Below are 57,671 nucleotides of genomic sequence, written 5' to 3' on the forward strand. Positions count from 1 at the left end.
GCATCACGCCTGCGCGATCATTCGGGCAACTTCAATCCATTCAACGGTGCCGCGGGTGATCCGGAAGCAACCGCCTTCAATGTCACTGTGCTGCAGTTCCCGGACCAGCAACGAGCACAGGCCGCCACCGATCAAATGGAGGCCGCCGACTTCGCGGTCGCGGCAGATCAGAACGTTCGCGTCACGCTCGCCAAACAGCCCAACGCGAAAGCCCATTGGCGACCCGGTGTCCCTTCGATGGCTGCCACGATGGCGTACGGGCAGTACGTCGTGAATGTCTATGTGGCACAGCCCAAGCCTGATCTCGATGCGCTTCGTGGACTCGCCGAGCAGGTCTTCGCGGCGCAGCTGTCACTGCTCGAACGGGCACCCGCATTGTCGCCACATGAGATATTCCGACTCGACTACGACCCTGACGCCATGCAGCGTCGGACGCTGCATCCCAAGGGATGGCTCAACCCCCACCCTATCGACGAAGCGACCCACACCCCGCGAGGCTATCTCCACTACGCCGACGATCAGGTGGCCTGGAAACAACTGCTCGACGACAACGGCGTCGACCGGATATCGACCGCCAGTAGCGGTGGCTTGCTATTCCGCGCTCGTGATGCCGAGTCCGCTGCCAAGCTGTGGTCCGGAATCAACAGCGCGGCAGGTGCAAACGCCGAAGCGCCCGCCAATGTGCCCGACGTCTCCTGCACCGCGAAACCCGGAGACGAATCCGGCGCTTCATGGTGGGCCTCCAACGTCGCGGGAACCAGCACCGCCTACGTCTGCACCCTGCACTACGACCGCTACGTCGCCCGCGTGGCCGGACTCCAATTGGTCGACGTGCAGCAACGGGCCGCAGCACAGTACGCCCTGCTGGCAAATGCTCAGTACATGTGAGGAATTGGGATGAACATCGGACCGGGCACCATCATCCGCGGCTACAGCATCGAACGCGTCCTCGGCGCGGGAGGCATGGGCACGGTGTATCTGGCCAAGCATCCTGAACTGCCGCGCTGGGACGCGCTGAAGGTCCTCAGTCCGCAGTTCAGCGCGGATCCGGAGTACCGGGCACGATTCGAACGCGAAGCGAATCTCGCCGCGGCCCTGGATCACCCCAATATCGTCTCGATCTACAACCGCGGCGAGGACAACGGTCAGCTTTGGATCGCGATGCAGTATGTCGACGGCATCGACGCGGCGGCTGCTGCCGAAAGGAATCCGCAGTCGATCACGCCTTGGCGCGCGTTGCATATTGCTACCGAGGTGGGGCGCGGCCTCGATCATGCACATCGCCGAGGCCTGCTGCACCGGGACGTGAAGCCCGCCAATTTCCTGTTATCGATGGGCGACAACGGTGAAGAAAGAGTGCTGCTCACCGACTTCGGCGTCGCCAAGTCCACCGAGGACACCAACGAACTCACCCAGGCCGGTGCCTTCGTGGCCACGATCGCCTATGCCTCACCCGAGCAGCTCAGCGGGCACCGGCTCGATCATCGTGCCGACATCTACAGCCTGGCCTGTTCGTTCTTCCGACTGTTGACAGGCCAGAATCCCTACCCGGGTACGCAACCGGCCGTGGTCATGATGGGTCACCTCAACGAGCCGCCGCCGCGGATCAGCGCGGTCGATCCCACTCTTCCCGCAGCTGTGGACGAAGTGATCGCGGTCGCGATGGCAAAGGATCCCACCGAACGATTCGATACCTGCCATGAATTCACGACTGCTCTGAAATCCGCTCTCGAGTACGGAGTTTCCGGCCTGTCCATGACGACAGTGCCTCACAGTCGGTCCACCGTGCACAGTGAGCCTCCGTCGTCGGTATCCGGGATCGCCCCGAGATCCGTGGCCCGTAAACGGCCCTGGCTCATAGGCGGAGTCGCCGCTACCGTCATCGCAGTGGCCGCAGGGGTGGGCGTCTGGGCGACGCAGTATGATTTCACCGCATCAGCGCCCGGGAGCCCGATAGCCGATGCCCGCGCACAGAATCCAGCCTTCAACGGGAAAACCATTGTTGTGCTGGATATTTCAGGTGTGAGCGGCCACTCTGCGACCATGGATGTCCAGTTGAAACCCGGACCTCAATCGAAGTTCCTCGAGGATTTGGGCTTCAATTACAACCCCAATTTTCTTCGCAGCGGCGATGAGCCGAACCCCCGGCCGATCACATCGGGGTCGAGTACGCAGTTCGACGCGATGCAGCCCATCAATTCCGGCTATCTCGTCGCCGTTCGCAGCGATACCGATGCCGGCGGCGGAGGGTTGGTGAACCTGCCGTCTGCCGTCACGGGTAGCAAGGCTTCCGTCATCGTCCTCGACGACCCGTCCGCAGTTGCCGCGATCCGTCAATGGTCGGACAACTCCGAACAGGTCCTCCTCGACAAACTGTTACCGATTCTGCGTAAAAGCGTGAAGTAGACGCGGTCTGGCTACTTTGGGCATGGCTTGTCGCAAAGCGGCGGCAACGTATCCCAGCTCTTCTGTGCGTCCTCCACGGACAACGTGGGACCGGAAATCAGCGTGCCCACGATCGAGTATGGCGCCAGGCGGGCTCTCGTTTCGAGCCCGAGAATCTGTGCTGTCTTGATATCCGGGATGCTGTACCGAATTCCATTGTCGGCGACGTAGTACAGGCCGTCTCGCTCCTGGCTGCCTGGCTTGGCGCCGGTCGCCTCCACGAATTCTCCAGTTGACGGTGGAACGTAGACCCCATTGAGTCGGACACCAGCGGTGCCTTCAGCCGTCGCGAGCGCAACCGGTGCCTGCGAGTCGCTCAGCGGCCAGCGCGTGCCGAGCAGCAGTCGCACCGAAGCCCAATCGGAGGGGCTTTCCGTAACATCCGACTGATCCTTGCCGAAACCATCTTTCTTCGCCCAGGTGATGCAGGCAACCGGGTTCTCGGCCGCGGAAATGATCTTCGGTGGGACGCTGGGGAAATCATCGACGGGCAGCCCCGGATCATTCTTGTCGTTCGCGTGTTTCACCGGGATTCCCGCGATCATGTCCGGAGTCACAGCAGTGAAGCCGTCAGGATTTTGGTTCTTCGTGTTAGCGATGGTAATGAATTGAGCGGTGAACAGAGATACCCGCTGAATCGCGTTTTCCAGCACGACATATAGATCCGACCGGCCCGAACCATCGAGTGCCGCAACCTTGATGATGCTGCCGACCTTAACGGTGCTCAAGCGACCCGGTCCGTCATTTTCACCGGAGTGCGGGATCGTCGGAGCAACCAGTGGTGGCGCGGTGACTCCCGCGCCCACCAGATTCGCCGAAACCGGTCGCGCGGTGGACAGATCGAGTACCTGCGCGAGGGCTTTCTGCGTCACGGGATCGTTGTCGGGGTTGACCTCGGCGATCTTGCCGTCGTAGATCAGATACGTGTGGACCAGGTCTTTGTTCTTGTCGTCGGCCCTCTTTACCAGGACCGCGGACCCAGGATCAACTGCTTTGATGTGGTCATTGAGGTGCAGGCTCCCGGCGATGACCGTGGTCTCCGCTCCCGTCGACGACGCCGCTCCACCGGATGCCGACAGCGGAATTTTGTCGCACAGCGTCCACTGAGATCGGTCACCTTGTCCACTGCCAGGCAAAGCGGCTGGAACACCGGGGATTCCGCGAATAGGACCACGTGGGACCGAGCTGAGCTTGCTGTCTTTAACCGAGGTTGGAGACTCGCTGGTGCCCGAGAGCAATCGTGCCGACGCGAGATTCAGCGCCGGATACAAGGTCATCTTGTTCTTGTCGTCCTTGTCCCGCACGACGACATAGAGGGCACCACTGTCTTTGCCCATGACGATATTCGCGTTGCCGATGGAACCCTGTGGACGAATGAAGGCCATGATGGCCGCGCCCGCAACCACGAGCAGCGCGAGAACCGCTCCGACCATCAGCGATCGGAACTGGGACCGCATCGGATCGTGCAACATCCGCACGTCGCGGCGTACCAACGCGTGATCAAGTCGGCGCAGCAGGAAGCGGTACCCATTGACCTGGGCACGGGTGCTCAATTGAGCTGGCACTGACCAAATCCTCCGTCGAACCGGGAACTGCGGACACGTAGATTACTGGGCGCAAGCCGACGACAGCGCACCCCGTCCATGCAGGCGGGAGTGCGCTGTCGTGAGCCGCCTCGATGTTTTCTCGCTAGGCGAAGGACTGGCCGACCTTGCTGTCCGCAGCAAGGGCGTTGTTCAGTGCGCTCTCGACGGCCGAGGCAACAGCGTCCAGCGTCGAGAGGCACTTGTCGGCGTATGCATTGTCCCAGTGGGACTTCGCGGCGACGACGGCCTCCAGCGCACCGTTCTCCGCGCCGCTGGCCGGGTTCGACCACGCCTGCTTCAGTCGCTCGCAGGCCTGGCCGAGGTCACTGGAGGTATCGATCGCCGACGTGCCGTCACCCGCAACAGCGACCAGGTCCTTGTGAAACTGCCGAAGATCCGCCACGAGGGTGGTCATTCCGGCCTTGTCGTAAAGCATGTGGGTTCCTTTCCAAGCATCCGAAAGTTGAGGTGGGGCTATCTGCTAGCCGAGGTTCGTGAGGGCCTTCGAGAACTCGTCCTTGTTGGCGATGTCCGTGTGCGAGAACACGTCCGTACCCTGGCCGACCTTGTCCTGGAATTCATCCATGGCCGCATTCAGCTTCTGGGACTCGTCATCCCAAGCCACCGCGGCGGCGTTGAACGCGTCGGCCGCCTCACCCGCGAAGCTGCCCTTGGACGAGTCCACCCGGTCGGTGATCTTGCGCAGGATGTCCTTGATCGAGGCGACTACGTCCGCCATGTGGCTCTGGGCCGCCTTGGCCATTTCCGCATCATTTGCAACCATCGTCTGTACCTTGCCTTTTCTTGGGAATGGATAGGCGATGCGTTGCGCATCACCGGTTTCGGGTAGGTCTGCCGCGTGGGGTCACAGATGACTCACGACAGCCACCTCCCCCCGGGCAGCGAGTCGATCAGAGCCGAGATCGACTGCGCGATACGGTGATCACTGCCCGGTGTCAGCGTGGACCAGAGTTGCTGGTCCGGGGCGACCCCCGGTGCGGCCACGATGCGGCCCCGTGCGGTGTCGTAGACCGCTACGGCTCCGGGCGATCGGTCTGTGAGGCCATCGGCGTAGGCGTAGGCCACGATTTCGGCGTAGGCGTGGGTGGCGGAGAGGGCGAGGCCGTAGGCGGTGGCGTCGGTGTCGGGGACGCCCAGGTTGTAGACGGTGCTCGCGTAGTCTTCGGAAGTTGTTGCGGTGTCGAGGCGTTCGGCCAGATCGGCGGACTCGGCGCTGAAGGCGGCCAGGTCGGCGGGTGGGCAGGGGCCGAGGGCGTCGAGGAGGGGGCGGGCCAGGGACGGGCCGGAGCCGTCGGACCACAGGGGGTGGATGTCGAGGGTGTCGCCGCGGCGGATGGCTACGGCGTGGTCGTCGGCGCGGCGGGTGACGCACACGCGGATGGGGCCGTCGGCGGTGTGAACTCGCATGGCTAGCTCATGGTCCGGCTGGGCCAGGGTGAAAAGCGCTGTGGCGGTGTCGGTGTCGACGTCACCGTGCGCGTCGACGATGCGGCGGCTGCGTAGGTCGGCGCGGGCCAATTCTTGCGCCTGCTCCCACTCCGAGTACGACTCCTGTTGCGGGCCAATGGATAGCACCAGGGGCAGGGTCTGCACACCTAGGTGTCCGGCGAGTGCGATCACGCCATCGTTGGTGAGGGTCGTCACGACGCCGCCTCCCCGCGATTGCCGGAATCCGCGGCACCCGAGGCGCTTTCGGATCCGGTACTGCCCGCGTTGAAGGCGATGTCGACCGGGGCGCGCTGTGCGGCCGGGTCGACGCCGCCGAGCACGGCGGGTGCGACCTGCATGCCGGAGGTGAGGCCCAGCTCGGCATCGCCGGTGGGCGCGCCCACGAGTCCGGCGCGTGGGATGTGTTCCTCGTCGTCGGACTGGACCGCACCGCCCATGCCAGTGGGAGCCATGGCCGTGCCGGACTGTTGGACCGTAACCGGCTCTGTCACAACGCGCTGCGTGGTGGACTCCTCGGCCTGAACGGTCGTCGCGCGGAGCTGGGTCAGCGGCATCGGCGTCAGGTTGAACGAGTCGAGGGACAGCGTCGGGAGCGAGGGCGTCACGGGCGTCGGCGTTTCCGGGGTGTCCACGGGCGCGGCCGGTTGCTCGGTCGGCGTCAGCCCGGCGGTCACCTGCGGCGGCGCTTGATGGTCCCAGGGCTTGGCCAGTGATTCGGTAGCGGCCTCGTAGGTCCGCATCACCCGCGCCGCTTCGGCTTTGGCCTTCTCGGCGTCGGTCTCGACTCCCGCCAGTCCGCCCAGCAGCGGCAGACCGGCGGCGAGGCCGAGATTCTGCATCAGCTGCTGAAGGTCCTTGAGCTTCTCGACCTCATCGACATCGGGCATGGTCAGCTTCGCGAGTTCATATGCGGCAGCGTGCGATTCGGCCTGTGTCGCATTACCGGCGGCGGCAGCCGCGGACGCACCGAGCCAATCCCGCAACGCCTTGATACGTTCGATGAACGGACCGCTGTTCTTGGATTCCCAAGCGCTGTCCAGGATTACGAGAATCCGCTCGTACTCGACAGCGGCAGCAGCGAAACCCGCGCTCAATCGCGTCCACGCGAGACCGGCCTCGGCGGCGGGTACCGCACCGGCACCCGTCACCAGGTCACGCGCCAGCTGCTCGGGCGGCCGGGATTCCCAAACCGTCTCGGTGAAGCCAGGTTTCGTCGGTTCCAACATCGGGGAAGGTCTCTCGACTCAGCCGACGAAGCCTAGGACAGACTGCTCCTCGACCTGCCCGAAGGCGTCGAACTGGCTACGCAGCGTCGAAGCGAGATTGCGCAGTTCGGTGACGCCATCGCCGCCGGAGGCCACGAAGGACGCGGCCACCGCGTTGAGCGTCTGCGCGGCGCGCTGTGACACCTCGTCCGCTCCGGCGGGTGCGAAGTCGAGCTTGACCTGCTCGACGCCCAGTCCGTTGGCGATACGGTCGGCGAGCGCGTCCAGCTGGGTCGCGGCGTCGCGTGCGGTCGAGGCGTCGAAGCGCAGACCGTCGAATGCGTTGGTGCTCATGCCAATCCTCCTGTTACCCCTGGCAATTCAAGTTCAGAGTGTGAGCGCCTTGTCCGGCGGCTCTTCAATGGCTTCGATGGCGCCGACAACCGGCAGGACCACACCCTCGATGACACCGACCACCTCGTCGCCGTGCGCGCCGGTGACCAGGCCCGAGCGGTCCGAGGTGGACTCTTCGTCGGCGGCGCCGGCCCGACCCGCGGCACCAGCGCCCGAAGCCATCCCCGGCGAGGTCGTGGCGGTGGTGCGGCCGGTCGCCTCGGTGGTGGTCTTGGGAACTCCGGAGCCGGAGGTGACCTCACCGGTCGGGATCCGGCTGGTGCCCGGTGTGTTCGTCGGTGTCGTGGTGGTGGGCGTACCGCCGAACAAGGCGCTGATCGGGCTGCCGCCGCCACCGTCGGTCTTGGTGGTGTCCGGGCTGTCGGTCTTCGCAGGCTCGTCGGTCTTGGTGGTGGTGTCCGTGGGGGTGTTGGTCTTGGTATTCGTATTGGTATTGGTGTTTGTGTTCGTATTGGTGTTGCTGTTGGTGTTGCTCAGAGCCGAACTGATGTCGCTGACGCCGGTGGAGACGACCGACGCGCCCTTCTCGACCAGCTTTTCCGCGACCGTCGGCGCGACGCTGGCCATGGGCTGCAGCGCGGTGCCCACCATGTTCACCAGATCCGCGATATTGGACGCGATCGGCGCACCCGCGATCATGATCTTCGTTCCGGCCGCGGTGATCTCGGCGGTGCTGCCCGCCAGCTCGGCGCTGGTCTTGGCCGCGATGGCCGTGCCTTCCGTGATCGCGTCGGTCGCGGTCGCGATCAACCACGGGATGCCGGCGGGAGTCGCCAGCATCGCGATGCCCGCGGTCACGTCCGCGACGAATTTCGCGATGACAGCGCTGATTTCGGCATAGCCCTCGGCGACGATGGCCTCGGCGCTCAGCAGGATTCCGTGTTGCTGAGCCCCCTGCGCGGCCACCTCGACGCTGTTGGCCTCGACCGTCTTGCTCTTGTCCTCCGCAGCATTGGCGGCATCGCCGGTCCACGTGTTCATGACCGTGCTCGTCGCCGACTTACTTTGCGACACAGCGGAAGTCAGCGCACTGATCAATGAGGTAATAATGGTCGCCGGGTTGAAACTGCTGTTGCTCAGGCTCCCCGTCCCGAACGACTGCAGCAAACTGACGACCGGCTGGATCAGGCTCGTCACGTCGATCGTCGGCAGCGTGGGCATCTGTATTCCCGACAGATCCGGCAGGCTGATCGACGAAAGTTGGGGCAGCTGCGGCAATCCCAGATTGCTCAATACATCCGTGACCGGCGTATCGAGGTACTGACCGATCGGACTGCTGCGGAGCTCGTCCAGAACGGTCGGATTCGACGGGTTGGTCACAGCACCGTCGATAGGAAGCTCGCCGCCGAGGTTACTTCGTTGGAGCCGTAGGCCCCGACAGCCGCGTACGCCGTGGTCGCGGTGTCCGCGTGGACCGCCGCGATTTCCGCTGAGGACAGCAGGTAGTTACCTTGCGCGACAGCGAATGCCGCCAGGAACTCCTGCCCGATCAGTCCGAACACCGGCACCGCCTGCGCGAGCGCGGTCGCCACATCGGCTCCGGCTGCCCCCGCGACCTGCGCGGCGATGCCCGCCTTCTGGGTTCCGTACGCCAAGATGGGCGCGAATTCCGCCGCCACATGATCGGCCATGAGTGTCCCTCCCACTACCTATGATCTTGCTCAGACTACAAGTGCGAAAATTCTTGTGCCAGACCGCAAGATGCAAACTCTGGCTCAAAGTTCCGTTAACAGACCGGCCTAGCCGGCCATCTCCTCGTTGAACCGGTCGACGACCTCGGCCCGCCGCTCGAACGCCCGCCGCGCCGCCTGCGCCGCCGTCGTCACCACGGCCTGCTCGAACTCGGCCGGCGTCATCCGCGAAACAGCGCTCGTGAACTGCAGATCCTTGAGCGCGCCGTTGCCGTCGACTTCGGCAGTCACGGCCCCGTCCTCGGAAGTCTCCCTCCCTCGAACCGCCGCCATCTGATCCGCCAAGTCCTGAAACCGATACAGCTGCCGTCGAACCTGCTCCTGCAGCTCATCCATCGACGAGACCACGAGCGCCCCCTCTCACACCGTCCTGAGCCAACTCTGCGGCTCAGTATCGTAGTCCTGCTCTTCGACGATTTCTTGTCGAGCTACGTCGGCCTCGGTGGGGAGGTTGGCTCGGTTGATGCTTTCGGCATCAAGACCTGCCTCTTCGAGTTGCTTACGGAGTGCGAGACCAGCGCGGTTGGCAGCTTTTTGACAGACCCGGAGGATCTCGGCGGCAAGCTGCTGCGGATCCCGATGCAGCTCAGCCGATTCAACCTTCACTGCCAACGGAAGGCCCTGGGTGGTCGCACGCACCCGAATCGACCCAGACGTATTGGCAACTACCAGCGAGGCCCAATCCCCCTCGCCAGATTGAGAACTGACTGCCCCCGCCTCAGTCACGGCGAACTCCCTCCCAGTTTGCTTTGCGTATCAGTACCATACGGCACCGACCTCTGCCACCGAGATTCCCGAGGTTTAGCCATCCGAGCAGCGCATTCGGCATTCACCTGACTACTGTCCGCGTTCTTCCCGTATAGCCTGCACGACGGCGGCAACGCGACTGTTGATCGCCGTCACCATCCGCTTGGGATCCGCCGACACCGCGACGTACGGCAGCTCGTCACCGCCGATGATGTATCGACCGTCTCCCTCGACATCCCGCCAGTCGAGATGGCGAGCGGTTATGCCGCGTGGACCGAACTTCGAGATGCCTTGGATCACTTCGATAGTCCCCATGCATTCCATCGGCGCGGCGAGAAAACGCTTCGCCCGCTGACCGATCGAATCCTCGAAGACGTTGTCGATCAGAGTTGAGCGGTATTCGTCGTAACCGCTGTCCGCCGCACCGGGCGTCTGGAGTGTGATGTCGGGCTGACTCCCCGCTCCCACTTGCGGTAGGGCGGCGACGACCATTTCAGCCAAGGCCACCGGGTCACACTCTGCGACCGTGAATCCCCCACTGTGCAGGTAGGTTTCACCCGGCAATTGCTCGATCAGAAATCCGTAGGACCCACGCCGCAGTGCGATCATCCGCACCCGACCATCGGCCCGGCCAGGATCACGGCCGTCGAATCCATTGACGGTGATCTTGATATCCGGTTCGGCGATTGCGTCGGACAGCAGATCCATCCGCCCGGTCCACCTACCCCGCAGACGCTCGTAAACCTCTCGTTTCTCTCGAAGATAGTCGTAGTACATGGGGGTACGGCTGGTGTAGAGGAACGGAGCGGGCATTGCTTCGTCCCTGGCCTGCTCCCACAGCACCACGAACTCGAGATCCTCGAAACGCAGATTGGTCACTGTTCCGCCACCGGTCGGACCGCTTCCGGAATGCCCTCGAACACGTCATCGAGGTTCTGTCCGGACCTGAGGAACTCAGGCCGCTTGTGCTCTTTGCCGCCAGCCTGTCCCGCGCCGCCCGCCGCCCCCATCGGACTACCGGACATGCCGGTTCCGGAGGAAGTGCCTGTGCCCGTTGCAGTTCCGGTAGCCAAGCCCGCACGCGACGCGGTGACCGTCTCGGATTTTTCCTCTTCCGTGGCCACATTGGCGCGGGGAAACAGCTGAGTCTTCGGAGTATCTACCTTCGGGGTCGTCGGAGTGCCACCGGTCGGCGTACCGCCAGGGCTTGTCGGAGTCCCGCCAGGCGAGCTCGGATCGGCCGGAGTCGTAGGCGTCAGCAGCGAGGCGAGTTGCTGTTCCAGCTGCTGCGCAGAGGTATCCGTGGTCTTCTGGGTCGTCTGCGAGGACACCAGGGACTGGATCAAGCTAGAACCTTGCGACGCAAGCGATTCCACCATTTGGACACCGTCCTGCGCCAGGGTCGTCAACGCCGAGGTGAGCGTGGTGAGCGTCGTATCCGTGTTGGTGTTGGTGTTGGTGTTGGTGGGAGTCTGTGTGGTCGGTGTTTGCGGAGTCGTGGGCGTGTCGGTGGGAGTGGTCGGAGTATTCGGGGTCGAAGGGTTTCCGCCTGTCGGCGTACCGGATGGGCTGACTTGAGGCGTATCTTTGGGCTGATCATCGTTTTTCGGCTGGTCACCTGGCTGCGGAATCGACGGGGGCGCAGGAGCTTTCGGGGCCTCGGGCTGAGGAATAGCGACGAGCGAAGTATTGTATTCCATGATTCCAGCCACGTAATAGGCTTCGCAATCCTGCCGATACTTGGCGAGTACCATTTCCATACAATCCTGCGCGGTAGCCGCCGCGTATGTGGTATTTCGATCGGTGACCATGTAGCGAGACGTCGTACTCTTGCCGCCATTGTTATTACCGCCCTTAGGGGCAAGCACCTCGGGCGCCTTGCCAGTTGGCATCCGCTCCTTGGTCGCCTTCAACCACCCTTCGGCTTTGTAAAGCCTGTCCTCGACATCACCCATCTTGGATGTCAAGTCTGATATAGCCGATTTAGCTTTGTCGAGTGCTGCCAATGCGGCTTGCCCTGACCCATTCGACCACGAGTTCCGGAAGTGTCCATCGATGGTATCCGTGTTGAAGTTGGTGACAGCCTTGTTGAGCTCATCCTTCATCCAGCCCCAATCGGCGGCGAGTCGCCCTGGGACACCCTTGATGTTGGCCCCGAGCCCAGCCAGAGCATCCCACCCCTTGGTATAGGGATTTTCGGGCCAGGCAACTCGGTCGAGGTTGTCCTTCAGGTCGATGTGCGAGTAGTCGTACGCCTGCGTCCGCTGCCTGCCGGAGTGGTTCGTGTTGTACTTCTCAACAGGTTTCGGCGTGGGCACCTTACTGTTGACCTTGGAGTAGTCCGGCCCCAGGCCAGCAGGGTTGGTCAGTTTGTCAGGCATCTTCTGATTCAGGAACCCGGCGATCGACTCGTCTTCGGCGTTCTTGAATTCCTTGATTGCCGCCTTGAATTTTTCCGACAGGTCCGTGACAACGGTGATATGTCCGTTGAGCGCACCGCCCAGGTCGGTGTCAAGCTTCCGGAATCCCTCCGCCCACGCCTCTCCCGAGTTGAATTCATCAGGCGGACCCGCGAAACTATCGACATTTCGCGATCCCAAGAAGGACTGGACCGTCAGCAGGTGCTCGATCAGTGTGCTGCAGGCACTGATCGCCGTCGACGCCACCTTGGCGTTGAAGTCCACTTTGCTAGTGTCGACCATCCGGGATCCTCCCCCACCTATGACCTACATCGGAACTGCCGCAGGCACTCCAGCCCTAGGCGACCTTATCTTGCCGAGTGTCTTCAGGTTTCGCCACCGTCGGCCCGCCGCCGACTCACGACAGGTGCCCGGCGATTACGTTCGCCAACTCCTCGGCATCCCTGCAGAGTTGATCGGAATCCACGCCATTGACGCTGTAGCCGTGCAGCTCCGATCGAGCGAAGCCATACGATGTGGGCCACACCACATAACACATCACATAGTGCTTGGCAGCAGGATCGTCGACCACAACGAATTCTTGGCCATCGATCACTCCCCCCACATGCACGGACCGCGGTGACGAATGATCGGCCATACGTTCCGTCCTGAGGAACAGGCGGGCGGAGTCGTACTGTCTACCACCCGAATTACGGTCCGTATTCCAGTCGCAGCGGTGCTGTGTCAAGGCATCGTTGTTGAGAACCTGAAGCGTGAATCCAAACCGCTGCATCTCGTCTGGCGTCAGTGCGCACGGATTGGGTAACGCCACCGGGGACGTCGGCACAGAATTCCGAGAAACATCCGTGGCCTGAACGTCCACGCTGGTGCCGGAATTCCGTTGGCTCACTGCCACGATAGCCAGAACACAGACGAGAACGATTCCCCCAGCGACAGCCGCAATCTTCAGCTTGCGATCGTTCCGAGCAACCGGAGTCTCACTCGACGTAGCAGGCGGTCGAACCTGCTCTCCATCTGGACCAAGAGCCTGACGCCCCATCACCGCCAGCTGGAGTTTGTCCCCATCCTCCATGGACAGATCCGATTTCTCGACCGCGGATGGCTTGTCCCTACCCAGCAACTCGAAGGCGGCAGGTGGGAACAAGTCGCGTGGGAGCGCCCGGCCGCGGCCGCCCTGCTCACGCAGGAAGACGCCATCCCCGGTCGTGATCAGGTCCTTGATCTTGTCGTAAGGGATGGTCGTAGTGCCGGTGGTCAGGAACAGATCCAGTGAATCCTGTTGGAAGCGGGCCGATATCGGGGTGCCGGGGGACGTGTAGGCCGCGATGCTCGCATTGCGCTTGAGCATTTGGATGCCGGTGGCCAGGAGGCCCATGACGGCTGCGATCGTGAGCAGGACGAGGTAGGAAACGATGAGGCTGGAGACACTCCAGTCCGGCGAGTTGGCCGCGATGAAGATCTCGATGAAGCGGCGGGACATCAGGATCAGGGGAAGGAGGAGGATGAAGCCCCAGGTGTATGAGGAGCGCAGGCGCGCCAGGGCCAGGACTCGGCTCAGTCGTCGGGTGGTTTCGGCATCCGATACAACCGTCACTTCGAGTGGCAACTCGGTTGTCGTCGCATTGGGCGACGGAAAGGACTGGTGCGGTTGGTCCATCGATGCCCCCCGATCAATCGTGTTCTGCCCGGCACGATAACGCATGTGAAACCGCCTGGACTACTTGTCGACGGTGGGCGTCCTCACTACCGGATGCGGCGCTCGGCCGAGGTCGCCTAGTGTTCTCCGGCGTGTGGCGTCACATGGCCAGGGAGGAGCATTCGTGAGTTTTCCACGCCTGCCCGGGGAACCGGAGACGGCGGAGCGACCGCTGCTCGACTTGGAGACGGAGATCACCCGTGAGCTGGCGGGGCTGCTCGTGCCGACCTGGAAACGGCTGGATGCGGCGTTCGCGTTCACTGTGAGTGACGAAGCGGCGCAACTCATTCTGTCCGATGACCAACGCGCGGTCCAGGCGCGGCCTTCGGCGCGGGTCGTCCAGTTGTTGCGCGAGCATCGTCATCGGTCCGCGGTAGTCGGTGATGGGCCGTGGTGGCGGCTCCTGGTGTCGGTGACGAGCACCGGCGAATCGGCTATCGACCACGACTACGGCTCCGACCCCTTCCCTGATGATCACCTGTTTCCCGCGGCCGCGTATCAGGCGGATCTGCAGGTGTATCCACGCAGAACCCTGCCGGTGTGGCTCGCCGCTTACGTCGGGCATCAGAACCGCCAGGTTCGGACACCGAAAATGGCTGTTGCTCAGGCGCAAGCGGACCTCGCCTCCGGTGTCACGGCGGTTGCCGCGTCGGCGGCGCTGCCCCCCTTCCCCTTGATGTGGGCGCGCTGGGCCGCGATCTCCGCCGCATTCGTGGCGGCGAACTCTCAATGGGGACCACGGATCACGTCGGGGATGGGCTGGTTCGAGGGATCCAAACGCAGCGGCGCGACATTGCACCGACTGCCCGGAGGTCGCGCCGTCCTATCGGGCGGGGTATGGAACGCTGCCGAATTGGATGCCGTGTACAACCACGGCGTCACCATGCCGCTTCTCTACCGTGGGGCTCCCGAGTGGGTCGCCGATCCGGTCCTGAGCCCGCGCGCGGCCAATGGCCTGCTGTCGTTCTGCTATTGGTGGGACGGAAATGGCTGGTATCAAGGCGAATCACCGGATCCGATGGCCATTGGCGCCGCTCTTCCTGGTATCTGGACCAGCAAGATCACCGCCGAGATGATCGCGCAGGCACTCGATACCAACGGCATCGCGGAAATTGCGAATCTCGTCTCGGCGGCCGAGATCTACCAGATGACACGGCCACTACTGACGCGCGGGCTCGGTGATGGCGCATTCGAGACACATGACGCTTATTACCAACTGATACTCGCCGGAATCGCGAGTTAGGTTTCAGCACAGTCCGACTGACGACACTTCACATCGGGTAGCTCGGTCGAGCCGTATACGATCATCAGGGCATTGGTCGGTACCAGTACATCGGGGGGTTGGCATGACAGCAGACAAGGTCAAGGTCGAGGTCGCCGGAATGCGCTCGACCGCGGACGGGCTCGACGGTGTCTCCACACAGATCGATGCCATCCTGGCCGCGGTTGACGCCGCGTCGAAAGCCCATGACGGATGCTGGGGTGACGACGAGTACGGCAGACCGTTCGCCGATGGGGACAGCGGCTACAAGAAGCGAGCGCCCAGTCTCGAGGATGTGCTGAAGGCCAAAGCCACACGGCTGCAGCAGTATTCGACCGGCCTGAGGGACGGTGCCACCTCGCTCGAGACCACCGAAGCGAACAACACCGACGGTTTCAAGTACTGAGCGGCATCGGACAGATATGGCGAACGAGGCCGAGAAGTCCCGGCTGGCCGAGCTGCTCGAGATGGTGCAGGGCGGCTTCGCATCCGTCGCGCGGGCCCAGGAAGAACGTGCTCGGCTGACCGCGACCGCGCAGGCGGGCGGACGTCGGGTGACCATCACCGTGAATGCCGACGGAGTGGTGATCAAGACCGAATTCAGCGACGACGTAGACGATCTCCCGTTCTCCGAGATCGCGGCCGCGGTAACCACCGCCACGCAAGAGGCGGCGGCCCAGGTGCGGCAGAAGTCGCAGGAGATCATGGAGGCTTTGCAGCGCGACCAGGCGCGCATGCCCGCCATGTCCGAGTTCTTCCCCGCCATGCCCGATATTCAAACGATGATCCCGACCCCGCCCGAGGTCTCGATCGCGCCTCCCGGATCGCCGGAGCGCGATGCTCCGGATGGGTCGGCGCCCCTGTTCACCGATGTCGAGGACTGGGAGCACGACGCTCGAGCGCGCAATCGATCGAGCATTTCCGCTCCCGAGTGGTGACCAGTGTCAGGATGGACCGCGGCCGGAGACTTCCTGCCAGGCTGGCTCATGCAAGCCCTCAATTTCGGATCGGCCTATCCGAAAGGTGATGAGGAGGCACTGTTCTCGCTCGGTGACGCCTGGAACAAGGCAGCGAGCCAACTCGAGAACCTCGAACCCGAACTGAGATCGGTCACCGACAAGGTGCCGCAGTACTACGTCGGCGACGGTGCGACCCAGATCTCCGCAGAATTCGCGACGCTGTTCGACGGCAAGGACTATTCGATCCAGAAGCTGGTATCGAACCTGCACTCCTTGGGGCACGACACCCGATCCACCGCGACCACGATCGAATACACGAAGATCCAAGAAGAAGCCTTCGCGCTTCTCACCCTGTGGACCGTGGGATCTCTTATGGTCTCGCTGTACGGCAATGTCCTGGTTCCGGCGTATCTCGCTATCGCCAGGGAAGGCTTGGCGGTCTTCGCGGAATCGATGATGAAACGCATTGCACTGCTTGCCAGCCGGGCCGCATTCGAGTCCCTGGCCAAACCGCTGTCGAGAGAGATCGTCGTTCCGCTGGCCCAGCGGCTTGCACCGGCGGCCCTCCAGCTGGGCAAGGGCGCGCTGATCGGCGCTGGAATGGGCGCGGGCCTCGACGCCGGTATTCAAGCAATTCAGCTCGGAATGGGCCACCGCGACGACGGTTTCGACCTGAAGCAGACGTTCACGACCAGCATCGAATGGGGCGTCGGCGGTTTAGCCAGCGGGCTGGCCCACCCGCTGGCGGACGCGGCGCTCAAGCGGACGCTACCCGGGCTGACCCCGCGGCTCGGAGGAGTCGTAACCGGCGGTGTCAGTGGTCTCGCGGGTGCCTTCGGTATGTACGGGGCCGGGTTGGGAGTCCAGTACTACGACAAGGGGAACTGGCACGACGTCGACAAATCCCTGAGTCCACAAATGCTTGCGGGTGGCCTCGCCATGGGCGGCATGGATGCAATGAAGGCCCACGGCGGAGCTCCCCACACCGGCGAGCCCACGGGTACACAGGCCAGGGGCGTTCCGACCGACGCGCCGACAAAGGTCACGCCGGATACGAACCCGGTACACGAGAGTCCCACCGCGGCAACCGACACGGCCGCTCACGAGAACGGGCAGCAGCCGGCGAAGGCCGATCTCACCACCGACACGGACCGCCGTGCCGCACAGACGAATACGACTCCCCAGACGATAGAACAACCACGCTCCGGTCCTGTCGACCACGCTGCTGATAACACGGGCCGGACAACAGACAGCACGGCTCGGCCCGCCGACACCGGAACCAAGGTCGCGGACAGCGGTACACGTCCGGTTACGTCTAGCGATCGCCCCGGCGAGTCCGTCACTCCCAAGGATGCGACACCCGCACGCCCGACGTCCGAAAGTCCCGCAAGGGCGGCCAATGTCGCGCCCACCGAACAGAGGTCGAATCTCGTTGCGGGAGCTCAGGAAAAGGCCGCACCGACCCCGGTTACACGGACGCCGGAGGTCCGAGCACCCTCAACCGAGGTGCGCGCCGAGCCCGCCACCCAACCAACGCCGACGCGCCCTACAGACGCACCGGTTCGAACCGACACACCGGTACGGACCGATGTACCGTCCGACACCCCGCCGCGCACCAGTCACCCGCAGCCGATCACCGACCGCTCCCTCGGCGATAGAACGCCGGGCACCGCGGATGAACCGGTCAAGTCTCCATCTGACCCGACAAACGGACAGCCAAACGACCCGGGCACTCAGCCCCTCGGCGGCGATCACCAAGCACCCAAGGATGATTCGGTCGGCAACGGGCAGGATCACGCGTCTCAGCACGACCAGAGCGAACCGGACACACCGGCGCTGATTGTCACCACAACACCGCACCCCGGCGCCGAGCATCCGCTGGAGGTGCGCAACCGCATCGACAAAACCACCGGCGTCGAACGCGATCCCGAAATCACCAAGACCCGAGCCGAATTCGAGGACTTCTACAAGGAACAAAACGCCGAAGCCGCGAAACCCAGTGACGTCACGCCGCGCGATGCCGGATCCCCCACCGCCGAACCACGATACGAGGCGCGCCGCTTCAGTTACGGTCCCGACGAGAAGCTGACGACGCTCACCGTCAAGGTGCACCTGGACGAAATCGGCAATGTGCCGCCGGAACATCTGCGCGAGATCGTCGACCAACTGCACAGCACGACCGATCGCGGCTTCAACACCGGCGAACGATTGCTCAGCGGTGATCGTCTTCGCGTGGAGCTCGAATTCGTCGACGACCCCGCGGCAGCCCATCTGAAGGCCACGGTCGACAACCCGCACGAAAACGCGGATCCGCACGTCTGGAATCGCGACACCCCGCCGGATGTCCTCGCCGAGCGACTTCGCGAACACCTGGGGTTGTCCAAGGATGATCACGAGCTGACCGACATTGACCTGCGGCACATCAGCAATGACATCGCGCACGCCAACACAGACAACGCTCTCGACGGCCTGCCCGAGACACGCACCATCGGGCGGAGGCGACTGGGAGCGCTGGAGGACGAGCGGTTCCAGTGGGATGTCGAGGACGCACTTCGCGATGGCGATCGATTCATGGTGGGAGCCGATCCGCGAACCAATCCGTACGGCAGGCTGATCAACGACGGCGGACCGCACGAAGAGGTGCGCCAATACAACTGCCTCGATCAGAGCCTCTCCGCGCTGTCGTCGTTCTACGGCGATCCTCAGGTCGGCCTGCCGCGCTTCCATGACACGTTGCCCACCGGTGAGTTCAACGGGGAGGGCGAACACCGCGGGCTGAAACGCGCGATGTACTGGCTGGGCGATCACGAGTTGGGTTGGGGCCTGAACAGCCCGACTCCTGTGGTCGAACAATTCGCCTGGCTTCATGACCACATCAGCCAGCAGGGCGAGATGTCCGCTGCATTGGTGGTGAACACCTGGCACGCCCGGGATGTCGACGGCAATTTGCTGTATGAGCCAGATGGAACACCCACGCTGGATGGTTCCCATGCGACGGTCGTTGTCTATCCCAAAGGTGCATCCGGTCCGGTGTGGTGGGACCCCCAGCTTGGAACCATGTCGGATAAACCACCGCTGGATATGCAGCTAGATTCGGCATCGCTGTCTTTCATCGCCATCGATCCGAACGGAGGTATCACCGGTGCAGGAGCTACGCACTCGGGAACAGGTGGAGGAGTATCTCCGACAGGCGCACATCATCCCGCAGAACCGGGAGGTCAACCTCTATCAGACCCAGTACGCATGGGTCTGCTGGAAGGTGTTGACTCCGGAGGAACAGGCCGAGGCTCGGCAGACTCCGGGAACGGGGGGCTGCCTGATAGTCAACGCTCGGACGGGAGTGGTGACGAGTTACGGCAGCGCGAGGCACCCGATCACCTGGGGCAAGATGTACGACCAGTCGATTCTGACAGGCGAGCCGATACCGGGCGGCCAGATCTATCCCCACCGGTGGAGTCTGAACATCCAACGGACGCGGGAGGATCGAACCGAGATCGAGTACCGGGTGACAGCGACGTCCTTGACCGAGCCGCCGGAACCGACCACAGAGCTCCTGCTGACCGTGAACAAGGAAACCTTGCGCCCGCGGACGAACGTGAACGGAATCCCGGAACCGGCGAACCAGGCGATGGGCTGGGTGATCGCCAACCGACAGAACGAGATCTGGCCCGAACGACTGACCCGCGAGTACTAGAAGACACCGAGCCCGACGCACAGTCGGGGCAAGCGCACGATCAGCATGACGAGGCCGCTCGCAGAGAACTCCCGGATACTTCCGAGGCAAAAGCCACGGAATCAGAATCGGCCGCAACGGTCGGTCACCCGCAGGACGCAGCGCCCTATCTGACCGGGGAGCAAACGGCCGGACCCACACCCGACACAGGTGAGTCCAATGTTCCCCGTGACGGGTCGGAGCCCACCCAGCCGACAGATGAGGTCGACAGTCGGCCTGAAAGCCCGCCGACTCGCCACCCCGAAACCGCGGTGCCACCTGAGCGCCCGCAACAGGTGACGAGCGTCCGGGAACACCCTGTCGAACACGTAGCCGGTGCCCCAGAAATCGACGGTGTCCCAAGGGATTCCGTCGAAGGTTCACCAAAACCGGGGAAGTCGGATCCCGAAACTCCCCAGCCGGATGCGGCTGCGGGCAACGACGACGCCCGGGAGATGGCCACCCACTACAAGTCCAACTCCAAGATGGACGGTGGGCTGATTACCTTCGACGAACTTTCGCCGAAGGCCAAGCACCTCGTGAATTCGCTCGCGGAGGCCGAACACATTCCGCTTCGCCCCGGCGAAGTCGACGTCGGGCATCTCACCGAGCTGCAACAGTTCTCGGGCGTCGAACACGCCATCGTCCAGAACGCGAAGGGTGAACTGCGCCTCTTCCGCGGCGAGCAAACCCGCAGCAGGATTCCCGGCGACCTGCGCGGCGAGTACAAGTTCGTGCTGCACACGCACCCTGAGGACCGGCTTCCCGGACCGCCGTCCGAAGAGGAGCGCAGGCTCCGCAGGACCACCACGAACAGCATGCGGCAGGATCTCCAATCCAAGAACACTCCGCATATCGAGGCTGTCGTGAGCCGCGACGGACAGGTCCGTTTCTTCACCAACAAGGGCCTGCTCGATCTCCCGCCCGGTGAGTATCCAGCCGGTGGTCCATTGAACAATCGCGGATTCGTCGTCCCGGTCGAAGGCCTGGAAGCCCAGCCTGCTGTGGAGGGCCCCACGCCGCGGAACTTCTCTCCTGACACGCCCGATGAAGGAAAGCTCCACTCCGACAACTCTGATCAAGCACCCGCCAGCGGCTTGTCGCGCCAGGAGGCGCCATCCGAGCCGGGGCACACCGAAGACACTCGAGCCATAAGTCTCGACGATGCGCCGAGCCCAGAACCTTATCCGGTCGAGGCAGCTCCTGGCATCACGTCGCACCCCACAAAGCTGACGCCTGAGCTGAGCAACAACTTCGAAGAACTACGCAACAGTACGAAGAAGGTTGTCGAGGCATTCGGCGATCCGGCCCGAGCCGACCAGCTGCCGCAGTTACGCCAGGAATTGGCCACCCGTTTCGACGACCTCGGCCTACGGAACCCCGAGACCGAAACCAACGCATGGCGGCTGTTCCACGAACACGACTCCAAACTGGCTGACTACCTAGCGAAGTACAGCCATGACCTACTGCCTCCATCGGAGGAAGCACCCGCGCGGTCCCACCCGGAACCGAAGACCGCCCCCGAGCACGATGCCCCCGGCGGGACGTTGTCTTCCGACCCGCATGTCACCGACGCGGCACCGACGCCGGAGGAGAAGTTCCGCCGATTCGAGAACAACGACAGCGGCCGAGAGTACGGCGAAACCGAGCTCGGCCCGATCCGAGATGCGTTGCCGCACGACGAGCTCGAGAGTCTGCGCAGCTACTCATGGAATTCGTCCATCAATGATCTGCTCCGGACAGAGAATCCGCAGCACGAGCTGGACAAGCAAGCGAATGCCTTGCTACAGCGCAATGCGGTGAAAGAGGTTTTCGGTGGGCACTATGCACCGGACGCCGACAAACTCGAAGCGCACGTCAATCGACCGGACCTTTCCGGAGCGCAGGGTGCGGCCATCGAACGGAATAGGGAGCTCCTCGACGAAATCCTCAACGACCCGTACCGGCAGGGTGTGCTGGAAAGCATCTGGAAGGATGCCTCGCACTACGAGAAAATGCAGCGACAGCTCGGCACCGAGCCGACGCTCGATTCGCTCCGGAACTACGTCGCCACGCTCGACCGTGCGACCTCTCAGCCGCTGCCCGAAAACGTTGTCGCCGTGCGCGGTATCAAATCCGTCGAATTCATGCGCTGCCAGGACGGCGGGTTGCTCGGCGGTCGCGATCCGAAGCAGCTCGAGGGTACGGTCCAAACCGACGAGGGCTACCTGTCGACCACGCTCGGCGAGACACCGCCCGGATCTCCGCGCTACGCCCTGGATCTCGAGATTCCGGAAGGAACACCCGCTGTCTGGCTGGGCCGAGAGAGTTCGTACCCCTTCGAGGGCGAGCTTCTGGTCGGGCGGCAAATGCCATATGTCATCACCGATGTCATAGCCGAGCCGACCGGACCGAATGCGGCGGGCGCCGACTATCTGATCAAAGCGAAACTGCTGCCGAACAATCGTGAGCTCGGACCCGCCTGGGTTGATGCGGTTGATTCGCAACAGCACTCGCCGTTGAAACCCGAACCCGCGGAGCCGGCAGGCAAGCCCGGCGAGACGGAAATCAAGCCCGCCGAGGCAAGTGTGCAACCGGTCGAGGAACCAGCGGCGACTACTGCACCTCCCGAATCATCTGTGCACCCGGACCCCGAAGGCAGTACGCCGAAACCGAATGAACCGGAGCATGCCAACGAGGGCGTAGGCCGGCCCCTCGTCGATTCGGACCGACCCGTGGCACTTACCCCGCACCTGAAGAATCGCCTCGAGGAGCTCCGGGGTCACATCAACGACGTCGTCGCGGCCCACCACGATCTCGCACGCACAGCCGAATTGCCTGGGCTACGTGTGAAACTCGGCGATCTCGTCGACAAGCTCGGACTGCGCGACAAGCAGAACTGGGAAACGCCGTGGCGATTGTTCGACGAGCACGACGCCGCACTCGCGAAGTATCTCCAGCAGAACCACGAGCATCTGCTGCCGAGTCTGGAAGACCTCGCCGCGGTTCATGCCAAGTCCAGCTCGGAGTCCGTCGGCCACGAAACCAGCGACAAGCCGCACACAGATGATCCGGATGATCAGGCAGACAATGCGATTCCCGATGCGGACCGTACTGCGACGGAACTCACCCATGATGAGCAATCCGCGATACACCGGTACACCGATCCGGATGCCGACGTATTCAGCGATCTGAATCACCGCCTGCGCAGCGAGCTCGAACTCGACCCGGCGCAGCAGAAGCTCGCCGCGGATATCGCATCGGGACTCGAGAAGCTACCAGCCTACGACGGCACCGTCTGGCGCGGAACGCATCTCACTCCTGAGCAGCTCGCCCGCTACGTTCCCGGAGCGAAGGTGACCGAGCCCGCCTTCACCAGCTCCTCTCGAGATTCTCGCCGAATCTTCACCAGCAATGTCGAATTCATCATCCACTCGGAGTCGGGCCGCGATATCAGTGCCCTCTCCGCACGGCCGGGCGAGCAGGAAGTGTTGTTCAAATCGGGCACCACCTTCGAGGTGCGCGGCGTGGTCGAGGATCCGAACTCGGGGTTGTTCGGCAAGACCCGCGTCTTCCTCTACGAGTCCAGCGAACACGCACCACTCCATGAGACTCCAGCTGATCGCGTTGGGCACGAGGACCTTTCAGGAGATCGCGGCACCGAACACCTCGCCAGAGAGACCGCAGCCGGGGTGTCCTTCCACCCCGACGACACGGCCCTGTCCGACCTGGCCGGGCTGATCCCCGAAGACCCCAACCACTTCACTGCGGATGTTCACATCGACAAGGACGGCAACGCCCACATCAACGGAAGGGACTACACCCCTGAAGAATTCGGCGACCTCCTTCGCAACTCAGGTTGGGACGGCAAGAAGCCCATCCGCCTCGTCGGCTGCGACGCCGGTGCCAACGGCTTCGCCGCACGCCTCGCCGCACACCTCGACGTAGACGTCCTGGCCCCCACCAAACCCGCCTGGTCCGACGCCCAAGGCCGCCTCTACAACAGCACCGCGGAAACCCACCCGGACGGCACCCGCCGCCCCCGCATCCCACCAGACGGCGAATGGGAAACCCACCACCCCGACGGCACCAAAACCCGTGCGGCAGAAGATGGATTCGCCCCGGGAACACGCGACGAACACAAGAACGACCTCGACCCCGTCGGCGCGCGCGATCGACACATTGACGACCACGCGCAAGAGGTTCGCGACGCGGCGCGGCTCCGCACAGGTGGCCGTGACGCACTGACCTCGCGCAGTCCGGCGCGGGAGCTCACCCGCGCCGACGTCGAGCGCATTGAGCGCATCGAAGAGTTCCGCGATGATCTGAACCGACCCGGAGTCGACCCCACGGCCACTAAGGCGAAGCTGCGTAGCGAGTTAGAGAACGCGGGTGTGCTGCGGGATGACAAAGATGTCTTGCGCAACGACGGGCCAGCTATGGAACGCCGGGCGTTGATGACCGAAGCGGGTCTCGATGTCAACGCGGTGGCCGACGAGATCGGCCTGCGACGACCTCCGCCAGCGCGCACCGACAACGACGGCCTGCCGCTGCGCGGTGAGCACGCCGATCCCGCCGCGGTGCCGCGTCGCGACGTCACCTTCGCGGAGGTCGACGCGATCGTTCCGGACAAGCTGATCCACGCATTAGAGAAGTTCGGCGTGAGTAGGAAAGTCGCCGTGCAGTACATCGTCGACAACCACAACGACCGCAGCCGTCAGCGCTACCTGCCCGATCTCGAGGGTCTGGCGCGCCAGTACGGCATTCCTCATGGCGACGTACTCGTCATCGACCTGTACACGACCAAGCTCTACTACGAGGAACTAAACCGCCGACTGCGCACTGATACGGACGTCGACTCCGTCGCCGAACTGCAGCAAGCGGTCAACGAGTCCCTGAGCAAGCTCCCGCCAGCCGCGGTGCCCGAGCTGTACCGATCACTGTCCGTCCGGCCCGGGGAACTACCTGCCTTCCTCGTGAAGTACTCCAAAGGTGCCGTCACCGAATGGGAGGCGTTCACCTCGGTGGCCGGTGAGGTCGGCGGTACGTGGTGGGAGCAGCCGGGGGAGAACGTCCTGTTCAAGATCCGGGGTGGTGTGGCTTACGACATCTCCGACTTCGCCGACGGGCTGCACTACAAGGACCCGCCCAATCCTGGCCGGGAGCTGCTGTTGCCCGGCGGTATGGTCGTGCGGGTCAAAAACGTGACCCCACATGTGTTGCCCGACGGAACGACGGGCCACATCATCGAGCTCCAGATCGTCGGATCAGCCGGGCCGACCGCGGCGACGCCATGACAATAATCAGGAACAGTAGGAGATGGGTATGACGTCGGAAGAAATGGTGCCAGGTCGGGTGCGGGACATCTTCGTCACGGCGCTGACCCCGGAGACGACTCACATCGCCGCACTCCCGGATCCGCTACCGCTCGGGCACCGGATAGGGCTGGTCGCGCCTGGCGGGTCCCCCCGTGAGCGGATTCGCGTCCTTGCCGAGCACGACGAGACCGGCTACTTCCTGGACTACTACCGGGAGGGCAACGACGGAGAAACCTCCTGGCACGCCAGGGTCCGCGAGGACGGCTCGATCACGCCGCTGGAGAACCTCACATGGCGTCGGCACTTCGACGATCCCGAGCAGGCCCGGCAGGAGCGGGAGCGCGTCGCCGCCCACAACACGCGGGTCGTGGAGATCCTGCGGGCAAAGAATCTATACATGTAAACCAGAGAAACCACACAGTCATGACCTCGGAACAAGTGGTGCCTGATCCTGTGCGGGACATCTTCGTCACGGCCCTTACACGGCGGACGACCCACATCGCCGCACTCCCGGATCCACTACCGATAGGGATTCGGATAGGGCTCTTCGTATCAGAAGGGTCATCCCGCGAGCGGATTGTTGTCCGCGCCGAGCACGACGAGACCGGCTACTTCCTGGATTACTTCCAAAGAGCCAACGATGGAGAAACCTCCTCGCACGGCCGGGTCCGGGAAGACGGGTCGACCGTCCTTCTCGAGAACTACGAACAGCGTCGGATATTCGACGATCCCGAACAGACCCGACTGGATCGGGAGCGCGTCGCCGCCCACAACAAGCGAGTCTCGGAGATCCTGCGGGCGAAGCATCTATACATTTGAACCGCAGAAATCACACGGTCATGACCATCGCCGCACTCCTGGATCCACTGCCGCAGGGGATAGGAAGTCGCGAACCCTGATCGAATCCGTCGGGCAGTATCCGGCTCAATCGTTGCGCGCCTCCGCAGGAATCTCGATGGCTATCAAGCTGGTCCGAGCCGCCGGGGCCGTGAGACCGCCCGATGCGGCGGCCAGAAGCACGTGGGGTGGTGCTCTTGGCCTAGGATCGGCGATGTCAGAGTTGGGGGAGCAGGAAGGTTTTCGGGCGGTGAACGAGGGAACCGATCAACTTCGCATGGCGCGGGTTTATGACGGGCGGGACGATAGCGGGCGGCCGATGGCAGTGCGGGAAGTGCTGCCGGACCGGGTGCGGGACGAGCTGATTACCTATTTGGAAAGCGCGCCGGTCGTGCTCGCCGCGCGCAGCTTCGACGAGGACGAGTTCATTCCGGGCGATCATGATGTGCCGCTGAACTTTCGGACCGACGGGGTGTGGATCTGGTCGGGGTCGGTGCCGCATTATCTGCGTAAGCATGGGTTGCCGCCGGAGCCGGAATTGGTGCAACACATCGTTGATCGGGGCTATCGGCTCGGTGAGATCGATGAGGCTACGAAAGAACTCGCGGTACGGATCATTACCGGCGGATGGGAGGGGTAGCACTGCTATGCAGACACCACCGTGGTTGAACCCCGCAGATCCGGAGAAGCAACGGGAGGCCGACGAACAGACCGCGGCGCGAATGGGAATCACGGTCGAGCGGTTACATGAGATAGACCGGCAGACTGCGGCAGATCAGCGTGCCCGCGACGCGCTCAGCCGCGAAGAGCGCATCGTCGATGACAATCCCAAGTTCAACAAGGGATTCGGGCCGCTGTCGCCGGAGAACACCATCGCGCCAGGCGAGGTACGGGCTCACTCGGTGCAGCAGAAGAACTATGAGTTCTGGACCCGATTGCGCGTCGCCTATGTGCCCGTGACGCGAGGCAAAGAGCTGCTCGGCTACCTCTACGGCTCACAGGGCGGAAACTCGGCGGGGTTCTTGCCGCGTGTGGCCGCGCAGGGCAGCCGGGGGGCGACTGCTTCCTATTGGAAGCGACGGCTCGCCGAGACCTGCGCCATGGGATTCACTCCCGAGGAGGCCATTCGGCATTTCATCGGCGCTCCTTCCGATGCTGAATGCGGTGTAGTGGCGGCGGATGCGGCAGTGGCGGTCGCGGACACCATCCAGGGGCTGGCGCTCCAACTGAATCCCGAAGCGCCGCTGGGTGAGGGACCCTGGATCCAAGATGGAACCTCACCCACCGGTTCTCCTGATGATCGATCGAACGGCTGGGGTCCATTGGTCTCTGCGCCCGCGAAACCCACTTTCCCAGTCGAGACCTCTTCGTCCCTCGTCTTCTACGCCGTTACCAGGGGAAATACGATCCTCGGGTATCTATGGTCGGCGATCACAGAAGACGCAGCCGGATATCTCCCCCGCACGGCCGCCGGCCATGACGGAGTCGCTGCCGGCGGTTTGTGGAAGCATCGATTACAAGACGCTTGCGGCGCGGGCACCTCGTCACAGGAGGCATTGCGACAGTGCCGGAATGCCGCCGCGTACATCTACGACCGCTTCGGCGTCATCAGACCTGACGCAATCGAACGGTCGGCACCGGACCTCGCTGCTCTTCGCCACCTCGCCGAGCAGGAGTGAGCCTAAGTACCTGGTCGGGTCGCTAAGGCGGCGATCGGTCGAGAAAGATAGAGTGCGTTGGGTCTGGGCGGGAAGTCTCCGAGGCCGGTCAGTGATCGACGTGGGTGATTGGGAGAGGCGAGTGTTCCACGGTAGCAACGTATGTCACTTCTGCGGTCGATACGTTCTCGAGGTGGAGGGCTGGGCCGAGTCGGTGCAGCCGTATCACCTGATCCTGGCGCCGTGGGACGATGAGGCGAATTTCTTCGAGTGGCCGTTCCATCTCGAATGTGTGCGTGGATTCGACAGGCGCGAAGAGTTCCGGAAGTCGATTACCGACTGGATCACCACTGTCGAGGACACCATCACTGTGCTCGACGAGGACGGACAGAGCCACGAGATTCGTCGTACCGGACTAGGTTTCACCAACCTCGTCGCCCAGCTGCCCACCGGTCGGGTGTACGAGAATCCGCGGTTCAACGAGTGGGTGTTCATCGAGCACGCCGGGCCGTACCACTTCGTCGACTTGAAGGCCGCGGAGGCGCTGAGCCGGGGCGAGGACGTGCGAGGCAGCGACGGGGAGGGCGCAGCAGTCCTGCCCGAGGATCCCGGGGCAGAGATTTCGCGATGGAGTTTGCCGCAGCTGCTCGACTTCCTGACCGTGCGTGACCTCTACCAGCAGGCCATGGATGAGCTCGAGCCCGACTACCAATATTGGGGTGGCGGTTACGGTATGGCGGGGTTCGTCCTGAACTACTCCCTGTCGATTATTCGGCCAATTCCCGGGGAGGCAGCGGAGTTCTTCGGTGGGTATCTGCCTTCATACGTCAAGAAACGGCCAGAGGATGCCTGATCGTCACCACGCCACTGGAAAGGTTCGCTGATGCTCGGGCAATCGCCGTCGTACTTCCGATTCCGTAACGGCACCATCCTTCTGGAGGAGCCGGTGATCGACGAGGTGGTCGGCGAGAAGCTGAACATTCGGACAGGCGCCTTCGAGCCCGCGACGGAAGACGACATCGATGCCGTCTTTCGCCCCGGTGGAGGCATGGACTACTCCGCCCTCTCCGAAGAAGAGTTCGTGAAGATGACCGACGAGCTTCGGAGTCAGTACCTCCGTGGTGACGGCCCATCTTCGATATCTACCGCCAGATAGACCGAAAGTACGAAGAACTCAGGCAACTGCGTCGAGAGATGACCGATGAGGAGTACGAGACGATCGTGGCCTCGCGTCGGAAAACCTTCGGCATGTGGGAAGAGGAGTTCGCTCGCCGCGCAGCAGGCCAGGCTCCCTCGTTCGAATACTCCGGGACGAAGTGGCGGTCGGCGAAGGCACCTACCACGTGAACAAGTGCGAACCGGCTTGCGCCGCAGGCAACTACTACGTCGTTCACGCCTGGATTGCGCTCTCCGACCCGACCGAGTCGGGGATGTTCACGAGGGCGACGATTGCCGAAGACAAGGGGCAGTGGTCTACGACGATGCCGGTGAAATAGGTCCCGCGTCTCCTCCCTGCCTTGGCATGTGCTCGCACGTCCAATTACTGTCGGCACCGGCGTTACGTGGGGAGGAGTAGCGATGGCGTTGCTTGTCTACTACCGGCAGGTGCGGGATGAGCCGGGGCAAGCTGAGTACTGGTTCGGGGCCAGTCGGGAGGAGATGAGTCGGACCTTGATCATTGACAAGGTTCGGCGGACAGCGTGGACCGACGGGGTTGAGGACCTGCTGTTCAGGGCGGCGGCGGGGCACATTTTGTATCGGAAGAGGCGCGAGAATCTATGGCCTACACACGGAATGAAGGCTTCATGAGTGGGCCGGGGCAGACACCGCAGAACGTCGGGCGGGTCACCGGGTTCTTGCTGATCGCGGCGGCGGTGTTGACGGTCGCGATGTTCTGGCTGCCGGTGGTTACGGTTCAGCTGCGCGGTAGTGCGGCGTGGGACGTCTATGTCTGGAAGAGCGGCGGGTATGGAAGGCACACGCCGTCTACTGCTTACTTCGCCGCTGTGCCGTACGCGCTCATGGTGGTTGGTGCCGGTGTGGTTGGGACGTTGCTCGCCGTGGGGATGGGGGCTCGGCGGCGGGTGCTGTTCTGGGTAGCCGCGTTGGCGGGTGGGATGGTGCTGCAGATCGCGTCGAGCGATGTGGTGCGCTATGCGCGCGGTTTCGGGGATGGCTCCGCACCGGCGTCCGGATTCTGGGTGATCACGCTGATGATGCTGGTCGCCATCGCGGCTTTGGTGAGCGGGTTGCGCGATGCCGTGGTGTCGAGACCCGGTGCGGGGTCTGAGCAGGGTGGCGGGGCGGCGGACCGGGTGACCGGCGTGTTTCTGGTTGTGGCGGCGGTGGTCGACCTCTTGCGTTCGCGCCTGCCGTTGGTGAGTGGCCACCAGGGGCAATACATGACCATATGGGATGCGGGAGCCGGCTCTGTTCCCTGGTCCGCTGTGCATTTCGCGCTGGGAACCATCGCAGTGGTGGTCGTGGCCGTCGCATTGCTGGCGGGCGCCGGGGTGCGGAATCCGGCTGTGCGAGCGGCGAGTGGAGCCGCTGCCGCGTTCATTTTCGCGAACGCGATCGGCGCACTGAGTGTCGCGTTCTCCGTGATGGGACTCAACTTCTGGGAATACGCGAGTAGTGGGTTCTGGCTGGCAGTGGTCATGCTGGTGCTGTCCTTCGCCGCGACCGTGGCGGGACTGGTGGCACAGTTGGCCAAACCTCGCCTGCAGGTGGCACCTCGGCCGGGTTACGCACCGGGATTTCTGCCGACCGGGCCGGTGCCCGCAGGTCCGGGTGGCGGGGTGAATCCGTTCGCGCCCGCACCCGCGCCGAATCCCTTTGCACCCGTGGGCCAGCCTGTCGCATCCGCGCCGAATCCGTTCGCGCCCGAAATCCCCGCACCCAATCCCTTCGCGCCGGCTACACCCGCACCCAATCCCTTCGCGCCGGCTACACCCGCACCGAACCCCTTCGCACCCCCCGCGCCGGGGGTCGAGGCGACCGTCAAGCTTGCGCCCGAGCAGGCCGCGCCACAGCCGCCTCGGATGGCGAAGGTGTATGACGGCAAGGATGCCGACGGCCGGCCGGTGGCGAATCGGGATCGGTTGGAGGGGAATACGCGGACTGCGGTGTTGGCGTATTTGGAGAGTGCGCCGATTGTGTTGGCGGCTCGGAGTTTCGAGCAGGATGAGTTCGCGCCCGCAGATCGGGATGTGCCGCTCAACTTTCGGACCGATGGAGTGTGGGTTTGGGCCGGCGCTGTCGCGCACTATCTGCACAAGCACGGCCTGCCGCCGGAAGCGGAACTTGTGCAGCACATCACGAGTCGCGGGTTTCGGGTTGGCGAGGTCAGCGATGCGGCGCAGGATGCGGCTGTACGCGTGATTACCGGGAGTTGAGGGTTACCGGTCGGATAACGCTGCGGCGTAAGTGTCGCGGAGGGCCTCGAGGCGGGCGCGGGTGAAGCGACCCGGTTCCGTGTTGTAGGTGCCGAGGCCCTTTTGGGAAGTGAAGGCCGAGCCGGGAATTCGGTCGGCGGTGGGTGGGAGGAACTTCAGGGTTTCCTCGACGGCGGCTACGGCCGTGGCGAGGGTGTGGCGGGCAGTGCGGGTGGCGCGCTCGTCGAGACCCGCGGTGGTGGCGGGGACCTGGCGGATGCAGATGTCGGAGTACCAGAGCCAGACACCGGGGTCGAGGAGTTCGGAGGGGTTGTCGAGGCCGAAGCGGACGGAATCCGCGGGGGGCGGGAGGATGTCGGCGGGGAGACGGAATTCGTATTCACGGGCCGTGCCGCAGGTGGGGCAGTCGCCGGTGTAGCGGCTGGCCAGGTCGCCATCGATGGACACCACCGCGCTGCGGAAGGTGCAGCGGGTTTCGCCGCAGGTGGGGCAGGGTTGGAGGGTCAGGTAGAGGCGGGCCTCGGCGTTGGTTCTGGCCAGCGGGAGGGTGTCGGGCATAGGGGCTCCTTCGGCCGGGGTGGGCAGTGCGGGGTTGATCTTGCCAGGCGGGTGGCCGCACGTCTCGTTCACGTTGTGTTCACTGATCGGTTGTGGGACAGTCGATCTTATGGCCGGGAGAGTTCAGGTACATCCGAAGGCGGTGCGTACTGCCGCGAAATTCGCCGCGGATATTCACACGCGATTGCAGTCGATGGCCGATGATGCCCGGTCGGCGGTCTCGCCTGGGGCCTCGGGGTGGGGCGATGACGATTTCGGCGGCAAGTTCGCCGAGGGCGCGAAGGGTTTCTCCACCAGCAGCGAGAACATGGCCACCGGGACCGAGAACCTCTCGAAGTCCTTCGAGAAACTGCACGGAGGGCTGACCGACTCAGCCGACCGGCTCGAGAACACCGATAACGGCAACTCCGGCACGTTCGCGTAGGCAGGCGAAATGACCGGGCAGAACGGGGAAGTCGCGAAGGCCGCCATTCTCGACGAATTCACCTCGCAGATGCGGGAGATCGCCGAGGCGTCGCGCAAACGCACCCAGCTCGTCGCCAGCGCCACGGCGGCGGCCGGGCGTGTGCAGGTCACGGTGAACGCGGACGGGGTGGTGATCGCCACGCGGTTCTCCTCCGACATTGGCGAGCTGACGTACGAGGAGATCGCCAAGGCGGTGACGACGGCCGCGCAGAACGCCGCGACCGAGGTGTCTCGACAGGGGCGAGAACTGTTGCAGCCGTTGCGGGATCGGCGGGCGCGGATGCCGAAGCTGTCGGAGCTGATCGAGGGGATGCCGGATCTCGAGTCCAAGGCGCCGGTGGTCGAGCCCGCCTCCCTGGCGGCCCCGAAGTCGCGGGAACGGCTGGCCCAGCTCCGCGAGCCCGCGCCCGACTACGGCAATGCAGTCGGCTACGAGGCGTGGACCGAGGGGCAGGAGAACCGGGGAGCCACCGACTCCGGGTGGTGAATCAGTCCGAGGCCGCGCGCAATAACTACTCTGCGCCCCCGCGCAATTCGGGGTAGTAGGTGCGCTGGTACTCCGACAGCTGCGAGGCCGCCAGCTGACCCGCGCCCCGGCAGATCGGGCAGAACCGGGAGCCATTGCATTCAGGACAGAGGCGGCCGTTGGACAACCGGCCCCGGCCGCGGCATTCGGGGCAGAGGCCCAGGCCGTCGCACTCGTAGCAGAGGACGTAGCCGGGCGTCAGGGTTTCGGGAGTCCGCACCGGTTCCGGCGGCCGGGACTCCTGCGGGTCGCGCACGGCGATTTCGGGGGTCCGGCCGCTGAACATGACCGACGAACTCTGGCCGCTCACACGGACTTCGATGCTGTTGCCCTCGCGGCGGCCCGTGATCACCACGGCAGGCCCCGCGCCGCTGAGGTCCTCGGTCTCGCCGACCTCCCACCCCGCCGCGGCGAACAGGGCGCTCGCGCGCCGGGCGAGTTCGGCGGCCGAGACCGTGGCGGGACGCTGGCCGCGGATCAGGCTCGAATAGTGGTAGCGCGGCGGCTCAGCCCACTCGGCGACCGTCGGCGCGTCGAGAAACAGCAGGCCGAGGTCGGTGTCGGGGGTCAGGTCGGTGATGAGCCCGACCAGCTGCGCCCGCAGGGCCGCGCCCAGCCGGTCCAGTTCCTCGCGTGCACTCGAGATGTCGCCCATGCGGCCGCCTCCTTCCCGGCGGACCCTATCACCGCCGGGCGTACGCGGACTTGTCACCGACGACTCATTCGGCGTTCGTGTTGAGTTCACCTGCACCCTTGTGGCACAGTCGGTCTCGCCAAGATCGGACCGGACCGGCGTGAGGTGACCTGTGGCGCTGGAGTTTCCATCGTGGCTCGAGTGGCTGAGCTGGTTGGTGGGCTCCGAATGGCCGCACGGCAACGAAGACACCATGTGGCAGATGGGCCGTGACCTGAAATCGGTTGCGGGGCAGGCCGATCACCTCCTCTCCGATCTCGACCACCTGATCGGGTCGATCGGCGACGCCTATCCGGACGGCACCGGTGGCGAGGAGATCCTCGAGTGGCTGACGCCGCTGCGCGACGGGGACGGCTCCGGGCACGGCTCGATCAAGGAATTCGGCGACAACTATCGTCAGCTGTCCACGGCCGCCGACGGATTCGGCGACCAACTGCAAGGGGCCAAGCTCAACTTCTATATCGCGGGCGGGTGGCTGCTCGGTGAGCTCGCCTGGGCCGCGGCCACGGGCCCGTTCGCACCGGAGTCCGAGGCGGCCGTCTTCGTCACGGCGCGTGTCGCGTTCCGCAAGCTCGGCAAGTTGTTCCTGAGCCGGATCGAGGGGCTCCTCGAGGACCGGATCACCAATGCGGTGCTGCGGCAGGTCATGACCAAGCTGATCTACGAGATCGGCAAGGGCGCGGTGATCTCCACCGTTCAGGCCACCACCCAGGAACTGCTCGTCCAGTCCATCCAGAATCTGGACGGGCACGGGCACGGCTTCGACTGGAACGCGATCGGAAAGAACGCGCTCGTCGCCGGACTCTCCGGCGGCGCGGGCGGCGCGATCGGCCTCGGCGCGCATCATGTGCTGCCCAGCGAGACGGGCGGCGGCTGGAAGGGCGCGTTCAGCGGGATGCTCACCGGCGCGACCGCCGGAGCGGGCGGCGCGGGAGCGGGCTGGCTGGCCAATGGACTCGTCAACGGCGACTGGTCATTCGACCCGCGCTCCCTCACCGGCGGCATGTTCGCGGGCGCGGCGCCCAGCGGACTGCACGGCTACAACGGCGACTCCCCCCACGCCGGAGGCCCCATGGGCAGCGAACGGGGTGACGGCAGCGTGCGCGCCCCGGGGGAAACCGGCACCAAAGTCGACACACCCGACCACACTGGCACCGCCCCGGACGGCCGCACCAACGGCAACGCGCCCAGCACCACCGGGGACCCGGGCGCTACCGGGCAGCACGGCGGCACGGGCGAGACGAATGCCAATGGGCAACACGGCGCTACCGCAGATCCGAGCGCCAACGGGCAGCACGGCGGAACCGGAGACCCGAGCGCCAATGGGCAGCAGGGGAATACAGGCGATGCGACCGGCGGGCGCGGCGGCGACAATACTCAGCCCGGCGGAGCCACCATGCATCCGACCAGCGCCGGGGCGGCCATCGACACGCCCACCGGGCAGACGCATGACCAGCCGACGGATCACGGCAGCGACTCCCCCCGGCCCGACAACACCGGCTCGTTCACCTCCGACAGCCGCCGCGAGCCGACGGACCCGAACGCACAGAACACCGGCGGGACCGATGCGGCATCGCACCGCTCCCCCGACACCCAGACCGTCGGCGGCGACCACGCCGGCGGCTCGCCTGCGGCGGATCCCGGCGCGAGCGCTCCGGAACATCGGGCCGGGGACGCCACGGCCGCAATGGATTCGACCGGGCGGACGCACGACACCGGGGTGGATGCGCGCGCACCAGAATCCGCGCCGGATCGCCTCTCGGATCCGGCCAAGGACGCGACCGCCACGGCGGCGAACTTCTCGAACGACGGCGGCACCCGCCCGGTCGGCGAACCCGGCAGGAGCACGGCCGACACCGGCGCGTCGAACAGCGCCCCCGTCAACGAGACTCGCGCACCGGCGACGGATCCCGCCAAGGCGGCCGGCGCGCCTCGCGATCTGCCCCGCACGTCCGCGGACGGCAGTACCCCCAAGCCCGCGGAGGGCTCGCCCCGGACTCCCGACACGCGCGCCGGGGTCGATCGCGCCACCCGACCGGACGCGCCCGTGCAGGCGAACCGCACCGGCGTCGAGGCGGCCACGCCGCATACCGAAGCGAACACCGTTGACCGCCAACAGCTCTCGGACGCGCACGCGGCCGGACCGGACGATTTCCTGAACCTGTCGGGCGATGCGCCACAGCAGCCGGGCGACCACGCCACCGCGCCACATGACCAGCCCGCCACCCCGCATGACCAGCCCACCGCCCCGCATGACCGGGCCGCTACGCCGCGTGACCAGGCCGACCGGTCCAATGGCGACAATGGTCCGGCGGGCGACCGCAGCGGACTGCCGGGCGATCATGTCGGTTCGCCCGATGATTGGGCGGGCACGCCGGGCGAGCGCCCGGACGGGGCGGCCATCATCCCGATTCCCTTGGATACGCCGCAGCCCGCGGACCGTGCCGCCCGACCCGCGGACCCTCGCACCTACGAGCTCGCCGCGGCCGGGCCGGTCGGCGATTTCCACGGAAACGCCCGCGTGGGTGACGATCTCACGCTCGAGTTCGTACACGGTCAGATCGACGACAATCTGCGGCTCATCACCCCCGAAGGGGTCGCCTGGAATCCGGACAAGGGCCATTTCGTCCTGTCGGACGGGCGCATCGTGCGGATCGAGGTCGGCGAGACCTCGAACCGGCATGTGGCCGAATTCATGCCCAGCGCCGACGGTTTCGACGTGCGGGTATCGGAAAGGGCCCGCAACGAGGACGTCGTGCGCGCGCTCGCGCACGAACTGGCCGAGATCCGGCTGTCGCAGGACGACGACATCCTGATCGATCCCCACGATGACCGACCCACCCGGATGTCCACCCAGCTGGGCGGCCGGTTCGCCGAACTGCGCACGCTCACCACGGATATCGAGCGCGCCATCCTGGATCCGGCCCGGACGCCCGAACTGCCCAGGCTCCGGCACGACCTGCACGATTTGCTGGATCACCTCGGGTTCAACGATCCGGCGCACGCGCCGACGGTGGAACGCCTACTGGCCGAGCATGATCCGGAGCTCGCGCACCGGCTGGAGCACGAACGGACCGGCATGCTTTCGGACCGTCCGGCCTTCAACCGGCATCTCACCGAGGACGATTTCCAGCACGCCGCCGAGACCCACCTCGACCGGCTGCGCGAATCGGTAACCGGCGAGCACGCCGAGGATCTGTTGCGCGCCGAAGAGCAGAGCATGAACGGCCGCATGCGCGAAGAGCTTTCCCGCCGCGTGTTCGAGCCGATCTTCGAGGACGAGGCCAAGGCCGCCCGCAAGCAGGTGCCCGGAGTGGTGGCCGCGTGCGATCCGATCAGCGATGCCATCAATCATCCGACGCTGCGCGGGCCGGAGCAGGCCGCGGCCATCCACCGGGCGATCGACGAATTCAACGACGGCATGTCGCAGGCGTCGCGCGACGCCCTCGGTGAAGTGCGTTTCGCGCGGATGCACGCCGCCGCGGACGGATTCGCGACCGCGCCCGACCGCGTCACCGGCGTCATCGATCACGCGACCGGGCGCATGCACATCGGCGGTGAGCAGACCACGCTGGCGGACTTCCTGCACGGCATCGACCGGGCCAACCGCGGCGCGACCGAGAACCACCTCGGGGTCGAATACGCCGTCGTCCTGCACGATGCGGTGGACGGTCTGTCCACCGTGGAGGTGCTGTCCCGGCCGGAGCTGCAGCATCGACTTCCCTTGGAGCAGTATCGTTTCGGGGATCACAACGAAAAGATCGAGCCGCAGCTGCGGCCCGCCGTCTCGGCGGCCGCGGCGGGTGGTCACACCATCGATGTCGGCGTCGGCCGCGGCGCGTTCGCGGTCGAGATGACTCCGCCTGCGGACCGCGCGGGCGGTGGGCTGATCATCAAGACCGAACTCGCCGGGACCGCGATCGGCGCACAGCGACGCCGCGACCTCGGCATTCTCGACGCCGGACCGCTCAAGGAGCCGGGCACCGTCATGGTGTACGGGGACATGCTGAAGAACGGCCACCTGCTCGACGGGGACATTGCGCGCGTCTTCATCAACAATGTCAGCGCCAAGCTCCCCGATTCGGCGTATCACCCCATCGCCGAACATCTTTCGAAGATTCTCGCGCCCGGCGGACGCGTCGAGATCCAGTGGGACATGAAGCCCGACAAGGTGGACGGGCCGCCGGGCAGTCGCTTCCACATCCTGGGCGACAAACTCTGGGCGGCGCTGGAAGCGCCGTATCCGAACGGCGGCAACCCGTTCAAACTGGTGGAGCGCACCGAATTCCCGCAGCCCGGCAACCGCGACTACTACTACACCATCGATGCCGGGTCCAGTAACGAGTTGCCGCACGAGCGGATGAAGGGGTTCTCGCCGCCGCAGCCCGAGTATCGCTGGATCATCTCCCGTGAACCGGAATCGACTGGCACACAGGATCATTCGAACACCGAATCGACTTCGAATACCGAGGCAACCCCGCACGACACGGGTGACCACGGGAATGCTAGCCCGGTCGGGGACTTCCACGGCGATGCTCGCCCCGAAGGCGCGCCGAATCTGCAGCCGGAGTTCGTGCTCGATCAGATCCGGGACAATCTGGGCCTCATCACCCCGGAGGGCGTCTCCTGGAACCGCGACGAACACTATTTCCTGCTTCCCGATGACGGCGGCAGGGTCACCGTCACCGTGGGCCCGACCAGCGACGGCAACGTGGCCGAATTCCACCCTCGGCCAGACGGTTCCGGATACGACGTGGTGCTCTCGGAGCGGGCCCGTGACCAGGACGTGGTGCGCGCGCTCGCACACGAAATGGCCGAGATCCGACTCTCGCAGGACCCGGACATCCTCGTCGACCCGCACGACGATCGACCCTCGACCATGAGCACCCACCTGGGCGGCCGGTTCGCCGAACTGCGAGTGCTCGAAGCGCACATCGACCGCGCCATCACCGATCCGGCTCGCGCACCCGAACTTCCGCAACTGCGCCGGGATCTGCGTGATCTCGCCGACCACCTCGGCATGCACGATCCCGCGCACGCCGAGACCGTGCGGCAACTGCTGGCCGAGCACGATCCACAGCTCGCCCGGCGATTCGACCTCGAAGAACGCGATGTGCACGAGCATCGGCCGACCTTCAACCGGAACCTGACCGATTCCGGCTTCGAGCATGCCAGTGCCGAGCATCTGAATCAGTTGCAGCACTTGCTGTCCGGCGAGCACACCGCCGACGTGGTGCGGACCGAGCGGCTGGCGCTCGACGGCCGCATGCGCGAAGAGTTGGCCCGCCGCGTCTTCGACCCGCTGTTCGACAACAGCACCCGGGCCGCGCGCAAAACCGTCGACCTCGAGTACCTGCTCAACGCGCTCAATCCGCTCAACGCGGCGATCAATGACCCGACGCTGAGCGGAGTCGACCGCGCTCAGGCGATGAAGATGGCCATCGCGGGTTTCCGCGACGACATGCCCGAGAAGTTCCACGAGGCCGTCGATCCGCAGGTGTTCGAGCAGATGTACGCGGCCGCGGACACCCTCGCGCCCGGCATGGACCGGATCAACGCCGTCATGGACCACGCGACAGGCGTGCTGGTAGTCGACGGCGAACCGACGAACCTCGGCGACTTCCTGCGCGGGGTGGACAGCGCCAACCGCGGCGCGGGTGAACACGGTCTCAATGTCGAGTACACGGTGGTCGTGCACGACGCCGTGGACGGCAGATCCACCGTCGAGGTGCTCCCCCGGCCGCGGCCGCAGCATCGACTGCCGTTGGAGCAGAACGTCTTCGGCTCGGACAACACGCGCATCCGGCACGAGCGACTGCCCGCCACGGGAGTCGAGGGCCACACCATCGATATCGGCGTCGGCCGCAGCGCCTTCGCCGTCGAGATGACCCCGGCCGCCGACCGTGCCGGCCGCGGGCTGATCATCAAGACCGAACTCGCCTCCGAATTCCCCATCAAGGGCCAGCGCCGACGCGATCTCGGCATCCTGGATCCCGGACCGCTGACCGAGCCGGGCACCGTCATGGTCTTCGGCGACCTGCTCACCCAGGGCAATATCCTGACCGCCGCACCCACCGGCGAGGTGGCGAGGATCTTCATCAACAATGTCAGCGCCGATCTGCCCGAGCACGTCTACCGCGACATCGCCGCGCGACTGCCCGAGACCCTCGCCCCGGGTGGGCGCGTCGAGGTGCAGTGGGACATGAAGCCGGAGACGACCGATGGCAAACCCGGCGACCGCAATCACATTCTGGGCACCAAACTGTGGGCGGCCATCGAATCGCACTACCCGGACGGGGGAAACCCGTTCACGCGCAAGAGCGAGGAATTCCCGTATCCGGGCAATGACAACTACGACTACACCATCGACGCCGGGGCCAGTAACAAGCTGAACACCGCGCTGATGTCGACCTACAACCCGCCGCTGCCCGAGCACCGCACGGTGATCACCTACGACCCGCACGGCGAGCACGTCGCTGAACACGGCACGGCCAGCCCGGTCGGCGAATTCCGCGGTGACGCACGGCCCGAGGGCATGGACCCGCTGACGCGGGAAGACGTGGTCGACAAGGTCGAGCACAATCTGCGGCTCATCGAACCCGAGGACGTCGCGTGGAACCGTGACACGGGCCGGTTCGAATTCGAGCACGACGGACGCACCCTCGACATCAACGTGGACGTCGGCCTGACCACCGGCAACGCTGTCGCCGAATTCACCGCGCGCACAGACGAATCCGGTCGCATCACCGGATACGACGTCCAGGTGTCCCCGCATGCCCGCGACGAGGACGTGGTTCGCGCGGTCGCGCACGAGGTGGCCGAGATCCGGTTGGCGCACGACGAGAACGTGGTCATCGATCCGGTCGACGACCGGCCCACCCGAATGACCTCGCATCTTGGCGGCCGCTTCGCCGAGCTGCGCGTGCTGGTCGATCAGATCGGCGAGGGCGTCGCGGCGCGCGTCAAGCCCGAACTCATCGCACCCCTGCGCCACGATCTCAACGATCTGATGCACCACTTGGGATTGCACGACCCGGAACACGCGCCCACCGTGGAACGGCTACTGGCTGCGCATGATCCGGACCTCGCACGCCTGATCGATCAGCACTCCCACGGGAATCCCGAAACGCATGCACAGGAGGCCGGTCCCGACCTCACCCATGGCCACGAGCCATCGGACACCCCGCAACGCCAGGCGGACATGCGCGATCTCCGCGCCGACGCCCGCGATAAGCGCCAGGCGGGTCTCGACTCGGTAAGTGAGCTCACCGGAAAGCATCCGGGCCTGGACGACACCGGGCGGCCGGGGGAACGCGCGCTGGTCACCGGCCGCTACCGCAGCGATCACGGCGGCGAGCCGCACGACACCTTCAATTACAGTGGCACCCCGCAGGAATGGCATCCCGCGTCCGCGGCTCCCCCGGGGCCGCCGCGGGAGGGCCGAATCTTCGACACCACTCAGGCCAGCGCCTACGACCCCGTCACCGGTGGCCTGGCCGACGGACCCGGCAGCGCCCGGTTCAATGACGCCGAGCCCAAATTCTTCGAGAACCTGGTGCGCGATCAGTTGGCCGAACACAGTGGGCTGCCCGGGGAAACCATCGAGGAGGTCATTCGCGGTGCCATCGAACGGGCCGATGCCGAAATCGACAGCACGCGTCCGAGTCTGCGCGCCGAGACGCGTCACGCCCGGCATGTGATCGAATTCGCCGTGCACGAATTGAACGAGCGCGCCCGCGAAGCCGCCCCGGAGCGCTCGGGCTACATTCCCCTGCGGGCAAAGGATTTCTCGCCGCACCAATTGGCGCGGCACACCGGATTGCCCAGGGATGTGATCGACGCACTGTATCCCGCGCCGGACAGTCCCATCGACACCCGTGGCACGCTGGCGCGATTGGCCGAACACGGCATCACCGAAGAGGCGGTGAGGCAGGTCTTCCAGGAGTCCCTGGAACAACTCGGACCACAGGCGGAGACCTTCAACCACTTCTCGAAACTCGATGTTCGGCACGCTCAGCTGCGCATGCAATACGCCATCGATGAGATCAACCGGCTGGCGACGGAATTCGCCACGGCGCACAGCACCGATTTCACTCCCATCACCCGCGACAGCATTACCGGAGATCTGCGCATGGTCGTGGACCTGCCCGCCGCGCGCACGCAGGACATGCCGTTGGAGTACCAAATCTGTCAGTCCTGCCAGCGCGTTATTCTGGCCTACGAATCCGTGTTCCCCGGAATGCGGCTGGAAATCGTCAATCTCGCAGGTGAAAGGTTGCATCCCCGATGAGCCAGTGGAGGACCGGTCCCGGCGCGCGGATACGGATCGTCTTCGACGCCGTGATCGCCGACGGATTGCGCCGCGACTCGGTCGCGGGTGCCTCGGAGGCGGCCATCGACGCATACGCCGCGCGGCAGGGCGTCGTCCGGGTGCCCGAGGGGGTGCGCGAGGTGCTTCGGCTGATCGGTCGGCGCCATGGATTATGGCTTGCGGGAACCGGATTCGGCGTCGACGCCATTACCGGCGAGACGAAGAGCCAGGTGCTGGCGACGCTCTCCGGGCTCGAGCACGCCATGCGGGACCCGGCGGGCCTGCTGGTGCTGAGCGCACACCAGTCCTATGCCTACCAGGTCATCGACGGGGCCGACCTCGATCAGGACGATCCCCCGGTATGGGAGGTGGTGGAGGGGCAATCGGCGCGGCCGCGATGGAGTTCGGTGACCGCATGGTTCGCGGCCATGGATCCCGATATCGACAGCCGCCGCGACATGCTCGAGGTAAACGCCGAACTGGGCCACGAACTTCCGACCTGGGCCGCCGACATCGACCCGCGGTGAACGACACCCGGTACCAGTTCAGAGGTTGGTGAAATCCACCGCGCTATCGACTTCCACCTGACCGAAGGTGGCGGCCTGATTGCGGACCACCGCGGCCAGCTTGCGTAGCTCGTCCACGCCGACGCCGCTCTGGGTGACGAAGGACGCGCCGACCGTGGTGAGGGTGTCGGCGGCGGCCAGGGAGACCTTGTCGGAGCCCGCGGCGGGCACCGAGAGGGCCTGGGTGTCCGCGCCCAGGGCCGCTTCCAGCCGGTCGGCCATGGCTTCCAGGTCAGCGGCGGCGGACAGCACCGTGTCGGCGTCGAAACGCACACCGCCCAAATTGAATTCGCTCATCGTCCCTCCCTTTCCGGGCGAATCCTACCGCGTCGCCACGACATACAACGACCCGGTTTCCACACGTTCACCGATCACGCTGCGCTCATCGATCACTGCGCCGGGCGCGGGCCATTGGTGCCGACCGCACCGACCACCGGGACGCCGGTGTAGCCCAGCTCGCCCACGACCTCGTCGCCGTGCTCGGCGGTGACCAGGTTGGTGCGCACTTCCTCGTCCGCGTCACCGGCCTGCGCCGACGCGCCCATGCCACCCATCGGCGGCACCATGCCGCCACCCATGCCGGCGCCGCCGGTGCCGGGGAGAGGCGGGGGGACCGGGGTGGGCGGCGGCGTGGTGGTCGCGCTCATGGTCCGAGTGTTGGTCAGCTGGCTGAGCGGGGTCGGGGTTGTGGACAGGCTGCCCATGCCCATCGGAGCGAGGCCACCCCCGCCCAGTGCGCCCGAATCCGTCCGCGCGGCAATCGGTTCGGCGTCCGGCGTCGGCTGCACATCCGAGGTCTGGCTGATGGACTGGAGCTGCTGCAATTGCTGCACACCCGTGCTCGCCGCGCTGCTCAATGGCGAGATCAGGCTCAGCAGCTGCGTCACCTGCGACATCGAGTCCACGCCCTTCGGGGCGTCGGTGACCTTCACCTTCTGTCCGGCCGCGGTCATATTGGCGCTGTGCACCGTCATCTCGGTGCGCGTCTTGGCGACCGTGGCGGTCGCCTCCGCGGCCGTCTCGGTGGCCAGCGACAGCAGGAACGCCTGCCCGGGCGGCGTGCCGATGAAGGGGGCTGCCACCGTGACGCCGGTGACGAACTTGGTGATGATGGCCGACATCATGGCCGCACCGGTGGCCACCGAGGTCGCCGCACCGGCCATGACCGTCTTCTGGTGCAGGTTCTGGCCTTCCAGCTCCAGCGCATTGGTCTGGGCCGCGGTGCCCTTCTCGGCCGCGCCGGTCGCACCGGAGCCCTGCCACGAGTTCGAGTTGGCCAGCGACATGACCGACTGGGCAATCGACATCACCTGCTGCAGCGCGCTCGAGACGCCCGAGAGCACCTTCGACGCGTCCAGTCCCTGACCCAGTTGCCCGGTGCCGAAAGCGGAGGCCAGATCGGTGAGCGGCTTGGTGAGCGCGGTCAGATCCAGGGTGGGTAGCGGCGGCATGGCCGGCAGCGGGGGCACGGCCGGCAGCTGCGGCAGCGCCGGCAGCCCGAGCGTTTGCAGGACATCGGCGACCGGGCTGTCCAGCAGCGGCGCGAAGTCGGTGTTGCGCAAGACATCCGCCACCGACTGACCGCTCGCCGCCAGGGGCGTGGCCTGGACGGCCCCGGTCGAGCCCTCGAGGGGCGTACTCACAGGTCCCGCGACAGCGAGAGGAAGTCGACACCCGAGGCCGCGTCGGTGGCCTCGTAGTCCGCCGCCGCCTCGTAGGCGGTGACGGCGGTGCCCGCGTGCACGGCGGCCAGCTCGGCCACCGAGGACAGGTGATTGCCTTGCGCGCCCGCGTAACTCAGCAGGAAGTCCTGGCCGATCAGGCCGAAAACCGGTACCAGTCCGGCGACGGTGGCGACCTGGTCGACGGCGGCCGCGCCGGCGACAGCGCTCGCCATGGTGGCGGACGCGTCTCCGTATGCGCGAATCGCGTCCGGTGTGGCAACGAGGTTGCTCATGAGACCCCCATCAGGAAGATCATTTCGAATTGAACTATACAGAGCGGATATTCACCCGGCATAGCGAAGAGTTCACCAACTCACCAACCAGTCGGTGAACACACGGTATTACTCAGGTTATCGAGGGCGGTGCGGATCAAGTTGCCGCACTGTCTATTTCAGCGCCAGCGCGCCATCGGCTCAAATCGGACGCAGCCAGCTGTCCGGTTCGGTCTCGTACTCCTGCTCCTCCACGTACTCCTGGCGCGTCACCTCCTCGGCCGTGGGCAGGCCCGTGAGCGCCAGCAGTTCCGGGGCCAGCCCGGCGGCGCGCAGCTGGGCGCGCCGCTCGACCCCGGCCCGGGCGGCGGACTGCCGGCACAGGCGCAGGATGTCCGCGGCCAGCAGAGCTGGGTCACCGCGCAACTGGTCGCGTTCCACCGAAATCGCCCGGGGCAGGCCCTGTTCCGTGGTAGTCACCACGATCGAGCCGGTCCGCGACGACAGGGTGAACTCGGTCGGGAAGTCCGGGGATCCCATGGGCACATCACTCCCGTCACTCATCGGCCATCACCTGCACCACCTCGGCGATGTGGGTGTCCAGGGTGGAGACCATGCGGCGGCGGTCGGCGGCCGCGGCCACCGGGGGGTGGTCACCGGTCACCAGGTATCGGCCGTCGTCCTCGAGATCACGCCATTGCAATCGATACCGGGCGATGCCGCGCGGGCCGAAACGCGAACGGCCCTGCACCACATCGATGCTGCCCATGCTCGGGGCGGGCGCGGCCAGGAAATCGGCGGCTCGGGTCACCGTCGTGCCCTCCATCGTCTCGTGTGCGGGTGACATGCCGAATTCGTAGTCGACCTCGTCGACGTCCTCGGTCTCGGCGAGCACCAGATCGCCACCGGGGTAGTCGCGGCCCGCCGAAGTGTCCGGCAGCGCGGCGACCACACGCTCGGCCAGCTCCTCGGCATAGAACTCCGAGAGAGTGAAACCGCCACTGTGCGCGTAGGTTTCGCCGGGATGCTGGACCAGCAGGTACCCGGCGTCGCCCGAGCGCACGCCCAGCAGGCGGATGCTGGCGGCCGCGGAGGTCCGGTCGCGCCCGTCCCACCCGTGCACCTCGACCCGCACCTCCGGCATGTGCACGGCGCGCAGCACCTCGGCGTAGTCGTCCTCGCGGGCCCGCAGGCTCTCGCGGGCACGGATCATGTTCGCCAGGTGGTCGTCCCACCATTCGGTGCGGCTGGCGAAGGTCAGCGGGCGCGGCAGGAACTCCTCCCCCAAGCCCTCCCACAGCGCCAGGAACTCGAGATCGGTGAACGTCCAGGTTCGAAGCACCGATTCAGCCCTCCACCACGGGCTTCGCGACGATCGGTGCGGTGCCCATGGCCTCGTCCAGGAACTCCTTCGAATCCAGGAAGTCGGGGCGCTTGTGCTCCTTGCCGCCCTGGGCGCCATGACCGCCACCGCCGTGGCCCATACCGCCCATACCGCCGCCGCCCATGCCCGACGACGCGGCGCCGCCGGTGGCCACGCCCGCGGCGGCACCGCTGAGGCTGGACTCCACCGACTCCGCGACCGACGCGCGCGGGAACAGCTTGGCGGGAGCCGCTTCCGGCATTTTCACCGGGGCGCCGCCGCCCGGACCGCCGCCGCCCGGGACACCGGCCAGCGGAGTCTTCAGATTGTCGAGCAGGTTGGTGAGCGGAGTCTGCAACTGGCTCTTGAGATCCTCCTGCTGCTTGCTCTGCTGGGTGGTCTGGGCCGTCGACGCCATCGACTGCATAGCGCTCTGCAAGCCCGACAGCGCCGAGGAACCCTGGCTCGAATTCGACGACGAACTGGGGTCCGACGAATTCGAGTTGCTGTCACCGGGATTCGTGTTGCCCGGCGTGGTGTCGGTCGGGTTCTTGCCGGTCGGATCCTTGCTCGGGTCCTTACCCGGATCCTTGCCGCCCGGATCCTTCGCGTGCGGATCCTTGTCCTTGCCGCCCGGATCCTTGTCCTTGCCGCCCGGGTCCTTGGCGTCCTTCTTCGGATCGTCCTTGGCGGGATGGGTCTTCTTCGGGTCGGGCTTGCCCGGCGTCTTACCGCCCGGACCGGTGCTGCCACCCGGGCCGGCGCTGCCGCCGGGACCGGCGCTACCGCCGGGCTTGGCGGAGCCGTCGGGACCGCCGGACGCACCCGGCTTGGTGCCGCCGTCACCCGAGCGCGGATTCCAGGTCGGCTGGTGCGTCGGCGGGGTGGTCGGCGACTGCAACTTCGGGATCCCGCCGCTGGCATAGGACAGGCCCGGGATGTACCAGGTCTTGAAGGCGGTCGTGCCCCGCGTGGCGAAGGTCCGCTCGGTGTCGGTATTGGCCCACCGGGGATCCCAGGCGTCGGGCAGCTGCATCGCGGCCACCGTGTTCATCAAGGTGCCCGCGAAACAGTTCGTGCTCTCGGACACGGCCTGGAGATCGGTGGTGAACGCCGACGCGTCGGCCACGTAGCGACCGGTGGCGGCCAAGGCGGCCTTCATGCCGTCGCCGCCCCAGCTGCCGCTGTCCTGGATGCGCTGCATGCGCTTGGTGAGCTTCTCGAAGCTGGAATCCACTGTGTCCGCCAACGACTTCCAGGCGCCGCTGGAATCGGCCACCGCGATGGCGTGAATGCCGTCGCGCACCTGGAAGAACCAGTGGCCGGGGTGGCTGCCCGGGTCCTCGCTGCCGACCGGGGCGTAGCGGCCGCCATTGTCCTGCGCCTTGGTCACGGCGTTCAGATTCGGGAAATTGTTGTCGCCCGGGGCGGTCGGCTTGTTGGTCCAGTCGGGGAAGAGGGTGAACCCGGACTTCGGGAGCGGCACCACGTCGACGTCACCCTTGGCGGCGGCCACCAGCTTGTCGAAATGCGACTTCGAGTCCTCCGCCTGCGCGTCGTAGACCTTCCCGGCGGCGATCAGCGTGTCCGCCATGGAATTCAGCAGCGTCACATAGCCGTCGATGATGCCGTTGACGGCCTTGCCCTGCTCCTTGTAGTGGTCCATCAGGTTCAACGCCGACTGCAGCACGTGGTTGTCGCTGAAGCCGGAGTACTCGGTCAGCGGCTGCGTGCTCTTCTTCGCCTCGGTCAAGGCGTACACCACATCGGCGCAGTAGCCCGCCGCCTCGTTCGCGATGCCGGGATCGATGTTCAACCCGCCGTTGTGGGCCTGCCGGGACAGATCCACCCACGGATTGTCGACCTTGTCAGCCATGCCCAGCTCCTAATTCACCCATCGCATCGAAAAGAGTACGGTTCACCGGTTCCGGCATTCCAGTCGTCCGCGCCCGATCATTGCGAATGTCGTTGGTGGAAACGCTGTTCGAAGCCGGGCAGGTAGACCGAGGCGGGCGTGCTCGAGGTCGCCTGCTCGACCACACCGTCGTCGGCGACATAGAAGAGGGCGCGGTCGATCACGACCTCCTCCGGATCGGTCGGAACATACACCAGCCAGCCCACCGAAAGCCGTTCCGCACGAAGGCTGTCCAGTGGATAGCTGGCTGATTCGGTTCCCGCCGAGCGGATCTGATGCCGCACTGCGTCCAACGCCTCGGCCGCCGGCAGCGGGTCCGGGCCGATCCGGGCGACGCCGGCCAGGGCCAGCTGATAGTGGGCGGCATCGAGGTCGCCGCGGTCCTCGAAGGCCGCGGCCAGCACGGCGTGCGTCACGTCGCGGCGCTCGGCGGCGGCGACGAATTCGGCTACCGCGGAACGCTGTTCGGCGGTCGGCTGGTCGGAGATCAGGCGGGTGACCACATCGGTGACCGTGCCCGAGGTCCAGATGCCGGGCACCGCGGGGGCCAGCTCGGTGGCCGACGGGGACTCACCGCGATACCAGCGGCCACGCTCCCACCAGTAGCAGAAGGTGAGCATGCCGCCGCCGGCGCGGGTGTTCAGCACCTGGTTGGCGACCCACTCGGGCGCGCCCGCGTACAGCCTGGGCAGCGGGGCCTTGCCGTTGTAGGCGGCCGCCAATTCCGGTGCGCCCCAGACGCCGCCGGACAGCACCGCCCGGCCGCCGGGCAGCAGATACAGCGAAGAACCCGAGCGGCGCGAGCCCTCGAACCAGGCGAAGGACGGGAGCACGCGCGGGCCCCACTCCGAGCCGACCGCAACGAAGGCGGCCGAGATGGCGGCCCAACGCGCCCACAGCACCGGGAAATCCGGGAAGTCGTCCTCGGAAACTACGGGGAGATAACCGGATTCACGTTCCGCGCGGGCCGCGGCGGCCGCCTGCTGCGGGCTGCGGGACTGGCGGTCGTCGTGGCGCAGGTAGGCGGCCAGCCAGGTCGGCAGTTCATCGCGCGGGTAGGCGTCCAGGTCGGCGAGATAGTCCTGGGGGCCGAACAACTGATCGGCCGGGAACGGCTCGTCACCGTAATCGTGATCGACGCTCAGCTCGCCCGCGGCGGTGAGCTCCAATTCCAACCGCCACCAAGGGCCGTCACCGAGCTCGGCCGAGAGCTGCCGGTGCTCGGCGACCCGGGCCAGGGTCTCCGGAGACGGGACCCGCTGCGCCTCGCGGTCTCCGCCGTCGGAGAAGACGACCCGGGAACGCTGACCGGTGGCGGTGAGCGCGAACGAGGCGTGCAGGCGCACCCAGCCCTGCGGGCCCAGTTCGAACAGGTCCTGGGCGATGCGGTGCGCCAGATTGCGGGCGCGCTGCGGGATGTCGATGACCGGGGCGGTCATGCTGAAACCGATATCCGGATCGGGATCGCCCGGCGCATCGGAGGTTTCGGCCGGTTCGGCGGCCGGTGGCGCGATATCGGCGGGCCGGCCCGCGACCGGGTCGGCGGCGGGGTCCGGCTCACCGATGACGGCGGCCAGGCCGTCGAAATCGGGGAGGTCGGCGGACACCGCTGTGCCGATGCGGTTCTCGGTGTCGTCGTGGGGAATGGTCACTCGCGATCTTCTCCGTCAGCCCTGCTGCTCCGGAGAGCCCTGGTGCTCGCGCGCGGCCTTCCGTTCTTCGCGCTCCTCGAACCAGTTGTCCATCTCTTGCGCCCAGCGCTCGGCATTACTGCCGTCGAGCTGACCCGCCAGGGCCTTCCGGGCCGCGTCGATCAGTTCCGGGGTGGCGTTGGGGTAGGCCTCGGCGATCGCCCAGAGCGCATCCTGGGTGTCGTCGTCCAGACCGGTCGCGGTGTGCACGCCGTGCCCCGCCAGTACCGCCGTGAGTACCTCGTCGAAATTCGCCCGCAACTCATCGTCGCTGGGATCACTGTGCCGCATATCCCTCTCCTTCCTCAGCCGAGCCCGATCTCAGCATCACATATCCCGATCGACCGCGCGGTTGCAGGAACCGTAAGAATCGGCGAACTCACCCACGGTCATCCGAAGATTCCCGCCCGCCGCGCCGGATCCGACAGCACATCGCGAATCAGCAAGCCCAGGTCGGCGTCCTGCGGAACGGTGCGATAGCGGACCTCGCACTGCGGGGCGCCGCCCACGCCCACCAGCAGGCGGTTGAAGCCCTGCTGGGTGCGCTCCCAGTACACGTCCGCACCCAGGCGATCCACCTCGATGGCCTGATCACCCACGCGCAGCACCAGTCCGGCCTGCTGATCCCGGTAGAGGATCACGCGCAGGCCGTCCAGATCGTCGTAGACGCCGGCCAGCGAGCCCGCGCCCACCGGAGCCGAACTCAGCTCGCCGGTCAGCGGATTCAGCATGGCGAACTCGCCGAAACCGGAATGCGAACGCAGATACACGCCGGACCCGGACGACGCCGGACCCGAGGCGCGCGGGAAGCGGTTGCCGCCGCGCCCGCGACCCTCACCGGAGCCGCCGCCCTGCGGCTGGCCGCCGCCGCCACCCATCGGGCCGCCCGGGAATCCGCCCGCAGCGCCGTTCGCGCCACCGCCGCCCGCACCGGCACCGAAGCCGCCGGACGGGTTGTCCGGCATGCCATTCCAGCCCGGAAGGCCGTTCGGTCCCTGCGGCGCAGCGCCATTGGGCCCGCCGGGTGAACCAGGTCCGCCCGGCCCGTGCGGAATCCCACCCGGAGCCGACGGCGTGCCCGGATGCGTCGCGCCCGGATAGCCGGGCTGCTGCCCGCCGGGCGACCCCGGCCACTGCTGTGATCCGTTCGGCGACTGCTGCGATCCATTGGGCCACTGCGGGGTTCCGTTGGGCCACTGCGACGAGCCGCCCGGATCCTGCGAACCCGGCCACGAACCCCACGGCTGCTGACCGTTCGACGACTGACCGCCCGGCCAGCCCGGATCCCGCGGAGTCGGCACACCCGGATACCCGCCCGGCGGAATCGGATACGGCGGAATCGTGGGAGGCTGCGGCATCGTCGGCGGCTGCGGCTGCGCAGGCATCCCGCCACCCGGCATCCCACCGCCCGGCATGCCGGGATCCTGCGGATACCCCGGCCCGCCCGGACCACCCGGCCCGATCGGAGGCGCAGGCGGATACGGCGGCTGCGGCGGATTCGGTGGCGCCGGCGGCTGCGGCGGATTCGCGTCCGGCGGCAGCGACCACGGCGCCGCCTGCTGCGGCGGCTGTGGCGTGTACTGCGGGAACTCCGGATTGAAATCCCGAGGCACCTTCGGCAGATGCGACCGCACATGCTCCCAGTTCAGCCCCGACCGCTCCGAATCCGGCACACCCTTCGCCCCGTCGTCGGAGCCGCCGCCGTCACCCTCGGAACCAGCCTTGCCCCCACCGGCTTCCGCACCCGAACCAGCCTCGGCAGGCGGAACCGTCCCATTCCCGGCAACACCGGGGGCCTTGGGCGGCATCTTCCCACCGTCGATGGAAGGCTGCTGATCCGGATCGCCGGGCGTCTGCATCCCGTCCGGGGAATTACCGGAGCTCTTGGGCGGCAAAACCTCACCGGCATCTGCGCGGTGTTTCGCAGAATCGGGGTCGCCCCCGGCGGCATCGCCCAGACCGACCGGGCCGTTCGACGCTTCGCCCTCGCCCCGGATCACCGGCGGCGTCTTACCGGCTATCGACTGCTCCGGCGTCTGCTCATCCGGATCCGCCACCGGCACAGCCGGATTCGCGGGCTCCCCGACTGCGCCATCGGGCTCCGCTGTGCCGGGCGGCATCTGGGACTCTGTACCCGCGACCGCCTTTCCGGACGAGAGATCCTGGGTGGCCACGGCGTCCGGATCCACCGGAACGTTCGACTGCTCGCCCTCCGGGCGAGCCACCAGCGGCGTCTTGCTGGTTGCCGACTGTTCGTCCGGATCCGCCAACGGCTCGCCAGGATTCGCGGGCTCGCTGTCCACACCATCGGATTCCACTGCGCCCGGCGGGATCTGAGACTCGCCACGCACGACAGGGTTTCCGGTGGAGAGGTCCTGGGTGGCGACCGTGTCCGGGTCGGGTTCGGGCTGGGCTGCGCCGTCGCCGGAGCCGGCGCTCGGGTTCGGGCCGCTCGTCACGGGGCCGCCTGCGGCGGGGCCGGAGCCGTTGGTGTCCGGGCCGGAGGTGTTGTTGCCCGAATTCGGGTCGGGGTTGCCGGGGTTCGGGGTGGTGGGGTCGCCGGGGTGGGGGATGTTGGCGTCGACCCAGTGGGCTAGGGCGTCGGCGCGGTTGGATTCCTCGGCGGCGTGGCGGAGGTCTTCGAAGGCGGTGGCGCTGCCGGGGCCGTTCGCCAGGATGGTCTTGCCCTCGAGGTATTCGATGGTGTCGTCGAGGTTGTCGTGGGTGAGATCGGTTTCGGCTACGGGGAGGCCGGTCGCCGCGCGGAAGTCGATGATGGCCTGGGCGAGGGCGGCGTGCGCCTCGTCGCGGGCCGCGGCGGCCGCCTCGTGGGGTGTGACGGCGGTGCGCAGTTCGGCGGCGTACAGCCGTTTCAGTTCGGTCGACCAGGGACCGGCGGCGGCCTCGGCCCGATCGACCCGCTCGCCGGCGGCGCGCAGCGCGTCTTGGCGGGCTTGAATGTCGGCAGGGCTGTCGGACTTCGGGGGTGTGGCGGCGAGTTGGGCTTCCGCTGCCCGGGCGGCGCGGAGTTCCTGCTGTGCCGCCTTCGACTCGCGGCGGGCGGCGTCCAGGGGGGACTCGGCGGCGCGGGCGTGCGCCTCCGCGGCCGCCTCGTGACCGGCGATGAGTTCCTGGATCTGATGCACCCGCACGGTCGCGTCGTGCAGACGCTGGATGAGCGGGGTCGCCGCGGCCTGCTCCTGCGGGGTGCGCGCATGCTGGGCGGCCTCGTCGAGGGCGTTGCGGAAGTTCTCGGGCGTGAGCTCGGATTCGTTCACCCGCACGCCCGACATGGCCCGCTTGCGGTCCCGCAGGGCCTGATCGAGTTCGCGGCGCAGGGTGTCGGCCGGGGCCTCGCCCGGGCGGGCGCCGGCCAGCAGCGACCGGTCCAGCTCGTGCTCGGCCGCGCGCACGCGTTCCTCGGCCTCGCTGTAATGCTCTGCGGCCGCACGGAGTTCGCCGATCCTGGCCTCGTGGTGAGCGCGCAGCGTTTCGTGTATCGGCAGCATCTCGAGGTGTTCGATGGTGCCCGCCAACCGGGTCGGCGTCAGATCGTCGGCGGTGATCCTCCGGCCCGGAGCGCCATCCAGGTGCGGCTCGTGCTCGTCGGGGTGCGTGATGCGGGACAGCGCGTAATCGCGGACATTGCGTGCCCTGTCGAGAGTGGTTCGCGCACTGTCCAATTCGGCCGCGGCTGCGGCGGGGCGGGCCGGGGCGGGCTCCGGCTGGGTCGCGTTGGTGCGGTCGTTGTACTCCTGCGCGAGGCGCTGCAGCCGCTCGATCTCGGCCGTCCGCTCGCGCACCTCGGCGCGCAGTTCGTCGACCGTCGCCCGGGTCTGGGCGTCGCCCGGGCGCTCGAACTTCTCGATCTTGCCGTCCCGATAGGCCTCGTAGGCCTTGGCCAGGCGCTTCGGATCGTCGCCGAGCTCGAGGCCCTGCAAGGCGGCCCACGCGGAACCGGCCCGGGACGGGTCGTCGGAACTCGGGGCCTCACCGATCAATTCGGCGTGGAAACCGTGCAGCGCCGCAGCCGCGGCGGCATCCCGGATGGGCAGCTCGCCCTCCGCCACGCGCGGATCGGTGTTCGGATCGAAGCGCAGGTTCTGGTGGAACGGATCGATGCCGCTGAGGGTGTGCGCGTATTCGGTCAGCGCGGCCACCAGCTCCGGCCGTTCGAGCGAGCGGTGCATCATGTCGTTGACGGCGCGCAGCAACGCCGCGGGGGCGATGCTCTTGGGATCGGGTTCGAACCGGTCCGCCGTCTTGTTGTACTTGTCCGAGAACAGCTCGTCCGGCGCGATCCCGAGGCGCTCCGCCAGTCGGTCGCGGGCCGCCAGCGCCGCCGGCTCGTCCACGCCGCGCACCGCCGACGCGTAGGCGACCAGATCCTGAACCGCCTGCAGGCGGCGCACATTGCGCAGGCCCGGATCGGTCAGGGCCTCGACCATCTTCTCCGGACTCAACTCGGCCGGGTCCAGGCCCAGCCGGTTCGCCAGCTGTTGCAGCGAGTCGTTCAAGTCGTGGAAGGACTCGATGTCGTCACTGGCGTGCATGAAGTCGGCGATGCCCTCGATCTGCGCGGCACGCAGGGCGTTGTCGAGTTGCAGGGCCTTGATGGTGTCGGTCAGCTTGTCCGGGGTGAGGTCGTCGCGGTAGACCGCCATTTGCTTCGCGAGATCGTCACGCGCGGTGCGCAATTCGGCGAGCGAACGCGGCGGCTCCGGCGGCTCGTGCGGGGCCGCCGTCGCGGGGGTGGGTTCGACGACGCGCCAGCGGTCCGCCGGATTGTCGCGGACCGTGGTGGCCGGGACCGGCTCGCCGTTCAGTTCGGGCTCGTGGAAACGCACCTCGGGGGTGTGCTCGGACACCACGCTCAGGCGACCCTGGACGTCCATCGTGACCGTGCGGAAATCCGCTCGCAGGCGGCCGTCGTTGAGCTGGCGGCCGATCTCCGGGTGTGCGGCGAGATAGTCGGCGAGCGCCCGCTCGTGCAGGCCGTCGGCGCGAATCACCGTCAGGCGCGGCGGATCTCCCGGCAACACGGCGATGCCGTGGTCGAGGGTCGCGCCGCCCTGCTCGGTCGCCCAGGTGCGCGCGGCGTCATTGGCGAGGTCGGTCGCGGTATCGCGGACGTGCGAATCCGCGCCCAGGTAGTCGTGCACCGCGTGCCCGAGATCGGCGACCTGAGCGGCGTGCTCGCGCACCGCCATCCGCAGCTCGGAGATGGTGTGCGGCAGGCGTTCCGGGGTGAGATCGTCGAGGCCGACGCCCAGCAGCTGCGCCCAGTTCGCCCGTTCCTCACGAATCTGGTCGCGCTCCAGGGCGTTCTTGAAGAGGATGCCCTCCTTGCGGGTCTCCAGTTCCTCCGGGGCGAGATCGTCGAAATTGCGGGCGGGCTCGCCGCCGTTGGGGGTGCCGTCCCAGTCCAGGAAGGTCGAGCGCGGGTCGTCCTTGCCCCACACCCGGAGCTTGCGCAGCACCTTGCCGGCCACGCCGTCGACCCGGGTCGGATCGCTGTGCACCAGCTCGCGCAGGTAGCGGCCCAGCGGGTCCTTGTCGAAGAAATTGATGCTGTCGCTGAAGGGGACTCGGGCGTGCTCGGTGTTGTAGCGCTGCGCCACGTCGAGCAGCGCCTCCACCGCGCCCGCGCGGCGCAACATCACATAGGTGGACTCGTCGACCAGGCCGCGCAGCGTCGCGGGGTCCGCGGTGCGCAGGTCGATGCCTTGGCGCGCAGCTTGTTTCAGTACCTCACCCAGTGCCGCGTCGCGGGCGTCGAGACCGTCCGCCAGCAGCTTCGGCAGGGCGTCACGGGCCGCCGCCGGTGCGTGCTGGGCAGGCTGCGCGGCAGCCGGATCCGGTTGTGCGCCTGCGTGTTCGCTGCCAGCGGGCAGCTGCGGCACCGGATCACGCTGGGTGACAGCGGCGGGGTCGGTGACCGGGTCGGGAGCGCGGTGCCGGCCGGCGGTCGACGGCGAGCCCTGGTCGATACCGGCGAACTCCAGATCCGCGGCCGCCCGGGCTCGGGTCGCCGGATCCACCTCGCTGTGCCAAGGCTCGTACTCGCCGCCGTCGCGGGTGCGCATGGGCACCGCCTCGGAGGCGACGTCCGGCACCCGGGCGGTGAGGCGGTTGAGGATCGGCACGTCTTCACGCGCCTTCCAGAAGGTGGCGAACTCCTTGCCCAACCGGGACGGATTGATGCCCAGATGGTGCAGGAAGTCATTGTGCAGCCAGCCGCCGATCTCATTGATGATCTGCTTCTGACCGGTGCCGTCCAGACCCGAACCGGAGGCGTACTTCGGCGACTGGTCCTTGTATCCACCACGCACGAAATCCCACAGGCGGCGCAGGAAGGGCGGGCGCACCGGCTGTTTCGCGGCCGGGAGGCGGTCACCCGGCAGCTCCGGCCGGGCGGCCGGTTCCAGGTGACGCGTGCCGTCGGCGTCGGTGCGGACCGTGACGTGGACGCGCTCGCCATCGACCTCGAGAACCAGACGCTGCGGCGCCGACGGGTCCGGCTCGTGGAAGGTCGCCGCCATCAGATCCGCGACATCGATGGCGCGGCGGACGGTTTCGGCACGCAGGCCCGCCAGGGTCTCCGCGCGGTGCTCGGGGGCGAGCCGGTCGGGATCGACGCCGAGCAGACGCGCCCACTCGTCCCGCACCGTCGCCAGCCGCGCCCGCTCCTGCGGATCGGTCGCCGCGTCGTGGCGGGCGGCCGCGTCGTCGAGAGCCTCGATCGCACCGGCGCGCAGCATGTTCCGGTATTGCAGCTCGCCCGCGACCTCCGGCAGCCGCTCCTTGGTGAGATCGGCGACCGAAAGGCCGAGACGGGCGGCGATGTCCTGATGCATCTCCTCGAGCGTCAGAGCGCGCGGCGGGGTGCCCGTCCGGTGCGTGGGATCGGACCACGGCGCGAGCGGAAGATCACGCGACGCACCGTGAGAAGCGTTCTGGCCCAACGCCTGCCGGGCAGCGGCAGCTTCGTCCGCCTCGGCCTGCCGCAGACGATCGTCGATGCCCAGCGCACGATGCTCCGCCTCGATGGCGGCCAGTTCGCGCGGGTCGACTTCGGAACGCCAATACTCCTCGCCCGCATAACGCTCGTCGAGGGTGAGCGGACGATAGTCCTCCGGGTCGCGCATGGACCCGGGCCCGGCACCGGTTTCCGGATCACCGAAAAAGCCGCGCGCCTTGGCCATTTCGGCCAATTCCTGCAACGAGGCGAGTGCGTCCGCCCGCTTCGACAGCGGATCGACCATGCCCAGGCCGTCGGCCAGGCGAGCCAGATATGCGAGCTCCTCCGGAGTCCGCTGCCGCGCATTGTGCTCCAGCGGAGCATCCGCCAGATAATCCGCGACCGCCTTCAAGGTCGGCGAAACCACCACCGGATCAACCGATTCCGGCCCACTCCCCGCCGACCGCTCCAATTCGACAGTCTGCGCATTCGGATCATGCCCCGGCGCCAACTCAACCGTCTGCGCGTTGGGATCATGCTGCGGCGCCAGCTCGACCGTCTGTGCATTCGGATCATGCTGCGGCGGCAACTCGACCGTCGGATCGCCCGACCCGACAGAGCCCGAACCCTGCGACAACTCGGCCGTGGAGTCACCCGATCCAGCCGGACCAGAACCCTGCGGCAGTTCGGCCGTCGGATCTCCGGCGCCGTTCGGCGGCAGCTCCACCGTCTGCGCGTTGGGATCGTGCTGCGGCGCCAGCTCAGCCGTCGGGTCAGCAGAACCCTTCGGCGGCAACTCGATCGTCCGATCACTCGCACCGACAGGTCCCGAACCTTGCGATAGTTCGGCGGTCGGGTCGCCAGAACCCTTCGGGGGCAACTCGACTGTCGGGTCGCCCGAATCTGCCGGGCCGGAGCCGTTGGGCAGTTCGAGGGTGGGGTCTTCGGCAGCTGTGGGGGCGGAGCCGTTTTCGAGTTCGAGGGTCGGGTCCTCGGAGCCCGAGTTGCCCTCGGGTTCTTCGGCGTCCGGGGTTCGCAGGCCGGGGGTGCCGGGGCCCTTGCCGGAGCCGCCGGAGCCGGACTTGCCGCCGGCGGCGGGGTCGGGTTCGCCGGGGGGACGGACTTCTTGGACTCGGATGGTGCCGTCGGGGTCCAGTTCGATGCGGTGGTAGACGACCTCGCGGCCCTGTGTGGCCAGGTTCGCGCGGTCGGCGGCGCTGATGACGGCGTGCGGATCGTCCAGGTGGGTGACGACGACGGCGCGGCGGGGGTTGTCGGTGAGGCCGACGCCGTCACGCACGACGCGGTCGGTTGTGGCGCCCAGGACATCTCGCGCGGCGAGCTGGTGGACACGCGTGAGTTCGCGTCTGGCGCCGAAGGTTTTGCGGTTGTAGTCGCCGAAGGCGCTGTCGGCCTGCGCGCGGGCGACGGTCAACTCGGCGGAGCGCTGGTACGCGGCCTCACGTTCGGCGAAGTAGGCGACCGCCTGGGAGCCTTCGATGCCCACCCGGTTGACCACTTCGGTCGCCTTGGTGGACTCGACGACGAAGGCGACCGTGAGAGCGTCGTGCACCTCGCGGGCGGAACGACCGGTCGGATCGATGCCGAGCTCGCGGGCGATGGCCTCGAGCCTGGGACGGTCGACCTGTTCGGCCGACCGCATATCGCTGTGCGCGCGCTGGACCGCGCCTGCGATATCGGCAGCGACGGCGGGATCGGCGGGCACGTGAACCACGGCCTCGCCTACCGGCTCCCAGCCGTTCGCATGCGAACCACCCTGTCCGGCAATGGGATCACCACCCAGGTTCGGGTCGCCCGCGCCGGGCTTGCCCTGGTTGGGGTCCGGCGATCCGTCGGGGTCGCCGGGGCCGGCCGGGGGCTTGGACGAG

43 protein-coding genes (2 of these 43 cut by a window edge) are annotated in these 57,671 nt (G+C 66.4%); 19 read left to right on the forward strand and 24 right to left on the reverse strand.

Features of this window, described 5'->3' with window-relative positions; all coding sequences use genetic code 11:
- On the forward strand, positions 1 to 888 hold the 3' portion of the coding sequence (locus ACIRRA_RS00220) for a hypothetical protein (RefSeq protein WP_402761000.1). It extends 237 nt beyond the left edge of the window; 888 of the gene's 1,125 nt are visible here — the last part of the coding sequence; its start codon lies beyond the left edge, outside the window; it ends in the stop codon at positions 886 to 888.
- A gap of 9 nt (positions 889 to 897) precedes the next feature.
- Positions 898 to 2,406 (forward strand): serine/threonine-protein kinase, encoded by a 1,509-nt coding sequence (locus ACIRRA_RS00225; RefSeq protein WP_402761002.1) that lies wholly within the window; start codon positions 898 to 900, stop codon positions 2,404 to 2,406.
- Positions 2,407 to 2,417: 11 nt separating this feature from the next.
- On the opposite strand, the gene eccB is transcribed toward ACIRRA_RS00225, so the two are convergent.
- The 7 genes from eccB to ACIRRA_RS00260 form a co-directional block, all read right to left on the reverse strand.
- The gene (eccB, locus tag ACIRRA_RS00230; RefSeq protein WP_402761005.1) at positions 2,418 to 4,010 is read right to left on the reverse strand and encodes a type VII secretion protein EccB; all 1,593 of its coding nucleotides are present in this window, start codon (positions 4,008 to 4,010) and stop codon (positions 2,418 to 2,420) included.
- 124 nt (positions 4,011 to 4,134) lie between these two features.
- Positions 4,135 to 4,467: a hypothetical protein gene (locus ACIRRA_RS00235; protein WP_402761007.1), complete on the reverse strand. Its 333-nt coding sequence runs from the start codon at positions 4,465 to 4,467 to the stop codon at positions 4,135 to 4,137.
- 45 nt (positions 4,468 to 4,512) lie between these two features.
- Positions 4,513 to 4,815 carry a WXG100 family type VII secretion target gene (locus ACIRRA_RS00240; RefSeq protein ID WP_402761010.1) on the reverse strand — a complete coding sequence of 101 codons (303 nt, stop codon included), beginning with the start codon at positions 4,813 to 4,815 and terminating at the stop codon, positions 4,513 to 4,515.
- 92 nt (positions 4,816 to 4,907) lie between these two features.
- Positions 4,908 to 5,696, reverse strand: a complete 789-nt coding sequence (locus ACIRRA_RS00245) for an ESX secretion-associated protein EspG (RefSeq protein WP_402761013.1) — start codon at positions 5,694 to 5,696, stop codon at positions 4,908 to 4,910.
- On the reverse strand, positions 5,693 to 6,727 hold the full coding sequence (locus ACIRRA_RS00250) for a PPE domain-containing protein (RefSeq protein ID WP_402761016.1): 1,035 nt from the start codon (positions 6,725 to 6,727) through the stop codon (positions 5,693 to 5,695). Before ACIRRA_RS00250 ends, ACIRRA_RS00245 begins: the two co-directional genes overlap by 4 nt.
- 18 nt (positions 6,728 to 6,745) lie before the next feature.
- On the reverse strand, positions 6,746 to 7,060 hold the full coding sequence (locus ACIRRA_RS00255) for a PE family protein (protein ID WP_402761019.1): 315 nt from the start codon (positions 7,058 to 7,060) through the stop codon (positions 6,746 to 6,748).
- A 33-nt stretch (positions 7,061 to 7,093) separates the two neighbouring features.
- Complete coding sequence (locus ACIRRA_RS00260; protein ID WP_402761022.1) at positions 7,094 to 8,101, reverse strand: hypothetical protein; 1,008 nt, start codon at positions 8,099 to 8,101, stop codon at positions 7,094 to 7,096.
- Here ACIRRA_RS00260 and ACIRRA_RS00265 point away from each other — a divergent pair.
- Entirely contained in the window at positions 8,100 to 8,384 is a 285-nt protein-coding gene (locus tag ACIRRA_RS00265; RefSeq protein WP_402761025.1) for a hypothetical protein, read from the forward strand. The genes ACIRRA_RS00260 and ACIRRA_RS00265 overlap by 2 nt on opposite strands.
- A 52-nt stretch (positions 8,385 to 8,436) precedes the next feature.
- On the opposite strand, the gene ACIRRA_RS00270 is transcribed toward ACIRRA_RS00265, so the two are convergent.
- From ACIRRA_RS00270 to ACIRRA_RS00295, 6 genes are all read right to left on the reverse strand, one after another.
- Positions 8,437 to 8,751, reverse strand: a complete 315-nt coding sequence (locus ACIRRA_RS00270) for a hypothetical protein (RefSeq protein WP_402761028.1) — start codon at positions 8,749 to 8,751, stop codon at positions 8,437 to 8,439.
- A gap of 108 nt (positions 8,752 to 8,859) precedes the next feature.
- Positions 8,860 to 9,147 carry a YbaB/EbfC family nucleoid-associated protein gene (locus ACIRRA_RS00275; protein ID WP_364605504.1) on the reverse strand — a complete coding sequence of 96 codons (288 nt, stop codon included), beginning with the start codon at positions 9,145 to 9,147 and terminating at the stop codon, positions 8,860 to 8,862.
- Positions 9,148 to 9,171: 24 nt separating this feature from the next.
- A complete protein-coding gene (locus tag ACIRRA_RS00280; RefSeq protein WP_402761031.1) occupies positions 9,172 to 9,537 on the reverse strand; it encodes a hypothetical protein in 366 nt (121 codons plus the stop codon).
- A gap of 111 nt (positions 9,538 to 9,648) precedes the next feature.
- Positions 9,649 to 10,437, reverse strand: a complete 789-nt coding sequence (locus ACIRRA_RS00285; RefSeq protein WP_402761034.1) for an ESX secretion-associated protein EspG — start codon at positions 10,435 to 10,437, stop codon at positions 9,649 to 9,651.
- Positions 10,434 to 12,260 (reverse strand): hypothetical protein, encoded by a 1,827-nt coding sequence (locus ACIRRA_RS00290; protein WP_402761037.1) that lies wholly within the window; start codon positions 12,258 to 12,260, stop codon positions 10,434 to 10,436. The genes ACIRRA_RS00285 and ACIRRA_RS00290 overlap by 4 nt, the downstream gene beginning before the upstream one ends.
- A 115-nt stretch (positions 12,261 to 12,375) precedes the next feature.
- Positions 12,376 to 13,680 (reverse strand): hypothetical protein, encoded by a 1,305-nt coding sequence (locus ACIRRA_RS00295; protein WP_402761040.1) that lies wholly within the window; start codon positions 13,678 to 13,680, stop codon positions 12,376 to 12,378.
- 175 nt (positions 13,681 to 13,855) lie between these two features.
- On the opposite strand from ACIRRA_RS00295, the gene ACIRRA_RS00300 reads away from it, so the two are divergent.
- The 12 genes from ACIRRA_RS00300 to ACIRRA_RS00355 all read left to right on the forward strand — a co-directional run bounded on the left by ACIRRA_RS00300 (position 13,856) and on the right by ACIRRA_RS00355 (position 30,796).
- Positions 13,856 to 14,917, forward strand: coding sequence for a hypothetical protein (locus ACIRRA_RS00300; RefSeq protein WP_402761043.1), 1,062 nt, complete (start codon positions 13,856 to 13,858; stop codon positions 14,915 to 14,917).
- A 103-nt stretch (positions 14,918 to 15,020) separates the two neighbouring features.
- Entirely contained in the window at positions 15,021 to 15,341 is a 321-nt protein-coding gene (locus tag ACIRRA_RS00305) for a WXG100 family type VII secretion target (protein ID WP_402761046.1), read from the forward strand.
- Positions 15,342 to 15,357: 16 nt separating this feature from the next.
- Complete coding sequence (locus ACIRRA_RS00310) at positions 15,358 to 15,873, forward strand: YbaB/EbfC family nucleoid-associated protein (RefSeq protein ID WP_402761049.1); 516 nt, start codon at positions 15,358 to 15,360, stop codon at positions 15,871 to 15,873.
- A 48-nt stretch (positions 15,874 to 15,921) separates the two neighbouring features.
- Positions 15,922 to 24,882: an ADP-ribosyltransferase gene (locus ACIRRA_RS00315; RefSeq protein ID WP_402761052.1), complete on the forward strand. Its 8,961-nt coding sequence runs from the start codon at positions 15,922 to 15,924 to the stop codon at positions 24,880 to 24,882.
- A gap of 28 nt (positions 24,883 to 24,910) precedes the next feature.
- A complete protein-coding gene (locus ACIRRA_RS00320; protein WP_402761055.1) occupies positions 24,911 to 25,306 on the forward strand; it encodes a hypothetical protein in 396 nt (131 codons plus the stop codon).
- A 20-nt stretch (positions 25,307 to 25,326) separates the two neighbouring features.
- On the forward strand, positions 25,327 to 25,722 hold the full coding sequence (locus ACIRRA_RS00325) for a hypothetical protein (protein ID WP_402761058.1): 396 nt from the start codon (positions 25,327 to 25,329) through the stop codon (positions 25,720 to 25,722).
- A gap of 136 nt (positions 25,723 to 25,858) precedes the next feature.
- Positions 25,859 to 26,380 carry a hypothetical protein gene (locus tag ACIRRA_RS00330; protein WP_402761060.1) on the forward strand — a complete coding sequence of 174 codons (522 nt, stop codon included), beginning with the start codon at positions 25,859 to 25,861 and terminating at the stop codon, positions 26,378 to 26,380.
- 7 nt (positions 26,381 to 26,387) lie between these two features.
- Positions 26,388 to 27,419 (forward strand): hypothetical protein, encoded by a 1,032-nt coding sequence (locus ACIRRA_RS00335; RefSeq protein WP_402761063.1) that lies wholly within the window; start codon positions 26,388 to 26,390, stop codon positions 27,417 to 27,419.
- Positions 27,420 to 27,591: 172 nt separating this feature from the next.
- Positions 27,592 to 28,251: a hypothetical protein gene (locus ACIRRA_RS00340; protein ID WP_402761066.1), complete on the forward strand. Its 660-nt coding sequence runs from the start codon at positions 27,592 to 27,594 to the stop codon at positions 28,249 to 28,251.
- 30 nt (positions 28,252 to 28,281) lie between these two features.
- On the forward strand, positions 28,282 to 28,554 hold the full coding sequence (locus tag ACIRRA_RS00345; protein WP_402761069.1) for a hypothetical protein: 273 nt from the start codon (positions 28,282 to 28,284) through the stop codon (positions 28,552 to 28,554).
- Positions 28,555 to 28,714: 160 nt separating this feature from the next.
- Positions 28,715 to 28,894, forward strand: a complete 180-nt coding sequence (locus tag ACIRRA_RS00350) for a hypothetical protein (protein ID WP_402761071.1) — start codon at positions 28,715 to 28,717, stop codon at positions 28,892 to 28,894.
- A gap of 309 nt (positions 28,895 to 29,203) precedes the next feature.
- Entirely contained in the window at positions 29,204 to 30,796 is a 1,593-nt protein-coding gene (locus tag ACIRRA_RS00355; protein ID WP_402761074.1) for a hypothetical protein, read from the forward strand.
- A 3-nt stretch (positions 30,797 to 30,799) separates the two neighbouring features.
- On the opposite strand, the gene ACIRRA_RS00360 is transcribed toward ACIRRA_RS00355, so the two are convergent.
- A complete protein-coding gene (locus ACIRRA_RS00360; RefSeq protein ID WP_402761077.1) occupies positions 30,800 to 31,354 on the reverse strand; it encodes a hypothetical protein in 555 nt (184 codons plus the stop codon).
- Positions 31,355 to 31,463: 109 nt separating this feature from the next.
- On the opposite strand from ACIRRA_RS00360, the gene ACIRRA_RS00365 reads away from it, so the two are divergent.
- Both ACIRRA_RS00365 and ACIRRA_RS00370 read left to right on the forward strand, forming a co-directional pair.
- Complete coding sequence (locus tag ACIRRA_RS00365; RefSeq protein WP_402761080.1) at positions 31,464 to 31,778, forward strand: WXG100 family type VII secretion target; 315 nt, start codon at positions 31,464 to 31,466, stop codon at positions 31,776 to 31,778.
- 9 nt (positions 31,779 to 31,787) lie between these two features.
- Entirely contained in the window at positions 31,788 to 32,306 is a 519-nt protein-coding gene (locus ACIRRA_RS00370; RefSeq protein WP_402761083.1) for a YbaB/EbfC family nucleoid-associated protein, read from the forward strand.
- Positions 32,307 to 32,331: 25 nt separating this feature from the next.
- Here ACIRRA_RS00370 and ACIRRA_RS00375 read toward each other — a convergent pair whose 3' ends face one another.
- Complete coding sequence (locus tag ACIRRA_RS00375) at positions 32,332 to 33,000, reverse strand: hypothetical protein (RefSeq protein ID WP_402761085.1); 669 nt, start codon at positions 32,998 to 33,000, stop codon at positions 32,332 to 32,334.
- A gap of 151 nt (positions 33,001 to 33,151) precedes the next feature.
- Between ACIRRA_RS00375 and ACIRRA_RS00380 the strand changes: the two genes are divergently transcribed.
- Together ACIRRA_RS00380 and ACIRRA_RS00385 are read left to right on the forward strand one after the other, a co-directional pair.
- Entirely contained in the window at positions 33,152 to 41,329 is an 8,178-nt protein-coding gene (locus tag ACIRRA_RS00380; protein ID WP_402761088.1) for a hypothetical protein, read from the forward strand.
- On the forward strand, positions 41,326 to 41,877 hold the full coding sequence (locus ACIRRA_RS00385; protein WP_402761091.1) for a hypothetical protein: 552 nt from the start codon (positions 41,326 to 41,328) through the stop codon (positions 41,875 to 41,877). The genes ACIRRA_RS00380 and ACIRRA_RS00385 overlap by 4 nt, the downstream gene beginning before the upstream one ends.
- A gap of 18 nt (positions 41,878 to 41,895) precedes the next feature.
- Here the strand turns inward: ACIRRA_RS00385 and ACIRRA_RS00390 are convergent, their stop codons facing one another.
- The 9 genes from ACIRRA_RS00390 to ACIRRA_RS00430 all read right to left on the reverse strand — a co-directional run.
- A complete protein-coding gene (locus ACIRRA_RS00390) occupies positions 41,896 to 42,213 on the reverse strand; it encodes a PE family protein (RefSeq protein WP_402761094.1) in 318 nt (105 codons plus the stop codon).
- Between the two features lie 92 nt (positions 42,214 to 42,305).
- On the reverse strand, positions 42,306 to 43,559 hold the full coding sequence (locus ACIRRA_RS00395) for a hypothetical protein (protein ID WP_402761097.1): 1,254 nt from the start codon (positions 43,557 to 43,559) through the stop codon (positions 42,306 to 42,308).
- The gene (locus tag ACIRRA_RS00400) at positions 43,556 to 43,873 is read right to left on the reverse strand and encodes a type VII secretion target (protein WP_402761100.1); all 318 of its coding nucleotides are present in this window, start codon (positions 43,871 to 43,873) and stop codon (positions 43,556 to 43,558) included. Before ACIRRA_RS00400 ends, ACIRRA_RS00395 begins: the two co-directional genes overlap by 4 nt.
- Positions 43,874 to 44,053: 180 nt before the next feature.
- The gene (locus tag ACIRRA_RS00405) at positions 44,054 to 44,416 is read right to left on the reverse strand and encodes a hypothetical protein (protein WP_402761103.1); all 363 of its coding nucleotides are present in this window, start codon (positions 44,414 to 44,416) and stop codon (positions 44,054 to 44,056) included.
- Entirely contained in the window at positions 44,409 to 45,194 is a 786-nt protein-coding gene (locus ACIRRA_RS00410) for an ESX secretion-associated protein EspG (RefSeq protein WP_402761106.1), read from the reverse strand. Before ACIRRA_RS00410 ends, ACIRRA_RS00405 begins: the two co-directional genes overlap by 8 nt.
- A gap of 4 nt (positions 45,195 to 45,198) precedes the next feature.
- Positions 45,199 to 47,091, reverse strand: a complete 1,893-nt coding sequence (locus tag ACIRRA_RS00415; protein WP_402761109.1) for a hypothetical protein — start codon at positions 47,089 to 47,091, stop codon at positions 45,199 to 45,201.
- Between the two features lie 77 nt (positions 47,092 to 47,168).
- The gene (locus ACIRRA_RS00420; protein WP_402761112.1) at positions 47,169 to 48,782 is read right to left on the reverse strand and encodes a hypothetical protein; all 1,614 of its coding nucleotides are present in this window, start codon (positions 48,780 to 48,782) and stop codon (positions 47,169 to 47,171) included.
- A gap of 15 nt (positions 48,783 to 48,797) precedes the next feature.
- Positions 48,798 to 49,112 carry a hypothetical protein gene (locus ACIRRA_RS00425; protein ID WP_402761115.1) on the reverse strand — a complete coding sequence of 105 codons (315 nt, stop codon included), beginning with the start codon at positions 49,110 to 49,112 and terminating at the stop codon, positions 48,798 to 48,800.
- Between the two features lie 98 nt (positions 49,113 to 49,210).
- Positions 49,211 to 57,671 carry the 3' portion of a hypothetical protein gene (locus ACIRRA_RS00430; RefSeq protein ID WP_402761118.1) on the reverse strand. The gene runs 16,040 nt beyond the window's last position, so the window shows 8,461 of its 24,501 coding nt (coding positions 16,041-24,501); its start codon lies off the right edge, out of view; its stop codon occupies positions 49,211 to 49,213.

This window comes from Nocardia sp. NPDC101769 (genome assembly GCF_044766925.1).
In the GTDB taxonomy this organism is placed as follows: Bacteria; Actinomycetota; Actinomycetes; order Mycobacteriales; family Mycobacteriaceae; genus Nocardia.

What these genes read in the sequence shown, in the direction of transcription:
- ACIRRA_RS00225 (WP_402761002.1), top strand. Translation starts at nt 898, where the DNA reads ATGAACATCGGACCGGGCACCATCATCCGCGGCTACAGCATCGAACGC.
- ACIRRA_RS00235 (WP_402761007.1), bottom strand. Translation starts at nt 4,467, where the DNA reads ATGCTTTACGACAAGGCCGGAATGACCACCCTCGTGGCGGATCTTCGG.
- ACIRRA_RS00240 (WP_402761010.1), bottom strand. Translation starts at nt 4,815, where the DNA reads ATGGTTGCAAATGATGCGGAAATGGCCAAGGCGGCCCAGAGCCACATG.
- ACIRRA_RS00250 (WP_402761016.1), bottom strand. Translation starts at nt 6,727, where the DNA reads ATGTTGGAACCGACGAAACCTGGCTTCACCGAGACGGTTTGGGAATCC.
- ACIRRA_RS00255 (WP_402761019.1), bottom strand. Translation starts at nt 7,060, where the DNA reads ATGAGCACCAACGCATTCGACGGTCTGCGCTTCGACGCCTCGACCGCA.
- ACIRRA_RS00265 (WP_402761025.1), top strand. Translation starts at nt 8,100, where the DNA reads ATGACCGTGCTCGTCGCCGACTTACTTTGCGACACAGCGGAAGTCAGC.
- ACIRRA_RS00260 (WP_402761022.1), bottom strand. Translation starts at nt 8,101, where the DNA reads ATGAACACGTGGACCGGCGATGCCGCCAATGCTGCGGAGGACAAGAGC.
- ACIRRA_RS00270 (WP_402761028.1), bottom strand. Translation starts at nt 8,751, where the DNA reads ATGGCCGATCATGTGGCGGCGGAATTCGCGCCCATCTTGGCGTACGGA.
- ACIRRA_RS00275 (WP_364605504.1), bottom strand. Translation starts at nt 9,147, where the DNA reads ATGGATGAGCTGCAGGAGCAGGTTCGACGGCAGCTGTATCGGTTTCAG.
- ACIRRA_RS00290 (WP_402761037.1), bottom strand. Translation starts at nt 12,260, where the DNA reads ATGGTCGACACTAGCAAAGTGGACTTCAACGCCAAGGTGGCGTCGACG.
- ACIRRA_RS00295 (WP_402761040.1), bottom strand. Translation starts at nt 13,680, where the DNA reads ATGCGTTATCGTGCCGGGCAGAACACGATTGATCGGGGGGCATCGATG.
- ACIRRA_RS00305 (WP_402761046.1), top strand. Translation starts at nt 15,021, where the DNA reads ATGACAGCAGACAAGGTCAAGGTCGAGGTCGCCGGAATGCGCTCGACC.
- ACIRRA_RS00310 (WP_402761049.1), top strand. Translation starts at nt 15,358, where the DNA reads ATGGCGAACGAGGCCGAGAAGTCCCGGCTGGCCGAGCTGCTCGAGATG.
- ACIRRA_RS00315 (WP_402761052.1), top strand. Translation starts at nt 15,922, where the DNA reads ATGCAAGCCCTCAATTTCGGATCGGCCTATCCGAAAGGTGATGAGGAG.
- ACIRRA_RS00320 (WP_402761055.1), top strand. Translation starts at nt 24,911, where the DNA reads ATGACGTCGGAAGAAATGGTGCCAGGTCGGGTGCGGGACATCTTCGTC.
- ACIRRA_RS00325 (WP_402761058.1), top strand. Translation starts at nt 25,327, where the DNA reads ATGACCTCGGAACAAGTGGTGCCTGATCCTGTGCGGGACATCTTCGTC.
- ACIRRA_RS00330 (WP_402761060.1), top strand. Translation starts at nt 25,859, where the DNA reads ATGGCTATCAAGCTGGTCCGAGCCGCCGGGGCCGTGAGACCGCCCGAT.
- ACIRRA_RS00335 (WP_402761063.1), top strand. Translation starts at nt 26,388, where the DNA reads ATGCAGACACCACCGTGGTTGAACCCCGCAGATCCGGAGAAGCAACGG.
- ACIRRA_RS00345 (WP_402761069.1), top strand. Translation starts at nt 28,282, where the DNA reads ATGCTCGGGCAATCGCCGTCGTACTTCCGATTCCGTAACGGCACCATC.
- ACIRRA_RS00355 (WP_402761074.1), top strand. Translation starts at nt 29,204, where the DNA reads ATGAGTGGGCCGGGGCAGACACCGCAGAACGTCGGGCGGGTCACCGGG.
- ACIRRA_RS00360 (WP_402761077.1), bottom strand. Translation starts at nt 31,354, where the DNA reads ATGCCCGACACCCTCCCGCTGGCCAGAACCAACGCCGAGGCCCGCCTC.
- ACIRRA_RS00365 (WP_402761080.1), top strand. Translation starts at nt 31,464, where the DNA reads ATGGCCGGGAGAGTTCAGGTACATCCGAAGGCGGTGCGTACTGCCGCG.
- ACIRRA_RS00370 (WP_402761083.1), top strand. Translation starts at nt 31,788, where the DNA reads ATGACCGGGCAGAACGGGGAAGTCGCGAAGGCCGCCATTCTCGACGAA.
- ACIRRA_RS00375 (WP_402761085.1), bottom strand. Translation starts at nt 33,000, where the DNA reads ATGGGCGACATCTCGAGTGCACGCGAGGAACTGGACCGGCTGGGCGCG.
- ACIRRA_RS00385 (WP_402761091.1), top strand. Translation starts at nt 41,326, where the DNA reads ATGAGCCAGTGGAGGACCGGTCCCGGCGCGCGGATACGGATCGTCTTC.
- ACIRRA_RS00390 (WP_402761094.1), bottom strand. Translation starts at nt 42,213, where the DNA reads ATGAGCGAATTCAATTTGGGCGGTGTGCGTTTCGACGCCGACACGGTG.
- ACIRRA_RS00400 (WP_402761100.1), bottom strand. Translation starts at nt 43,873, where the DNA reads ATGAGCAACCTCGTTGCCACACCGGACGCGATTCGCGCATACGGAGAC.
- ACIRRA_RS00405 (WP_402761103.1), bottom strand. Translation starts at nt 44,416, where the DNA reads ATGAGTGACGGGAGTGATGTGCCCATGGGATCCCCGGACTTCCCGACC.
- ACIRRA_RS00415 (WP_402761109.1), bottom strand. Translation starts at nt 47,091, where the DNA reads ATGGCTGACAAGGTCGACAATCCGTGGGTGGATCTGTCCCGGCAGGCC.
- ACIRRA_RS00425 (WP_402761115.1), bottom strand. Translation starts at nt 49,112, where the DNA reads ATGCGGCACAGTGATCCCAGCGACGATGAGTTGCGGGCGAATTTCGAC.